This window comes from Empedobacter sp. UBA3239 (assembly GCF_002362875.1).
In the GTDB taxonomy this organism is placed as follows: domain Bacteria; phylum Bacteroidota; class Bacteroidia; order Flavobacteriales; family Weeksellaceae; genus Empedobacter; species Empedobacter falsenii_B.
The window spans coordinates 1-49,447 of sequence record NZ_DEVJ01000051.1 but is presented as its reverse complement, the minus strand read 5'-3'; the positions used below and the strand labels follow the sequence as shown (position 1 = coordinate 49,447).

The following is a 49,447-nucleotide window of genomic DNA, read 5'->3' as shown; positions in this document are numbered from 1 at the left end:
ACTTTAAAGGAGAGTGCCTTTTTTACATAAAACAAAAGTCCATCAAAATTTTGATGGACTTTTTATATAGCTAATGTTTTAACCTAAATTTCTTTTACTGTAATAATGTTTACAGGACAAGCTTTGGCAGCACGTTCGCAATTATCTGCGATAGAATGATCAGGATCTTTCAACGTATGGAAACCTTTTTTATCAATTGCTTTTAATAAAACAGATTTACCATCTTTTTTTGACATTCTGAATCGTTCTGGTGCTAACTCATAACAATAGTTGCATCCGATGCATTTATCGCGTTGTAACGTAATAATGACCATTGAAAACTATTTTTTAATGAGAATAAGCGCCTTCTTCAACACTATTTTGTTGCGTTCCTGGCTCTTCTACTTTTACTAATTTGTATAATTTATCAGAAGGACGAATTCTAAATTCCATCGGAATTGTAATCGAATCACCTTTTTTAGCTGTTTCAGATTTTACATCTTCCACCATCATTTCTGTAACCACCATTTCTTTGGCTCCAGTTGTTGGTCCTGTTACTAAAATCAAATCTCCAACTTTCAAATCATAGGCATCAATTACAAATTGACCAATGCTTGGTTTTGGGAAGAAATGAACTCCTTTTCCGATGTAAACTTTTTTCTGAGTTGCCATAGAACCTGGAACAGCAGACCATTCTCCCAATTTTTGACCTAAATAATATCCAGACCAAAAACCACGATTATAAACAGTTTGCAATAATCCCATCCAGTAATCCACTTTATCTTTTGAATATGTTTTATCCGCAATAGAATCAATCGCTTCTCTATATGCACGAATTACAGTTGCAACATACTCTGGAGCACGTCCTCGACCTTCAATTTTCAATACTTTTACACCTGCATCAACCACTTCGTCCAAAAATTCCATTGTACAAAGGTCTTTTGGTGACATCATGTATTCGTTATCTAATTCGATTTCGAAACCAGATTCTTGGTCGATTACGGTATATTTTTTACGACAGTTTTGTTTACAAGCTCCACGATTTGCAGAAGAATTGTGAGAATGTAAGCTCAAGTAACATTTACCTGAAACAGCCATACACAATGCTCCGTGACCGAAAATTTCGATTTCAACTAAATTTCCACTTGGTCCACGAACATCATCTTTAATAATCTGTTCACAAATCTTTTTCACTTGTTTCAAACTCAATTCACGCGATAATACCATTGTATCAGCAAACATTGCATAGAATTTTACTGTTTCGATATTCGTAACGTTAATTTGTGTCGAAATATGAATCTCAATCCCAATTTGTCTTGCATAGGCAATAACCGATTGATCCATAGCAATAACAGCCGTAATATTAGCTTCTTTTGCTCTGTCCAATAAGTTTTTGATTAAAGATAAATCGTGATCGTATATAATTGTATTTAAAGTAAGGTAAGAACGCACACCTTTTTCCTCACAACGTTTTACGATTTCTGGTAAATCGTCCATTGTAAAGTTTATTGATGCTCTCGCACGCATATTCAACTGCTCAACTCCAAAATATACAGAATCAGCTCCGTTATCTAAAGCCGCTTGTAACGATTCGAAATTCCCAGCAGGAGCCATCAACTCCATTTTTCCATCTTTGGTCATACGAAAATTCTGATTTTAAGGTGCAAAGGTACAACAAAAAATACAAGTGATTAAGTTATTTATAATCAAGTTAAATATTTGGAATGAATAATGTTTATGAATTAAACATTGTTTTTGCATAATATTTTTCATGGATAAGTAAATTCAATTTTATGAAAAAAATTATTTTATCGAGCGTTTTAGGCCTTGATTATTTATTTCGTGTGTCTAGACAAATGTAATGAAGGAAGGAGAAGAGTTGTAAACAAATGCTCCAAAATAAGAGAATGTTCTGCCGGAGCTGCTAAAATGCAATGTATGTTGGTAAAAGAAAAGAATGCAACGGAAGAATGGAAATATTTTTATAATCAGATTGAAGTATTTAAGCATGTCAGGTTATGAGTATCAAAATATTGTTTCACCATCGAAAGTACAGAATCCACCAGCTGACGCTTCTTCCTTAAAATATAATTTATTAAAAGTTGTTAGTAAAAAATTGGCAACAACGAAATAATTTGCATCTATTTCAATGAATTTCGAGTAATTTTGTAAAATGTTAATAGAAAGTCTTCAAAATCCAAGGATTAAAAACTTGCTGAAATTGCAAGAAAAATCGAGAGAACGTAAAAATCAAGGTTTATTTATTGTGGAAGGAACACAAGAAAATGAATTAGCTGTAAAAGGTGGTTACGAAGCGGTTGAAATTTATATTTGCGAAGATATTTATAACAAATCAATAGATTTTGGACAAGCAAAAGTATTTACAATTACCAAACAAGTTTTTGAGAAGCTTGCGTATAGAAAATCAACAGGCGGAATTATTGGTGTCTATAAAACGAAATCTTCGACATTGACAGATTTACAATTGCCAGAAAATACATTGGTTGTTATTTTGGAAGCGGTAGAAAAGCCTGGAAATCTTGGTGCAGTTTTACGAACTGGAGATGGAGCAAACGTAGATGCTGTAATTGTTTGTGATGAAACAGTAGATTTTTTCAATCCAAATGTGATTCGTTCTTCGGTCGGAACATTGTTTACCAATCAAATTGCATCAGCAAGTAAAGAGGCTGTTTTGGATTTCTTAAAATCGAAAAATATTCAAGTGGTTTCAACATTTTTAAGAGAAGAAACAAAGAATTTATACGAGACTGATTTCACAAAATCTTCTGCCATTATTTTAGGAACAGAAGCAACAGGGCTTTCTGATTTTTGGGCTGATAATTCAGATTCGTTGATTAAAATTCCGATGTTAGGGTTTGTAGATTCGTTAAATGTGAGTAACGCAGCAGCGATTTGTGTTTACGAAGCTGTGAGACAAAGACAATAAAATAGATTATAATAAAAACAAAAAGCCACTTCGAAAGAAGTGGCTTTTGTTTTTATTTTTTACCGAATAATTTACTAAAGAAAGAGTTTCCTTTATTATGATTTTCACCATATCCGTACCCATATCCGTACCCATATCCGTACCCTTTTGTAAAGTCAACATCATTGACAACCATTGCCATATTTTTAAGACGCTTATCTTGATATAATTCTTTAGGAATAGCCAACATTCGTTTGTCTAAATAATTAGCACGAACAACGTACATTGTAATATCTGCACTGTCAGAAATTAATAAAGTATCAGTAACTAAACTAACAGGCGCAGTATCTATTAATACATAATCATAGTTTGCTTTTCCATATTTGACAATATCATCAAAACGTCCGTTCATCAATAGCTCTGAAGGATTTGGAGCTACCTGTCCAGAATAAATAACATCAAATTTATAATCAGCAGGATTTTTGATGATGATATCACTAATATTAATATCATTTGAAATCAAATATTCTGTAACACCATATTTGTGTCTGTATTGATCAGTAATTCCTAAATAATCTAAAACTTTTGGACTTCTAATATCTGCTCCAATTAATAAAACAGATTTACCTGACATTGTTAAGATTTGGGCAAGATTTGTAGAAATAAAAGTTTTTCCTTCTCCTTTTATTGTAGATGTTATGTAGATTGATTGTGGCTCAGTAGAATTTCTAAGAAGGAAATTCATATTTGTTCTCAAAATTCTGAATGCTTCTGCGACGCTCGAGCTATCATTAGGTTCTATAATAGAAATTTCACTTTTAGGAACTTGCCCAGCAATTGGAGCTCCTACAGCATCTTCTACATCTTCTTTAATATTTACATTGTTATTTAGTAATTTGTAAATGTAAATAAAAGCAAATGGAACAATTATTCCTAAAATGATAGCACCTAATAAAACAATATTCTTTTTGGGTGAAACAGGAATTTTAGAATCGTAAGCAAAATCAATAACCTTTATATTCTCAGGTGTTGCAGCAGCTTTTATTTCATTTTCTTCTCGTTTTTGTAATAAGAATAAGTATAAAGCTTCAACAATTTGTTGTTGTCTTGAGATATCTCTAAATCCACGTTCTTGACTTGGAACCTTTTGAATACGACTTCTTATTTGATTTTGTTTCGTTTGAATAGAACTTAAAGTTGTTTGCGTATTATTTCTGTATAAACGTAAACTATTTTTTAAGTTTCGTTTAATATCACTAATCTGTTCCTGAAGTTTTACGACATTTGGATGTTCATTAGTCACAGACTTTAACATGTCATCTTTCGTTAAAACTAATTCGTTATAAGAAGCAATCTGTGAAGCAACAGTTTGATCTTGTAAACCAATATTTGTTGGTAAGAGATCTGATTTATTAGAACTTAAAGCGGAGTTCATATAATCGACTAATTGAAGTTGAGTAGAAGATTCTAATAATTTCTTCTCATTATCAGATGCATTTTGTAAGAAAATATTTGCTTCTGAAGTAACATCTGTAATATTGTTGCTTTGTTTATATCTTTCTAAATCTTTATCTACTCCTTGAAGATCTCCAGTAACAATAGCTAACCTAGAATCAATAAATTTAGAAGTTGCTTCTGTCAATTTATTGTTATCGGTAACAAGGTCTAAATTATATTGTTTAATTAGATTATCAATAAACTGTTTCGAAATCTCAGGAACACTACCAACTAAATTGAAGTTAACAATTTTTGAATTTTTATCACTGTTTGGTTCAATTTGAATTTTAGCTTGATAATAATTAACAGTATTATTTAATGAACTTAGTTTAATTAAATATTCAGAATCAATACTTTTTGAAATATTTTTATTTGGACTAATAACAATATCTCCAAAAGGAGATTCAATTTTTTGACCAAAAGAATAAGATTTTGTTTCTTTTGTATTATTGTTAGTTAAGCTAAACTTTGTGGTAGATTCAATTTTAATATTTAGTTCTTCATATAATTCATCATTAAGTTTATCAGCTTCATTAAGAAATAAAATCTTAATAGGAGAATCATTAGCTGTTGTTTCAATTTCAGCAATTCTACCAACACTAAAATAGCGAATATTAAAATTATTTTGTTCAACCACTTTAGAAATTAAACGTCTTGATTTCAGAATTTCGATTTGGTCACCAACTTCTGCATTAGAACTCGTACCAAACATAGTTGCTGCATCTGCCAAACCGGCTAACTCTCCAGCTGCAGATTCTTTTTCATTTAAAAGAATTTTAGCAGAAACTTGATATTGTTTTTGTGTATATTTTAAATAAAATAACGCCCCTATAATGGCTACGATTAATCCCAAAACAAACCATTTCCAATAATATAAATATTGTTCTAAAACTTGTCTAAGATTAATATTCTCTTCTTCTTCTTCAAAAGAAGAGTTATTTGTCGAATTATTAATTTGATTCATCTTACCTTGTTAAAACAGAAATTACAGAAATAATAACACCTGCCATAGAAATCCATAACGAATAGTTAGGTGTAAATTTTGATGCAGAAACTTGTGCAGAGTTTGGCTCTACATAAACCACATCGTTTTGTGCTAAATAATAAACAGGAGAATTGAGAGCAGATTCAGAAGTTAAATCAACATTATAACGTTCTTTCACTCCATTACTTTCTCTAATCACCGTTACGTTTTCTCGTTTCCCTTTAATGGTAAGATCTCCAGCCATACCTAAAGCATCCAAAAGTGTGATTCTTTCTGTCGGAACAATAAAACTTCCTGGACGAGCTACTTCTCCTAATACACTAATTCTGAAGTTTACAAAATTTACATTAACACCTGGATTAACTATATATTTACTTACTTTAGTTTTTATTATTTCAATCGCTTGACTTCTTGTAAGTCCACCAATCTTTATATTTCCAATCATAGGTAAACTAATCTCTCCATTTTCATCTACAGTATAGGTTGGGCTATATGGAGATAATGTATTACTATTAGCGGTTGTTTGAATTGTACTTAATTGATTAAAAGGTGCTGCAGCTGCAACATCAGCAGCAGATATAACAATTGCTAATTGATCTGTTGGTTGTATTTTTGGTATATGTTGTTCAAAATTAGTTGTTAATTCTTCTGGGGTTTGAAAATAAACAATTTCTTTACTTGAGCCACACGACGTAACTACAATTAAAGATAGAAGACATAAAAATTGGAAAATTTTATTTTTCATATATTAAGTTATCAAGTTTTTCAAATTCTGAGTTTTGAGATTTAAATTCGGGTACAATTTCTTTAATTTTTGCTACTAATTGCATCACTTGCTCATGTTTTTCTATGGTTGAAGACATTAAGCATAGTTCTTCAATTAGTTTTTTATTGTCTTGACATTTGTTTGTATTAACTTTTGCTATCATTATTTTTTCATGATGGGTCTTTACTGTATTTTCATCATTAGCCAATAACTCTTCATAGATTTTTTCACCTGGACGCAAACCTACAATTTTTATATCAATTTCTTCAGGATATTTAAAGCCACTTAATCTAATCATCCTTTTAGCAAGATCAATAATTTTCATTGATTCGCCCATGTCGAATACAAAAATCTCACCACCTTTTCCCATAATAGCCGCTTCTAATACTAATTGGCAGGCCTCTGGAATAGTCATGAAAAAACGTGTAATATCGGGATGTGTTACTGTCAAAGGACCTCCGTTTTCTAATTGACGTTTGAATAAAGGTATTACAGAACCATTAGATCCTAAGACATTGCCAAATCGAGTAACAATATAATTTGTTTTAGATTTTTCATTTGTACAATTTACATAAATTTCTGCCACACGTTTGGTTGCTCCCATCACGTTAGTCGGATTAACCGCTTTATCTGTTGAAACCATAACAAATTTTTCGGCACCAAATTCATTCGCTAAATCAGCAATAATTTTTGTTCCATAAATATTTGTATTAATTGCTTCATATGGAAATCTTTCCATTAAAGGAACATGTTTATATGCAGCTGCATGAAAAATAATTTGCGGATGATATTTATCAAAAAGGCTTAACATTCGTTTTCGATCTCTTACACTCGAAACGATATAATCTATTCTATTTTGTTTTTCTTCAGAAATTTCATTTTTTAAAGACTGTTGAACATCATATAGAGCCGATTCTGCCTGATCAATCAAAATTAGTTGAGCAAAATCCATCATAGCAAGTTGCCTTGAAATTTCACTTCCTATAGAACCTGCAGCACCAGTAACAAGTATTACCTTACCTTGTACATTTTCATTAATAATAGGGTTTTTCAACTTAATTGATTCACGACCTAATAAATCTTCAATTTTTAATTGTTTGATTTGAGCAGGCTTGTATGTACCATCAATCCAATTAGAAATAGGTGGAATTATTTTTATGTTTACATTCAAATCTTCTAATGATTTGGATAGATTTAATAATTGATTCGTTTTAATATTTTGAATAGAAATAATAATTTCTGAAATATCATTTCGTTCAATGAATTTATTATCAATATCATTTATAGAATAAATTTTAACACCATCTATAAATGTTCCAATTTTAGAAGGTTTATCATCAATAAAACCTACAACTTTATAATTAAACTGAGTATCATTTTGTAAAATATCTCGAGTAATTAATCCTGAATCTCCAGCTCCGTAAATCAATATTTTTTGTTGAGCTTTATTTTTAGAGAAAAAATAATCATAAATCCATTTGTAATATAATCTGGCAATAACCATTATTACTGTTGAAATAAATAAATGGACAAATATCACAGAATAAGACATTCTGAAAACATATGAAACAGGAGTGTTCTCCGAAAGATTAGATTCAATGAATTGTCTATAGATAAAAGAGATGAAGAAAAGAATCAGAAAAGCCGTAGTATTAGATACAAATACATTTTCAGCATCTTTTAAGCCTGTTTTTCTTACAACACCTTTATATGTCTTAAAATATATAAAACAGAAAAAGTAAACGAATGTTATAAACGGTAATTTATAAACAAGTTTCTCGACACTAAACGTGTTTGAAAAACTATTCAAAATAAAATTACTTATGATATAACTTATAAAAACAATTATTATATCTATCACCAATACTACCCATCTAGGAGTATTAAAGTGTTGGCTAAAAGGGTTCATTATATAGTAATTTAAGTAACGGTAAAGATAAAAAAAATCAGGAATAGATAATCAAAAAAATGAAAAAATCTATCCCTGATTAATATCTTAAATTAAGAGAGAATTATTTTACTCTGAAAACAACTCTTCTTGCTAATTGATGAGAAGAAACTTGAGAGTTTTTGAACTCTTTATCTTCACCTTCACCAATAGTAGTTAATTGAGAAGCATCAGCTCCTTGGTTAACTAAAATTGCTTTAACATTTTCTGCTCTTCTACGAGATAAATCTTTATTGAAAGCATCACCTCCTACTGGATCAGCGTAACCTAAAATCTCAATTTGAGCATTTGGTTTAGCTTTTAAGTACTCAGATACAAATTTGATACCTCCTACAGATTGTTGGTATGGTTTGTCAGAATTGTAATCAAAGTAAACATTGATAATACCTGAATTAATCATTTGCTCTAAGAAATCAGCATCGTTAACGATAGTTGTATTTCCTCCTGCATTTTGTTTGATATATTCTTCAATATTATCTGGGATTCCGTTTCCGTTGTGGTCGATAGTAACACCTTTTGTGTCAACTACTGCACCTGGAGCTGAATCTGGTTCTTGATCTAAGTAATCAGCAACACCATCTCCGTCAGTATCTTTTAACATTTGTTCGATGTTAGCAATACGATCTTCTAAGTCAGAACGAGATGGTTCGTAAACCCAGTCAGCGTGTTTTTCATTTTTACCTAAGTAAAATGTTAAACCTAATGTCGCGTTCCATAAAGAACCATCAAACCCTCTACTTGCAGAAGTATTAGATGACTGTCCGTCCCATGTTGTTTTTTGACGAATAGTTTTTGAATAAGATAAATCTCCTGTTAAAACAAGTCTATTTGTCAATTTAACTTGTGGAGTTAAACCTAATGAAACTAATCCCATTTCGTCGTTATCATCTAATAAGCCAGATGATTCTCCCTTAGTAGCATCATTGTTCATAAAACCATAACCAACACCACCATGAGCTAATAACCCAAACGTGTTTGTCCAAGTTTCAAAATTCATCATTCGTCCTAAGTTAGCAACTCCTGATAAATCAACACGGTAGAAATTTGATCTAAAATGTTTAGAACCTTCTCCTTCCTTCAAACGGTCATAACCACCTGATAATTTAAGACCAAATTTGTTATTAAACATATAACGAATACCAAAGTTTACATTATAAAAACTTGGAGTTTCATTATAGTATCCATTTGTAAATGGAACTGTAGCCTTATTTGCACCAGCTTGTGCTTCAATAGACCACTTGTTGTAATCGTTGTTAATTGTTTCAGTAGTTTCTTGCGCGTGAGCAAAAATTCCTAATCCAATTACACTTAATAGGTATGAAATCTTTTTCATGAGGATATATTTAATTACAAAAATTATATAAATACTTAATAACGAAATGAATAATTTACCGAAAAAAACAATAAGTAATTAAAGTCATATTTTCTGAAATTATTAAACATGTTAAAAAATTAACACAATAACTGTGCCGAAATTAATTTTCATTTTTCTTGTACCATGTTTGAATCATTTAAATTATTTTTGCATAAATATTTCCCAAAACAAACAATGGAACAATCAGCATTTCTTTTTTCGACCAGAGGATCATTAGAATTAGCACAAAAAATTGCCGATCAATATGGTCAAGAACTTGGTAAATCTAAAATTGTAGAATTTAGCGACGGAGAATTTGTACCCGCTTTTGAACAGCCAATTCGCGGAGCTCGCGTTTTCTTAATTGGTTCTACAATGCAACCAACAGACAATTTAATGGAATTACTTTTAATGTGTGATGCAGCAAAACGCGCATCTGCTAAAAGTATTACAGTTGTTATTCCTTATTTTGGTTTTGCTCGTCAAGATCGTAAGGATGCGCCACGTGTGCCAATTGGAGCAAAATTAGTTGCAAAAATGTTAATGACAGCTGGAGCAACTCGTGTAATGACTATGGATTTACACGCTGATCAAATTCAAGGATTTTTTGAAGTTCCTGTTGATCATTTATTTGCTTCAACAATTTTTGTTGAATACATTAAAGGTTTAGGTTTAGATAATATTTGTATCGCTTCTCCAGACATGGGAGGTGCTAAACGTGCAAATACATATGCTAAATACCTTAATGCAGATATCGTAATTTGTCATAAAGAACGTAAAGTTGCTAATCAAGTTGATAGCATGATGTTAATCGGTGAGGTAGAAGGTAAAAATGTTATTTTAGTGGATGACATGATTGATACAGCGGGTACACTTGCTAAAGCGGCTGAATTGATTATGGAAAAAGGAGCAAAATCTGTTCGTGCAATTGCAACGCATGGAGTTTTATCTGGACCAGCTTATGAGCGTCTTGATAACTCTCTATTAACGGAAATTGCTATAACTGATAGTATTCCATTAAAAAATACTTCCGTATCTAAAATAAAAGTATTATCTTGCGCTCCGCTTTTTGCTGATGTTATGCATTTAGTACATAGCAACAAATCTATTAGCCAACGTTTTGTTATCTAATGATTTAACTTAAAATTAAATTATTTTTATTATATACATATTATTATGAAGTCAATTACAATTCAAGGTGTAAAAAGAGAAGACTTAGGTAAAGTGGCTACACGTAACCTACGTAATGCTGAACAAGTACCTTGTGTGGTTTACGGTTCTGGAGAGCCTATCCACTTTTCAGCTGATGAAAAAGCATTCAAATCATTAGTTTACACTCCAGATGCTCATACAGCAACTATTGAGTTAGCTGATGGAGCTAAAATTCAAGCAATTTTACAAGACATCCAATTCCACCCAGTAACGGATAAAATCTTACACGTAGATTTTTACCAATTAAACGAGGACAAACCAGTAACTATGGAAGTACCAGTTCGTTTAGTAGGACGTGCTCGTGGTTTAGTAGCTGGTGGAGTTTTACGTTTCAACATGCGTAAATTAAAAGTTCGTGCTATTCCAGCAAACTTACCAGACGAAATCGAAATCGATATCACTCCAATGAGAATCGGTCACAAAATGTATGTGGAAACATTGAAAAATGATAACTACACATTCGCTCATCCAGATAACGCAGTAGTAGTAGCTATTCGTACTTCTCGTAACGCTGTTAAGGATGCTGATCAAGACGAAGACGAAGATTAAGAAATTTTCTTTTCAGATAACATTAAACCACTCATTTTTGAGTGGTTTTTTTATTTTTAAAAATTTAATAAGATAAATTTGTCCGAATTAAAATTAGTTGTATATTTGTTTCATAATTTATAATGAATAAAAGAAATTAATGTTTTCTAAAGCGTGCGAATATGGAATTAAGGCTTGTGTGTTTATTGCACAAGAATCTGTAGAAGGAAAGAGAGTCAATTTAAAACAAATTGCAAATTCGATTAATTCTCCAGAAGCTTACACAGCCAAAATTCTTCAACAATTAGTTAAAGCAAATGTGATTTCATCTGTTAAAGGAAAAATGGGAGGTTTCCAAATGGATGCAGCGCATTTAGAAGATATCAAATTAGTGAATATCATCAAAGCGATTGATGGAGATGGTCTTTATCACAGTTGCATTTTAGGTTTAGTAGAGTGCGATGCTAACAAACCTTGTGCTTTACATAGCCGTGTTTTTGCAATTCGTAATGATTTGCGAGGAATGCTAGAAAAGACATCGATGTTTAATTTGATTGATGATCTAGAGAAAGGAATTGCTTTTCTTAAGCATTAAAAAAATTTGATTTAAAATAAGATAAAAATATCCGATTATCCGAATTAAAAAATTACAACAATGAACCTATTAATAGAACTTCCTCAAAGAACTGCTTCTCAGATGAGTTATACTGTAACAGTAAATCTAAATGAAGCGTGCGAAAGGCATCATAAAACATTATTTTTTTGTTGGAATATTCGTGCTGGAATAGATAAAGGAGTCGATATTCAACGAATTGTTGATTATGTAAATTGGTATGGGGAAAAAGTATTATTCAAAAAATTTGAGATAGAAGAAAATTACTTGTTTTCGCTTTTAGATGAAGATCATTACTTGGTAAAAAGAGCATTGAAAGAACATAGACGTTTGAGACGCTTGTTTAAAATAGATGCAAAAAATCCGATGAAAAGTTTGATTTATATCGAAGAAGAATTGGATTTGCATATCAGATTTGAGGAGAAACAAATGTTTCCTGAATTTGAGAAAAATGCAACACAAAAAAAGTTAAAAGTAATTAAAGAACAATTTAATTCACTTTTAACTAACACAGATTGGAAAGATCAATTTTGGTTATAGATCTTTATAGCTAAAAATTTTTACTTATAATTTTTTAGATGATTTTTGAAAAGAAAAGCTCGATTTTGCAGGTCGAGCTTTTTGCTTTTTTATGTGTTAAGGAAATTATTTCTTAATCTTCACTTCAAAGATTTTGTCCCAAAGCTTTCCAGTAACTAACATATTTCCGTTGTCTTTGAAAGCGATTCCGTTCAATTCTTGCGCTTGTGGATTTCCTTGTTTTCCTTTCAATTCAGCAAAATTAAACTCAGCTTTTACAGCGCCAGTTTGCGGATCTATTACCACGATATTACTGTTATCTGCGTGTCCAGATTTTAGGTAAACATTTGCATAAATTAAACCATCGTGATACTCAATTTCATTCAAATAACTATATGGTTGTGTGCTATCAAAAGCTTGAACAGTTCTAAGGTAGTTAAATTTCTCATCGAAGAAATGAATACGTTGCGAACCTTCTGTTACAGCTAATTCTTTACCAATTGTAGTAATTCCCCAACCTTCGATAATTTGAGCTGGCATATCAAATTTTTCAACTTGATTAAAGTTTAAATCATATTTATAAATGACACGATCTTGCCATGTTAATTGATAAATAAAACCATTCAGTTCTGTAATTCCTTCTCCAAAAACATCGTCTTTGATTTGATATAATTTTGTAGGTTCAGTTGCACCCAATTTATATTCAATCAAACGTGTATTTCCTCCACGAAGTCCAGTTCCTTCGAAAATATTTCCGTTTTTGAAATAAAAACCTTGCGTAAAATAATCAGGGTTATGTGGATAAGTTCCTACAATTTCATAATTCCATTGCGCAGCCGGCTCCTTTGCATAAACCACAAACGTAAAATCGCGCGAATTTGTTTCTTCTTCTCCTTTGAAGAATTTCAAATTAACCGTATGATTTCCTAATCCAATTGTTTTTCCGTCAATCGTAAAATCAGCAGGAACTTCTTGTCCATCCACCGAAACAACAACTTTCGTAATTCCATCTAAATTAGTTAAAGGAATATCGATTTTGTCGCCAATTTTGTATTTATTTTGTTCAATTTTCGAAACAATTTCAGTGATTGCAGTATTGTTTTTTCCAGTCGAATCTTTACAAGAAAATAACACTGAAGAGAAAACTGTTGCACAAACTGAAGCAGCGATTAAATATTTTTTCATTTGATGTGTTTTATGTTTTACGAATTAGGTTGCTAATTCTACTACAAATATATTTTATTTTGTTCGATTCGGATTATTTTTTACAAAGGCATCCCAACTCGAATATGAATTTGACGTCCCAGTTGTTTTACCCGAATTTAGATAATGACAAACCGCAACGGCAAGACCATCTGTGGCATCCAAACGTTTTGGAATTTCTTTCAATCCAAGTAAATGTTGTAACATGCCCGCAACTTGCTCCTTCGAGGCATTTCCGTTTCCGGTAATCGCCATCTTAATTTTTTTTGGCGCATATTCTACCACAGGCATATCGCGATGCAAACAAGCGGCTATACAAACACCTTGCGCACGTCCAAGTTTTAACATAGACTGAACATTAACGCCAAAAAACTGCGCTTCAATGGCTAATTCATCAGGATGATATTGATCGATAATGGCTAAAGTTTTTTCGAAAATCTTTTTCAATTTCGTTTGCTGATTCGGAAATTTATGCAACAATAATTCGTCTAAAGTAATCAACTTTATTTTGTTGTTTTTGACTTCAATCAAACCAAAACCCATCACCATTGTTCCAGGATCTATCCCTAAAATAATCTTTTCCATCGTTGCGAAGGTATTAAGATATTCTGAAAATTAAGCCGAATTTCGACTCGCATTAATATTTCCGAATAACGAACGCATTACAATTTGCTCATAGACTGATTTGAACTCACTTTCGTGATGAATTTTGTTCAACGCAAATTGTTGAATCGTTAATAATGGTAACACAATTTTTTCGCGCATTTGTACCGAAGATTTGTTCAATGGTTCGTCTTGCATCAATTCTGTGTAACCTGAAATTTCTAAACATAATGCTTTTGATAATTCAAATTCATCATGCAAAATATTCCAAAATTCACCATATTCAGGATCATCTTTCATATAAGAAGTTAATGGAAAATAAGTTTTTTCCATCGACATCATACTATTCTGAATCAACGTTTTGAAGAAGCTCGAATTTTTGAATAAATCTTTTACATCTTCTAAATGACCTTGTTTTTTCAATTCATTTATAGCCGTTCCAACACCAAAATATCCTGGAACATTTTGTTTTAATTGACTCCAAGAACCCACAAATGGAATAGCACGCAAATCATCGAACTCTAATTTTTTATCACCACCTCGTTTACTCGGACGGCTTCCGATATTCGTTTTCCCATAATAGTTAAGCGTACTCATATTTTCTAAATAAGGTAAAAATGAAGGATGCGCTTTCAAATCTTCGTATTTCTGATAACTAATTGTGGCTAATTTATCAATCAATACACGTTCATCAGGTGAAATCTGACTTGTGCTTGTCGAGAAAACATCCGAAATAATTCCAGCCGTGTACAATTGTTCAAAATTATATTTTGCCTGCGGCATTGTTCCATAATTCGACGTAATTGTTTGCCCTTGAATCGTAATTTGAATTTCGTGATTCGCAATTGTTTTCCCTTGAGAAGCATAAAATTCGTGTGTTTTTCCACCGCCACGTGCAGGAGGTCCACCACGACCATCAAAGAAAATAACTTCGATTTGATTTTTATCCGAAACATTCGAAAGGATTTCTTTGGTACGATAAATTTCCCAATTTGCTTTGATGTAACCACCGTCTTTTGTTCCGTCCGAAAAACCTAACATAATCGATTGACGCTGTTTTCTACGTTCTAAATGTTGTGCATAAATTGGTAGATTATACAATTTATTCATCGTATTCTCAGCACCATCTAAACCTCTAATCGTCTCGAAAAGTGGCATAATATCAAACTTAATTTCGTCATCTTTGTAACCACAAAATTTGAATAAAGCGTAAACATTTAAGACATCGAAAATGGTTTCAGAATTTGAAATAATGTATCGGTTAACACCTAATTCGCCATTTCGTTGCTGAATCGTTTTTAATTGATAAACATTTCTGATTGTATCGACGACAATATCATCTTCAAAATCTTCAGGCTTAGCTGTAAAAGAAGGATTTGTTAACAAGTCGATTTGTTCTGCTTCACTTAAATCTTTCAGATTAATTCCAGTATATTTTTTAACAATTTGGTTAATTACTTTTTGATGAACACGCGAATCTTGACGAATATCCAACGAAGCAAAATGTAACCCGAAAATATCAACACGCGTGATAAAATCGTCCAAAATATCCGAGAAAATTCCGTTGTGTTGTTCAATCAAAATTGTACGAATAGTTTGTAAACGCGTCTTGATTTCATCAATTGTAATTGTTCCATTTTCATTGAACATATTTTCGTAAATCAAATTACTCAACGCTTTCAAAGGTTCTGTAACATGCTTGAATGTTAATCTACGTTGAACAATTTTAAGATGATTGTAATAATTTTTTAAGATACTTGTACGCAATAAACTTGCAACTTTCCATGTAATTTCTGCTGTTACAAACGGATTTCCATCGCGATCGCCTCCAGGCCAAAAACCTAATTGAATAACAGGAGATTTTAGAGGTTCACTTTCTGTAAAAAACAATTGGTTGATTTCGTTGTATAATCGTCCAATTGTCTGATAATATACATTTCTCAAATAATAAATAATAGAAACAGCTTCATCGTAAGGAGTTGGTTTTTCTTCGTTGATAAAAGGTGTTTTTCCTAATTGTTGCAACAATAAATCAATTTTACTTACCGAATCTTGTTGAATTGCGTCGCGTAAATCTTGAATAATTTGTTGAACATTTGTCGGATAAAACTGCGTTGGATGTGCTGTAAAGACAACTCTCGTCACAAAATCTTCGATTCTGGTTTTTACTTGCTCCATTTTACCTTGCGCCTGTGCAATATGGTAAATGCTTTCCAAACTTCCTTTTTCATTTTCGGAATGTAATGACGGAAATGCAGCATCTTCGATACTATCAAACAAAACAACTTGTCGCTCGATGTATTGTATCATTCGAAACATCAAATCGATTTGCTCTTGTTCGGTTTTTAAATCAGTGTATTTCTCAAAAAAATTGTTGATGATTTCATTTGGCGATTTTCCTTCCGGTAAACCTTTTTGACTTTCATTATACAAAAACGGAATCAACGATCCGATGTTTTGCATTTTTTCGTAGGGCAGACTCATAAAGAGGCTGTTGTAAATTTGAAACTTATTTTCGACAATTTGGTGGAATTTAAGTTCAGATAAATTCGTACTTCGCATTAATAGGTATTTTTTCTCTTAATAGTAAATTTACTTGTTTCGAGGTAATTATCCTATTTATTTTAAACCAAAAAAAGAGAATCATATTGATTCTCTTTTTTATTATGATCGATTATTTAATTCAATTAATGGTTCTATAAATTCGCGTGTGTTTGCTAGCCTCGGAACTTTATTTTGTCCACCTAACTTACCACGTGAAGCCATCCATTCGATGAATAATTTTTTGCGAGCTTTGTGTACAATTGGGCGATTAAGCGTCATATTATTGTAACGTTTTGCTTCGTAATCCGAATTAACTTCTTGCAAACCTTTATCTAAACATTCAATAAATTGCTCAAAATTTTCAGGTTCTTTATCAAATTCGATTACCCATTCATGCGCGCCTTTTTCTTTCCCTTGCATAAAAATTGGACCAGCACTATATTCAGAAACAATTGAATTTGTTTGATTACAAGCGCGTTTCAAAGCTTCTTCGGCATTTTCTATCATCAATTCTTCGCCAAATGCATTGATATAATGTTTTGTTCGTCCAGAAACAACAATTTTGTGTGGATTTTTAGATGTAAAGCGAACTGTATCACCAATAATATAGCGCCATAAACCTCCATTTGTTGTAATCACTATGGCGTAACTTTTACCAACTTCAACTTCTTCAATTGTTAAAAATCGTTGATTTGATGAACCAAATTCTTCCATTGGAATAAATTCGTAAAAAATTCCGTTGTCTAATAATAACAACAAATCTTTACTATTTAATTGATCCTGAATTCCAAAAAAACCTTCAGACGCATTATATAATTCGAAATAATTTAATTTTTTCTGAGTAATTAAATTATAATTTTCTGCATAAGGTTTGAAGCTAATTCCACCATGAAAAAACACTTCGAGATTTGGCCATAATTCGTCCAAATAATTCTTTCCAGTTTCGGATAATAATTTATTCAACACAACTAACATCCATGAAGGAACGCCAGTTAAAGAACCAACATCTTCATTTTTTGTTGCATTGATAATCGCATTCATCTTCACATTCCAATCAGACATTAAAGAAATCTCACGATTCGGAATATTTTTCATCTCAGCATAAAAAGGTAAATTATCAATCAGAATAGCTGACAAATCACCAAAACGCGTATCATATTTTTGATAAAGTTCACTACTTCCACCAATTCTTAAGTTTTTGTGCATAAAAATATCCGTTTCGGGATAAGCGTTTAAGTACAATGCAAACATTGTTTTTCCTGCTGCGTAGTGACAATCTTCTAAGGATTCATTACTAATCGGAATAAATTTACTTTTGGCATTTGTTGTTCCAGAAGATTTCGCAAACCATTTTATTTTTCCATACCAAGTAACATCTTTCTCTCCTTTTCTTGCTAATTCAATATAAGGTTGAAAATCCTCGTAATGTACCGCAGGGACTTGCTCTTGATATTTATGTGTCGTTTTGATTTCGTCAAAATGAAATTCTTTTCCGTAAATAGTCGATTTGGCTTTTTTGATATTCTCAAATAACACACGTTCTTGCGTACCAACTGGATTTTTGATACTTTCCTCGATGATATTCATTCGGCTACGCATCATAATTTCCATAATCTTATTGACTATTCCCATCCGCTAAAAGTTTTGTAGATTTACACAAAATTAATTAAACTTTTTTAGGAAGATGCAGTTTGAAGGACAAATTCGTAAAATGACAACTGAAAATGGAATGCCAATCAATTATTATTGGAATTTCAAGAATGATTTTATTGTTATGAATCAATTGTTAGGAAAAAAAATCAAGATTAACTTTGATCACTACGAATGTTTAAACTGTCACGAGGACAAAGAGATTTATCAGATGGGATATTGTAAAGATTGTTTTTTTACAATACCAGAAGCTAATCCAAGTATCATCAATCCAGAACTTTCTACGGCACATTTGGGAATTGTGCAACGTGATTTAGAGTTTGAAACGAAATTCGAATTGCAACCGCATATTGTGTATTTGGCAAATTCATCAGGAATAAAAGTTGGTGTAACTCGTTTAACGCAAGTGCCGACACGTTGGATCGATCAAGGAGCTTCAGAAGCTATTATTATTGCGCGAACGGATAATCGTTACGAAGCTGGAATGATAGAGGTTTCGTTGAAAAATGTTATTGCTGATAAAACAAATTGGCAAAGAATGTTGAAAAATGATGTGCCAGAAATTAATTTGTTCGAAAAGTATCACGAAATCAGAAATGAAGTGAATCCAGATTTTCAACAATTTTTGGTTGATGAGCCAGAAGTTTGGAAGTTAGAGTATCCAGTTTTATCTTTTCCAGAAAAAGTAAAATCATTAAACTTGAAAAAAACGCCAGAAATAGAAGGTGTTTTGAAAGGAATAAAAGGTCAATACTTGATTTTTGAAGACAATACCGTTTTCAATGTTCGAGGTCACGAAGGTTTTTATGTGAATTTTGAAGTGTAAAATTCATTTTACAATAAAAGATATTCAAAAGTCGATTCTATAACAGAATCGACTTTTTTGTTTCTATCTATTTGATTTCAATAAAAATACTTGTTTTTCATCTTATTTATTTTTACATTAGTTATAATCAATTAACACAAAAAAATAGGAATTATGAAAGCAAGTGCATTACTTATGGTTGGCGGTATTTTGGCTTTAACAGCATGTAATAAAAAATCAGATTTGCCAGATTATAAGGTGAAAGAAGCCGTTTTAGATGTTTACAAATACAGGGCAGATAAACCAGATTCACTTTTTTCCAAAGTAGAAGTCGTAAATGTGGATGATTTGAATGCGGTGGTTAAACAATATGGACCAGTTGATGTCTACAACTTTGAGAAAATGACGCCTCTTGAAGATGGTGACAAAACAGTTTACGAAGCAGTTTATAAAGTTTCTTTTAAAGGAGCTGAAGGAACAGAAACGTTTAAAGTACGAAAAATTGATAAGTTAGACGGAATTGTTGTTGGCTATGCAAGTGATGTAAAACCTATAGTTGCTCAGTCAGATTCTTTGGCTCTTAAAAAGGATTCGGTGAAATAAATATAAAAAAAATAATAAATACGTAATGATTTATTGAAAAAGTTTGTATATTCGTTATCAATAATGAAACAAAACGGATTAAATACAATCATTTCAATTACGACGACTTCTAGTGTTCACACTTAGAGGAGTCTTGTTATGTATTTAATTCTAAAAAAATAATGCAAAAGCATCTTCTCAAAAGGAAGATGCTTTTTTTATGATCAAAATTTAAATTATGAAAGTTTTAAAATTCGGAGGAACATCAGTCGGATCGGTAGAAGGTATCCGCGCGGTCGTAGAAATTGTTAAACAGGAAAAGCAACAAAATAACTCGATTATTTTGGTTGTGTCTGCTATTTCTGGTTTGACCAATTTATTAACCAAAATGTCTGAAGAAGCTTCATCAGGAAATTTTGATGAAAATGATTTAAAACTTTTTCAAGACAAACATTTCGAAATTGTAAAATCTTTAATCGATGTGCCGAATCAAAATCCGATTTTAACAAAATTAAAATTGTTGATGAATGAGTTGGAAGCATTATTAGAAGGGGTGGAAATTCTGAAAGAATTAAGCCCTCAAACAAAAGATTTGATTTTGAGTTTCGGTGAAAGATGTAGCGCTTTATTAATTGCAAAAGTAATGCAAGAACATGTTGGAGATTCATTGGGGATTAATGCATCAGATTATATTTTGACTGATCATAATTTTGGCCAAGCAAATGTTTTCGAGGAAAAATCATTTCAGAATATTCAACAATTAGCAAAAGATTATTTGGATAAATTATTAGTTGTAACAGGATTTATTGCTGCTAATGAAGAAGGGCGAGTAACAACTTTGGGAAGAGGTGGTTCTGATTACACTGCGGCTTTGATTGGTGCGGCTTTACATGCAGAACAAATTGAAATTTGGACAGATGTAAATGGAATGATGACGGCTGATCCTCGTTTTGTAAACAAAGCTTTTTCGTTAGAGAATTTATCCTATACAGAAGCGATGGAATTGTCGTATTTCGGTGCAAAAGTGATTTATCCACCTACAATGGCTCCGGCTTTTAAACTTCGAATTCCGATTTTAATTAAAAATACATTTCAGCCAGATTTTGAAGGAACAAAAATTCAGTTTGATTCGCAACCAACAGAGTTTCCAATCAAGGGAATTTCGTCGATCAAAGATATTGCATTAGTCAATATAAAAGGAAGTGGTTTGGTTGGTAAATTGGGCTTTAGCGGGAAACTTTTTTCACTTTTAGCGCAACATCATATCAACATTGTGTTGATTACGCAATCTTCGTCAGAGCATAGTATCACGCTTGCGATTCATCATAACGAAGTCGAAAAAGCAAAGCAATTAATTGAAGAAGAGTTTTGTCTAGAAATTGCGGCAAAATGGTTGGAGCCAATTGAAGTTGAAGAAAATCTCGGAATTATTGCAATTGTTGGAGAAAACATGAAGAAAACAGTTGGTGTTTCGGGAAAGCTATTTTATGCGTTAGGACGAAATGGAATCAATGTCAGAGCGATTGCGCAAGGTTCTTCGGAGTATAATATTTCGGTTGTGATTAGCGAAAATGATTTGTCAAAAGCTTTAAATGCGGTGCATGATGCGTTTTTTAATCATTTGAAAAAAACAATTCATGTTTTCAATGTTGGAGTAGGAAATATTGGTTCGACATTTTTAAATCAATTAGAAAAACAGAAAGATTTTTTAGCAAAAAATAATGATATCGAAATAAAATTGGTCGGAATATCAAATTCAAAAAAAATGATGTTTGATGAAAACGGAATCAATTTGTCGAATTGGAAAAATGAATTAGAAAATTCTTCTTCACCAGCTGATTTGAATGAATTTATCCAAAAAATGAAACAGTATAATTTACCAAATTGTGTTTTTGTTGATAATACAGCGAGTTCTGATTTGCCAAATTATTACAAACAAATTTTTGAAAGCAGCATTTCGGTTGTAACATGTAATAAAATTGCGAATTCTTCTTCTTATCAAGAGTATAAAAACTTGAAAGAAACGGCTCGAAAATATGGGATTGATTTTCTTTACGAAACAAATGTTGGAGCAGGTTTACCGATTATTAGTGTGTTGAAAGATCTACGAATGAGTGGAGATCAAATCCTGAAAATTGAAGCGATTTTATCAGGAACAATTTCGTATATCTTTAATCATTTTAAAGGTGAAAATACATTTGCCGAAGTTGTAAAAAAAGCGCAAGAATTAGGTTATACAGAGCCAGATCCTCGAGATGATTTGAGCGGAATAGATTTTATGCGAAAGATGTTGATTCTTGCTCGTGATAATGGTTACGAAGTGGAGGCAGCAGATGTGAAAATTGATTCTATTTTGCCAAAATCCTGTCTAGAAGCTGTAACTGTAGAAGATTTTTATCAAGAATTAGTCAATGAAAATGATTATTTCGAAAAGATAAAACATCAATCAGAAGAGGAGCAAAAAGTGATTCGTTACATCGGGATCTTAGAAGATGGAAAAATATCAATTTCGTTAGAGTTGGTTGACAATCAACATCCGTTTTATGCCTTGTCTGGAAGCGATAACATTATTTCGTTTACAACAGTGAGTTACAAGGAACGTCCTTTGGTTGTGAAAGGCCCTGGTGCTGGCGCGGAAGTTACTGCGGCTGGCGTTTTTGCAGATTTAGTTAACATTAGTTCAATACGATAAAAGATGAATCAAATAATCGAAAATAAATATAAGCTTGATCAAGCGAAGTTTTTAGAAAAAGTACACGTTTTTGCTCCTGCAACAGTTGCGAATATGATTTGTGGATATGATATTCTGGGCTTTGCGGTGGATTATCCAGGTGATGAGGTAATCATGAAAAAGACAGAAAAATTAGGAATCGAAATTCGAACAATTACAGGTGACGAAGGAAAATTACCTTTAGATGCAATGAAAAATACAGTTTCTCATTCGGCATGGAAATTATTTTGTGATTTGGGTTTACAAGATTCTTTTGGATTATCGATAGAATTACACAAAAAAATGCCAATTGGAAGCGGTTTAGGTTCAAGTGCGGCGAGTACGGTTGCTGGACTTTTTGCATTGAATGAATTATTAGGAAAACCACTTTCTAAAAAAGATCTTTTACCTTATTGTATGGAAGGCGAGCGTTTGGCTTGTGGCGCTGCTCATGCGGATAATGTTGCGCCATCGTTGTTTGGTGGAATTACGTTGATTCCTTCTTATGAGCCGATTCTGGTGCGTTCTTTACCTGTTCCTGAAAATTTATATGTCACACTGATTTACTCAAAAGTAGAAGTGCCAACAAAGGATGCGCGCAAATTAATTAAAGATAAAGTGCAATTGAGTAAAGCAATAAAGCAATGGGGAAATATTGCAAGTTTGGTTGCAGCGCTTTATGAGAATGATTACGAAGAGATTGGTCGTTCGATGCAAGATGATATTGTCGAGCCCAATCGTTCTTTATTGATTCCATATTTTAATGAAATGAAAAGTATTTCGCTCGAAAATAATGCATTAACATTCGGGATTTCTGGTTCTGGACCAACAGTTATGGCGTTATCTAAAAGTAAATTGGATGCAGAAAATATTGAACAAAAATTAAATAATTTTTTGACGATAAAAGAAATTGAACATTTATCATTTGTTTCTAAAATCAATCAACAAGGACCTTACATTAAACACTAAAAATGGAATTATATAGTACAAATAATCATAATAATAGAGTCGATTTTAAACAAGCCGTTTTTCAATCTTTGCCAGAAGATAAAGGATTGTATATGCCTTTGTCGTTACAAAAAATAGATGATGAATGGATCAATTCGATTGAAAATTATTCATTTCAAGAGATTGCGAAAAAGGTTACAAATCATTTATTAAAAGATGATTTTTCTGAAGAAACGATTAATAATTTGATTGATGAGGTAATCAATTTTCCTGCGCCTTTGGTGTTTTTAGAAGATGATTTAGCTATTTTGGAATTGTTTCACGGACCTTCTTTTGCGTTCAAGGATTTTGGAGCGAGATTTATGAGTCGCGTGATGGCACATTATTCGAAAAAAGATAATCAATTGTTAGATGTTTTGGTGGCGACTTCTGGTGATACAGGAGGCGCTGTCGCACTCGGTTTTCTGGGAGTAGAAGGAACGCGAGTAACGATTTTGTATCCAAAAGGAAAAGTGTCGCCGATACAAGAATTGCAATTAACAGCGAACGGAAAAAATATTCGTGCAATAGAAATTGACGGAACTTTTGATGATTGTCAAGCCTTGGTAAAGCAAGCTTTTTTAGACAAAGATTTAATGAAAAATCTAAATTTAACCTCAGCAAATTCGATTAATATTGCTCGCTTGATTCCACAATCTTTCTATTATTTTGAGGCTTTTGCTCAAGCAAAAAGAAAAGGTTTTGAGAAAGTATCATTTGTTGTTCCGAGTGGGAATTTTGGGAATATTACGGCTGGTATTTTGGCTTCAAAATTAGGATTGGAAGTGGAACAATTTGTTGCGGCTACAAATGCGAATGATACTATTCCGTCGTTTTTAGAAACTGAAAATTATCAACCAAAACCTTCTGTACAAACGTTATCGAATGCAATGGATGTTGGAAATCCTAGTAATTGGGTTCGCGTGATGGAATTTTTTGAGCAAGATATGGAGCAATTAAAATCAAAAATGGTTTCGAAAGCTTTTTCTGATGTTAAAACTGCAAATGCAATTGTAGAAATTAATCAACAATACAATTATATTGCTTGTCCGCATACGTCGATAGCGTGGTTGGCAGCGAAGGAATATCAAGTGAAAAAACAAGAAGATAAAGAGTTGGTAGTGTTTTTATCGACTGCGCATCCGTGTAAATTTCCTGAAGTTTTTCCGAAAGAAATACAAGATAAAATTGTCTATCCAAAAGAAGTCGAAGAATTGAAATTGAAACAATCGAATAAAGTTGAAATGAACAATAATTTTGATGAGTTAAAAAATTGGTTGTTGAATAATTAATAAATTAAAAAGCAAAGTTTCTAACTAAATAGAAGCTTTGCTTTTTTTGAATAATATATTAATGATGGAAAACTTATCCAATCATTAATGAAAAAAGTGTGTTGTCTGTGTTAAGATATTGATAATCGAAATGATGATTTTCTAATCTAAAAATTAAACCATCTAAATCTTCTTTTTTGTCTAATTCAATGCCAACTACTGCTGGACCTGTTTCTTTGTTGTTTTTTTGCGTGTATTGGAAATAGGTGATGTCATCATTTTCACCCAAAACTTCGTTCACTAATTCTTTCAAAGCGCCGGCACGTTGAGGAAAATTGATAATGAAATAATGTTTCAAACCTTCATATTGCAAACTTCTTTCTTTTATTTCCTCCATTCGCGTAATGTCGTTGTTGCTTCCGCTAAGTACGCAAACCACATTTTTTCCTTTGATTTCTTCCTTGAAAAAATCTAAAGCCGAAACACTCAAAGCGCCTGCTGGTTCTACAACAATTGCATCTTCATTGTACAAACGCAAAATGCTCGAACAAACTTTTCCTTCCGGAACTGCGCAAGTTGTTTCTAAACCTTCTGCACAGATTTTGTATGTTTTTTCACCTGCTTTTTTTACAGCTGCACCGTCCACAAAAGGATCAATCTTCGCTAATGCAACAGATTTTTTTTGTTTGATAGCTTCTGCCATACTTGCTGCTCCACTCGGTTCTATACCAATAATTTTGGTGTTTGGACTAAGTGTTTTCATCACAGAAATAACGCCAGATGCTAAACCTCCACCACCAATTGGCACGAAAATATAATCGATTGGTTGATCGCATTGATTCAAAATTTCTAATGCAACTGTTCCTTGTCCTGCAATTACTTTTTCATCATCAAAAGGATGAATAAATGTAATATTTCCTTCTTGCGATAATTGATGTGCAAAAGCCGATGCATCATCAAATGTATCGCCATGTAAAATAATTTCGATTTGATCTTTACCAAACCATTTTACTTGTTTTATTTTTTGTTGAGGTGTCGTTGTAGGCATCACAATTTTACCTTTGATGTTTAATTGTTGACACGAATACGCCACACCTTGTGCGTGATTTCCTGCACTTGCGCAGATCACACCATTATTTTTTTCTTGTTCTGATAACTGAACGATTTTATTATAAGCACCACGTAATTTGTACGAACGGACGACTTGTAAATCTTCTCGTTTTAGATAGACATTCGCATCAAATTGACGACTTAAATTTTCATTGAAATCGAAAGGAGTGTTTTTGGCAACTCCTTTCAAATTCATTTGTGCTAAGTTTACTTCGTCAAGCGAAACGCCTAAGGTCTCAGTTTTTTCATTTCTAAGTCCATTTGCCATAATTCACTGTTTGTTAGTTCTGTTAACTTTTTTTTGTAATCTTGATGTTTGACTACACCGTTTTTATCGTTTTCATAGCAGTCATTGCTTTACGAAGTTTTTTTCCTACAGTTTCGACAGGATGATTACGTAAAACATCATTTATATGTACCAATGTCGCATTGTCAACAGCATTGTCTTTTCCTTCGTTGTAATTTTTACCGACAACGTCTACGTTTACTTTTGCCATGAAATCTTTTAACAAAGGTTTACAAGCTTGATCGAAAAGATAACAACCGTATTCTGCTGTATCAGAAATCACTCGATTCATTTCGAATAATTTTTTACGCGCAATTGTATTCGCAATCAATGGTGTTTCATGTAAGGATTCGTAATAAGCAGATTCAGGTTTAATACCGGCTTCTACCATTGTTTCGAAAGCTAATTCAACTCCAGCACGAACAAAAGCAACCATTAATGTATAGTTGTCAAAATATTCTTGTTCTGTAATATTTGCATCGCCAGCTGGTGTTTTTTCAAAAGCAGTTTCACCAGTTTCAGCTCTCCATTTTAATAAGTTTTTGTCATCATTTGCCCAATCTTCCATCATTGTTTTACTAAATTCACCCGAAATAATATCGTCTTGATGTTTTTGGAACAATGGACGCATAATTTCTTTTAATTCTTCTGATAATTCAAAAGCTTTTACTTTAGCAGGATTGCTTAATCTATCCATCATACCACTAACTCCACCATGTTTTAAGGCTTCTGTAATTACTTCAACTCCATATTGAACTAATTTTGAAGCGTAACCAGCATCAATTCCGTTTTCAACCATTTTATCGAAAGAAAGAATAGAACCTGTTTGTAAAAGACCACATAAAATGGTTTGTTCTCCCATTAAATCTGATTTTACTTCTGCAACAAATGACGATTTTAAAACGCCTGCTCTGTGACCACCAGTTCCTGCACAATATGCTTTTGCTTGATCAAAACCTTTTCCTTCTGGATCATTTTCTGGGTGAACGGCAATTAATGTTGGAACTCCGAATCCTCTTAAATATTCTGCACGAACTTCCGAACCTGGACATTTTGGAGCAACCATTATCACCGTGATATCTTTACGAATTTGCATACCTTCTTCTACGATATTGAATCCATGAGAATATAAAAGTGTAGCACCTTGTTTAATAAGTGGTTGAACAGTATTGATAACTTGCGTATGTTGTTTATCTGGTGTTAAATTCGCTACTACATCAGCATTTGGGATTAATTCCTCGAAAGTTCCTACTGTAAAATTATGACTTGTTGCATTTTTCCAAGAATCTCTTTGTTGTTCAATCGCTTCTTTGCGTAACGCGTATGAAACATCTAAACCGCTGTCTCGTAGATTTAATCCTTGGTTTAATCCTTGCGCACCACAGCCTACAATCACAATTTTTTTGTCTTTTAATGCGTCTGTACCTTTTGCGAATTCTGAGTTATTTAGAAATTCTGCTTGTCCTAGTTGATATAATTGATCTCTTAATGATAGTGAATTAAAGTAATTAGTCATTTTTGTTTTTTTAATAAAATTATTTGTTGAATTGTTTGTCTTTACATTGTGAAAACTGAGGTTCCTTCGTTTAGGAATTCATTTTCGATTACTTCTTTTGATGGCTCGTCTTTTTCGAATTGTAATAATTTTTCATGGAAACCAGCACTTGCTTTTATAATGGCTATTCTAGCTCCTCGAACAAATTCTATTAAGCCATATTTAGTCAGCTCTTGTGTTAGATTATCAATTTCCTCACGATGACCAGCTGTTTCAAAAACTGTATAATCATTACGGATTACGACTGTGTTTGCACCATATTGACGTAGCAAACGTTCTACATATGCCTTCTCTGCAATAATATTAGTTGGCACTTTGTATAAAGCTTGTTCTTGCCAAATTAATTCATCATTATTATTGAAATAAGCTTTAAGAACATCTATTTGTTTCTCAATTTGCATGCAAAGTTTTCGAACAACTTCTTCAGATTCTTCAATAACAATTGTAAATCGGTGTACATTTTCTATTTCTGATGGAGAAGTACTTAAACTTTCAATATTAATTTTTCGTCGAGTAAAAATTCCTGCAACTCTTCCCAAAATTCCTATGGAATTTTCTGTATATAGCGTAATTGTATATTCTCGTTTTGAGTCCATAATCATTTATTTTAATCTAATTTCAGAAACACTTGTACCTTGTTCTACCATAGGAAATACATTGTTTTCTTTTCCTACCATTACCTCTAAAAGATAAGAACCATCATGTTCTAACATTTCTTTTAATGCATTTTTCAAGTCGTTTCTTACTTCTATTTTTTGACCTTCTATTTGATAAGCTTTTGCAAGCGCAACAAAATCTGGACTTGTAATATCTACGAATGAATAGCGTTTGTCGTTGAATAATTCTTGCCATTGACGAACCATTCCAAGGAAGCTATTGTTTAGGATTAACATCTTTACTTTTGCTCCAAATTGCATAATAGTTCCCATTTCTTGTAAAGTCATTTGGAAACCACCATCACCACAAACCATAACAATATCTTTTTCTGGTGCTCCATACCACGCTCCAATTGCAGCAGGTAAACCAAATCCCATTGTTCCTAATCCTCCTGATGTAACCAAAAGCTTAGAATCTTTGAATTTCGCATAACGACAAGCCGACATTTGATGTTGCCCAACATCTGTAACAATTACGGCTTCTCCGTTTGTTAACTCATTTAATGTGTTGATAACTTCAGCCATAGACATTACATCAGTTGTTGGATAGAATTCTTTATCAATAACTTCTGTACGTTCTTCTTTTTCGAGATCTCTAAATTCTTTTAACCAATCGGTATGTTCATTTTGATTAATCAAATTAGTTAATAACGGAAGTGTTTTCTTGCAATCTCCCCAAACAGGAACAGCAACTTTTACATTTTTACCAATCTCTGCTGGGTCAATATCAAGATGGATCACTTTCGCTTGTTTTGCATATTTGTCTAAGCGTCCAGTTACGCGGTCATCAAACCTCATTCCTATGGCAATTAATACATCGCAATCATTTGTTTTTACATTCGGCGCATAATTTCCATGCATTCCTAATAAACCAACATATTGTGGGTGATCGGTATCCAAAGAACTTAATCCCATTAAAGTTGTAGCCACTGGAATTCCCGATTTTTCTAAGAAATCTTTTAACTCTTGTTCTGCTTTTCCAAGTAGAATTCCTTGACCAATAATTGCAAATGGTTTTTTTGCTTGATTTATAAGTTCTGCAGCAGCCTTTATATATTCAGTTCTTATTTCTGGATCTGGTCTATAACTACGAACATGTGTGCATTTTTCATATTTTTTCTTTTCGATAAGTTGTATTTGAGCATTTTTTGTAATGTCAATCAACACAGGTCCCGGTCTTCCCGAGTGAGCAATATGAAATGCTTTTGCTAATACATGATTTATTTCTTCTGCATCAGTAATTTGATAATTCCATTTCGTGATAGGATTAGTAATATTGATAACGTCAGTTTCTTGAAAAGCATCCGTTCCTAAAAGAGAAGCGAAAACTTGCCCTGTGATACATACAATAGGATTGCTATCAATCATGGCATCTGCAATTCCAGTGACTAAATTCGTTGCGCCTGGACCACTCGTGGCAAAAGCTACACCTACTTTTCCTGAAGTTCTTGCATAACCTTGCGCAGCGTGAATGCCTCCTTGTTCATGACGAACTAAAATGTGTTCTAATTTATCTTTGTAATCATACAAAGCATCATATATAGGCATAATTGCGCCACCAGGATATCCAAAAACTGTTGTAACTCCTTCGGACAATAAAGCGTTAATAATCGCTTGTGAACCTGAAATTTGAGTTGGTTTATTGGTCAGTAAGACATCCTTCTGAAGCGTTTCCGACTTGCTTTGCGTATTTGTATAAGACTCCATTTTTTACTTTTAATGCGGGTTGTTTCCAGTTATTTTTTCGATTTTCTAATGTTTTTTCATCAATCAAAAGGTTTAATTCATTTTTGTTGATGTCAATTTCGATGAGATCATTATTCTCGACTAATGCGATTGGACCTCCTTCAAAAGCTTCTGGTGTTATGTGACCGACGACAAATCCGTGTGTTCCTCCGCTAAAACGTCCGTCTGTAATCAAAGCGACTTTATCTCCTAATCCAGCTCCGATAATTGCCGATGTTGGTTTCAACATTTCTGGCATTCCAGGACCACCTTTCGGACCTTCATTTCGAATGACAATAACGCTTCCAGCTTTGATTTGTAAATCTTCGATTGCTTTTAAAACTTCAACTTCGCTATTAAAAACTTGTGCTTTTCCTTTAAAATAAAAACCTTCTTTTCCAGATATTTTAGATACCGATCCGCCAGGAGCAAGGTTTCCGTAAAGCATTTGTAAGTGTCCAGTTTTTTTTATGGGATTAGATAATGGACGAATAATATTTTGTTTAGAGAAATCTAAATCAGGAACCGACGCTAAATTTTCGGCTAATGTTTTTCCAGTAACCGTTAAACAACTTCCATCGATTAAATCCTCTTGTAACATATACTTTAAAACAGCAGGAACTCCACCAACTTTACTCAAATGTTCCATCAAGTATTTTCCACTAGGTTTTAAGTCTGCTATTACTGGTGTTTTATCGTTAATTGCTTGTATATCGTCTAATGATAATTTGATATTCATAGTCGCTGCAATTGCTAATAAGTGCAAAACAGCATTTGTGCTTCCGCCTAAAACAACAATTGTTTTGATAGCATTTTCTAAAGAATTCTTCGTGATGATATCACTTGGTTTAATATCTTTTTCTAATAAAATTCTTAGATAATGTGCCGCAGTTGTACATTCGTTTTTCTTTTCTTGACTAAGAGCAGGGTAAGACGAAGAATAAGGTAAACTCATTCCCATTGCTTCAATCGCCGCTGCCATTGTGTTTGCTGTATACATTCCGCCACAAGCACCTGGACCAGGACAAGCATTCTGAATGATTCCACAAAAATCTTTGTCATTAAGATTTCCGTTTAATTTTTTTCCTAATGCTTCGAAAGCAGAAACAATGTTTAATTCCTCTTCTTTGTATTGTCCAGGAGCAATTGTTCCACCATAAATCATGATTGAAGGACGGTTTAAACGTCCCATTGCCATAATTGAGCCAGGCATGTTTTTGTCACAACCTGGTATTGTGATTACGCCATCGTAAAAGTGTCCTGCACAAACAGTTTCGATAGAATCTGCGATGATTTCTCTACTTACCAAAGAGTAGCGCATTCCAGAAGTTCCGTTGGTAATTCCATCGCTAATTCCGATAGTATTGAACTTCAATCCGATTAGGTTTTCGGCTTTCATTCCGTCTTGTACCAACTGCGCAAATTGATTCAGATGCATATTGCAAGTATTTCCATCGTACCCCATACTTGCAATTCCGATTAGTGGTTTTTTAAGGTCTTCGTTAGTTAAGCCAATCCCATGTAACATCGCTTGTGACGCGGGTAAAGTGTCATCCTGCGTAACGGTTCGGCTGTGTTTGTTTAGTGCTTCGTTGTTGTTTTTCATCACTGTTTATTTGACATTGTTTGTATTAAAAACATAAAAAAAGCCACCTTAAATTAAGGTGGCTCATAAAAAATCGTTCAAAAAATTCGTCATAAAACCACCTTTCCTAATCGTAAGACCAAGACTAAAATAATAATGATAATAATGACGAAATTGTTTTGCATAATATTGTTTAATTAATTTTTCTCCATAAAAAAAGCCACCTCGTTAAGAAGTGGCTTTAATTGTTATTTTGTACGTACACAACTAATTACCACTCCTTGGAATAAGAATGACTAAAATAATAAAGTTGATAATGTTGTGAACTAATTTCATTTTCTTTTTTTGATAAATCAAAGCTAGGATTAATTTTTTTAACTTAGCTCAACTTTTTTTATAAATTTTCCGAAAAATTTTCATTAATTGAAAATTCGCATTTTAACATTGCTTTTTTTGAAGATTGTTTAAAAATAAGTTTATAAAATTTTATATTTGCAAAACTTTGGAACAGAAAACTATTCACAACGTTTTTAGCTTATACGATTCTTCAGATTTCGTACAGAAGCTTATTGTCAATTTTAAAAATAACCCACAGCATAAAGTCAATATCAAAGGTTTTTTAGGTTCAGGATTGAGCATTTTAACGGGGCATTTATATAATCGTGTTGCACGTCCTACGATCCTAATTTTTGATGATAAAGAAGAAGCGGCTTATGTGTTAAATGATTTGGAAACTTTGTTTGATAAAGAACAAATTCTATTTTTTCCGTCTTCTTATAAGCGTCCTTACGAAATTGAGGAAGTAAATAATGCGAATGTTGTTATTAGAACAGAGGTTTTAAATGTGTTATCGCATTCGAAACGCCCAAAAATTGTGGTGACATATGCGGAAGCCTTGTCTGAAAAAGTAGTGACAAAAAAAGCGCTTTCTACGAATACACTTAAAGTGAAGGTTGGAAATGATTTAGGAATTGATTTCTTAACGGAGGTTTTATCTTCTTATAATTTTCATCGCGTTGATTTTGTTTCCGAGCCGGGAGAATTCTCGATTCGTGGTGGGATTATAGATGTTTTTTCGTTTTCGAATGAGCATCCTTATCGAATTTCGTTGTTTGGTGATGAGGTGGAAACCATCAGAACGTTTGATATCGAGAATCAATTGTCCATTGCAACGACAAAAGAAATTACGATTATTCCAAATCTTGAGAGTAAATCGATTAACGAAAAACGAGAAAGTTTCTTAGAATATATTTCGAAAGATAGTTTAGTTATCGCGAAAAATATTTCTGTTTTAGCGAAACAAATCACCAAGAATTTTGAACAAGCGGAAGTTGCTTTTTCAGAATTGAAAGGAGAAATTAAACAAGCGGAACCGAATCAATTATTTTTAAATGAAAATGCATTTCTTCAACAAATTTCATCTTTTGGAGTTATTGAATGTTCGATGAAATCTTATTTTGAAACAGTTGAAGAAATAGAATCACCATTCAAACCTCAACCAAGTTTTAACAAGCAATTCGAATTACTAATTGATGATTTGAATGAACATAAAGCCGAGGGTTTCAAAAATGCACTGATTTGCTCCAATGAAAATCAAATCAAACGTTTCGAAGAAATCTTTGATGATATTGGAAAAGAAGTTTCTTACATTCCAGTTTTGGGTTCTATTTATCAAGGTTTCATTGACGAAGAAATCAAATTAACATGTTATACGGATCATCAGATTTTTGGTCGATATCATAAATTTAATCTTCGAAATTCATTTTCCAAAAAAGAAGCGATTACGCTAAAGGAAATCAATTCGTTGCAAGTTGGTGATTTTGTGACTCATATCGATTATGGGATCGGAAAATTTGCAGGTTTGGTACGATTGAATAATAATGGTGTAACGCAAGAATCAATCAAATTGATTTATCAAAATAATGATATTCTGTACGTTAACATTCATTCATTGCATAAAATAGCGAAGTTTAGAGGAAAAGATGGCGCTGAGCCAAAAATCTCGAAACTTGGTTCGCCAGCTTGGAAAAATTTAAAGAATAAAACCAAAGCTAAAGTAAAAGAAATTGCTTTCGATTTGATTAAATTATATGCGAAACGCCGTGCCAGAAAAGGTTTTGCGTATTCGCCTGATACGTATTTACAAAATGAGTTGGAAGCATCTTTTATTTATGAAGATACGCCCGATCAGTACAAAGCGACGCAAGATGTAAAAGCGGATATGGAATCTGAACGCCCAATGGATCGTTTGGTTTGTGGTGATGTAGGTTTCGGAAAAACGGAAGTTGCGATTCGTGCTGCGATGAAAGCTGCGGTAGATGGAAAGCAAGTTGCTGTTTTAGTGCCAACAACGATTTTAGCTTTTCAACATTTCAAGACGTTTTCAGAACGTTTGAGAGATTTGCCTGTGAAAGTTGTTTATCTCAATCGATTTGTAACAGGAGCAAAGAAAAAAGCTGTTTTAGATGGTTTAAAATCTGGTCAAGTTGATATTGTGATAGGAACGCATCAATTGGTTAATCCAAAAATTGAATACAAAGATTTAGGATTATTAATTGTGGATGAAGAGCATAAATTTGGTGTTGGTGTAAAAGATAAATTGAAAACACTTCGCGAAAATATTGATACATTAACGTTGACGGCGACGCCAATTCCGCGTACACTTCAATTCTCGTTGATGGCTGCGCGTGATTTATCGGTCATCAAAACTCCTCCACCAAATAGACAACCTGTCGATACGCAATTGGTTGGTTTTAATGAAGAGATTTTCCGTGATGCGATTATGTATGAAATGCAACGTGGTGGACAAGTTTATATCATTCACAATCGTGTGCAATCGTTGAAAGACATTGCTGGAATGGTACAACGATTAGTTCCTGATGCGCGTGTGGCGATTGGTCATGGACAAATGGATGGGAAAGAATTAGAAGCCGTTTTACTCGATTTTATTGATGGTCGATATGATGTTTTTGTGTCAACAACGATTATCGAATCTGGTTTAGATGTTCCGAATGCGAATACAATTTTAATTAATGATGCGCAGAATTTCGGTTTGGCAGATTTGCATCAAATGCGTGGACGTGTTGGTCGTAGTAATCGCAAAGCGTTTTGTTATTTGGTTGCACCACCACTTTCGGTTTTAACGGACGAAGCGCGTAAACGTTTGCAAGCAATTGAGCAGTTTTCTGATTTAGGATCTGGATTCAATATTGCGATGAAAGATTTAGAAATTCGTGGAGCTGGAAATCTTTTAGGTGCTGAACAAACAGGATTTATGATGGATATTGGATTCGAAACGTATCAAAAAATCTTGAATGAAGCGATTGAAGAATTGAAAGAAACGGATTTCAAAGATTTGTTTGAAGATCAAAAATCGGAAGAAGTAAAATCGTATGTATCGGATGTGCAAATTGATTCGGATTTACAAATTATGTTCCCAGACGAATACATTGAAAGTTCGGAAGAGCGTTTATTGCTGTACAAAGAATTAGCTGATGTCGAAACTGAAACAGAATTACAAACGTTTAAAAATAATTTGATTGACCGCTTTGGAAAATTACCAATTGAAGCCGAAAATTTATTGGAATCAATTCAACTGAAATGGATCAGTAAAAAATTAGGTTTCGAACGTTTGGTGATGAAAAATGGTGTTTTATTGGCTTATTTTATTAATAAACCACAAAGCGAATTTTATCAGTCAGATGAATTTAGATTAATTTTAAATTACGTTAAAAATAACCCTAAAAACATCAGTTTTAAGGAAAAATCATCCAAAAAAGGAGAAGAGTACCCAACATTGTTAGTACGATTTGAACATATTAAAACTGTGCATGAATCACTACAAGGTCTACAAAATTTATTAATTCATTAACTTTTTTAAGTTTTAATTAGTAATCTAATAAAATACATAGGGAGAATTGACCAAGTTGTTAGTTCTCCTTTTTTTATTCAATCATCAAACTTCCGATATAGATAAATAATATATAATTTATCACATAGAGAACTATAACTTACTGAAAACTAATTTACATAAATAATATGATATTTTATTATTATTTTTATCGATAAAATATTAGTTGGAAAAATAGTTATGGAAACAGCATCAAGTTATATTCCTATTCTCATTCTTTTTGTGGTTGCTTTTGCGTTTGTAGCGGGTACTATCGTTGCGACACATTTTCTTGGGCCATCGAGAAAGACAGACGAAAAATTAGAGAATTTCGAGTCTGGGATTGAGAAAGTTGGAAATGCAAGACAGCCATTTGCAATTAAGTACTTCTTAGTAGCCATTTTATTCGTGTTATTCGATGTAGAGGTAATCTTTTTTTACCCATATGCAGCGAATTTTAAAGAATTAGGTTGGGAAGGTTTTGCAGCAGTTGTAACATTCGTTGGATTATTCTTTGTGATGTACTTGTATGTACGCAAAAAAGGAGCTCTTAATTGGGAAAAATAGAGCGATTAAAATTCTAAAATAATAGTATAATGATTCATAATAAAAGACCAGTAACACACAATACCAATGTGAAGATTGTAGAGTCTCCAGGAGGTTTTGAAGGTGAAGGTTTTATGGCGATGCAACTATCAAAAGTAGTTGGATTAGCGCGTAAAAACTCTATTTGGCCTTTACCATTTGCGACAAGTTGTTGCGGAATTGAGTTTATGGCGACTATGGGTTCGACATACGATTTGGCACGTTTTGGATCTGAACGTTTGGCTTTTACGCCTCGTCAGTGCGATTTGTTGATGGTAATGGGTACAATTTCTAAAAAAATGGCGCCAGTTCTGAAGCAAGTTTATATCCAAATGGCAGAACCTCGTTGGGTAATTGCTGTTGGAGCTTGTGCGAGCTCGGGAGGAATTTTTGATACATATTCGGTTTTACAAGGAATTGATGAAGTAATTCCAGTCGACGTTTATGTGCCAGGTTGTCCGCCTCGTCCAGAAGCAATTATCGATGGTGTAATGCGTATTCAGGAGTTGGTAGAGAGCGAAAGTGTTCGTCGTAGAAGTAGCGAAGAATATCAACAACTTTTAGCAAGTTATGGAATTAAATAAGTTGAAATAATGGACAATTCATTTATAAAAGACCGTTTGGTTCAGAAGTTTCAAGAAAATATATACGGATACGAAGAGCATTTCGGTGTATTGACTTTATATGCGAACAAAGATTTCAATCTAAAGATTTTACAATATTTATATGATGATGAGCAATTATCTTTCAAATTTTTGAAGGATTTAACAGCGATTCATTATCCTAATAATGTTGGAGAAGAATTGGTTGTAACCTATTTAGTTTATAATCTATACGAGGGAGTTGACGTTCGATTAAAATTTGCTTTACCAATCGAAAAACCTTCGATTTTTACAGCAACTAAATTATTCGAAACAGCTAACTGGTTAGAGCGCGAAGCGTATGATTTCTATGGAGTTGATTTTGTAGGACATCCAAATTTAATTCGTGTCATGAATGTTCCAGAAATGGATTATCATCCATTACGCAAAGAGTTCCCATTAGAGGATCAAACGCGTAAAGACAAAGACGACGATATGTTTGGTCGAGGTGGTGATTTCAATTATGGAGGTTTTAATGTAAAAGCAAATTAACCATGGGAAAAGAGAAAACTAAAAAATTAAAGCATCTTGATCTTCCAGATGGTTCGTTAGAAAAAAGCACAATTACCTTAAACTTAGGACCTACGCATCCTGCAACACATGGGGTATTTCAAAATATTTTAGAGATTGATGGTGAAATCATCAAATCTGCGGTTCCTACAGTTGGGTATATTCATCGTGCTTTTGAGAAAATTGCTGAACGCAAACCTTTGTACCAAATTACACCTTTAACTGACCGATTGAACTATTGTTCGGCGCCGTTAAATAACTTAGGTTGGCACATGACAGTTGAGAAATTCGTTGGAATTGAAGTTCCAAAACGTGTTTCTTATTTGCGTGTTATCATTATGGAATTGGCTCGTATGGCAGATCATATCGTATGTAACTCGATTATGGGTGTTGATACAGGAGCATTTACAGGATTCCTATATATGATGAAATATCGCGAGTTGATTTATGAGATTTACGAAGAAATTTGTGGTTCTCGTTTAACAACAAATATTGGTCGTATTGGTGGTTTCGAACGTGATTTTTCTGAAGTTGCTTGGACAAAAATCCATCGTTTCGTGAGAGAGTTTCCAGATGTCTTAACAGAGTTTGAAAACTTATTTTTACGTAACCGTATTTTTATGGATCGTACACAAGGAGTTGGAGGGATTTCGGCTGAGCGTGCATTAAATTATGGTTTCACAGGACCAAATTTACGTGCAGCTGGTGTAGATTATGATGTTCGTGTAGCGAAACCATATTCTCGTTACGAAGAATTCGAATTCGATATTCCAGTTGGTACAACGGGAGATTGTTATGATAGATTCTTAGTTCGTGGTCAAGAAATGTGGCAAAGTTTAAGCATCATCAAACAAGCAATTGCAAAGATTGATGCATTAGAAGGAGAAGAAGCAACGCAATATCATGCTGATGCTCCAGACTTCTATTTACCACTAAAGAAAGATGTTTACACAAAAATGGAAGCGTTAATCTATCATTTCAAAATTATTATGGGAGAGGTAGATATGCCAAAAGGAGAAATTTATAATTCAATCGAAGCTGCAAATGGTGAGTTGGGTTATTATTTCGTTTCTGATGGTGGTCGTTCGCCATACCGTTTACATTTCCGTAGACCTTGTTTCGTTTATTATCAAGCTTATCCAGAATTGATCGAAGGATCAATGATTTCAGATGCCATTATTACAATGAGTAGTTTGAATTTGATTGCTGGAGAATTAGATGCTTAATAAAAATTATTAAAAATGGCAATTCAATTTTCAGAAGAGACACAACAAAAAGTAGATAAAATCATTGCACGTTATCCAGAGGATAAAAAACAAAGTGCATTGATTCCTTTGCTTCATGTGGCACAAGCTGAGTTTGGTGGTTGGTTAGACACACCTCATTTAGATTATGTTGCAGAAGTATTGAATATTTTACCAGTAGAAGTTTACGAAGTAGCTTCATTTTATTCGATGTTTAACTTAAATCCTGTAGGGAAATTTGTGTTAGAAGTTTGTCAAACAGGACCTTGTATGTTAAGAGGTTCAGATAAAATTATCGAACACATCAAAACAAAATTAAATATCGAAGCTGGAGGAACTTCGGCAGATGGTTTATTTACATTAAAACCAGCCGAATGTTTAGGAGCATGTGGTTACGCGCCAATGTTACAGTTAGGAAAAACGTATCGTGAGAATTTAACGATCGAGAAAGTAGACGAATTAATCGAGGAATTGAAAAAATTAGCATAATGGGACAAAAATTACTGTTAAAAAATATTGATGTTCCAGGTATTCGTCATTACCAAGCTTACCGCGAAAACGGAGGTTATGCAAATGCTGAGAAAGCATTTAAAATGACAACTGATGAAATCTTAGAAGAAGTAAAAACTTCTGGTTTAAGAGGTCGTGGTGGTGCAGGTTTTCCAACTGGAATGAAATGGAGCTTTTTGGCAAAGCCAGAAGGTGTTCCAAGACACTTAGTGGTAAACGCGGACGAATCTGAACCAGGAACGTTCAAAGACCGTTTCTTGATGGAATATATTCCTCATTTATTAATTGAAGGAGTTTTGATTTCATCATTCTGTTTAGGTTCTAATACATCATTTATTTATATCCGTGGAGAATATGCGTGGGTTGCAGAAATTTTAGAAGAAGCAATCGATGAAGCAAAAGCTGCAGGTTGGTTAGGTAAAAACATTCAAGGAACAGGTTTCGATTTAGAAATTTATGTTCAACGTGGTGGTGGAGCTTACATCTGTGGTGAAGAAACGGCATTGTTAGAATCGTTAGAAGGTAAGCGTGGAAATCCACGTCTAAAACCTCCTTTCCCAGCTGTTAAAGGATTGTGGGGAAGACCAACGGTTGTAAACAATGTAGAAACAATTGCAGCGATTGTTCCAATTATTGAAATTGGAGGAGAAGCATATTCTAAAATTGGAGTTGGTCGTTCTACAGGAACTAAATTAATTTCAGCTTGCGGAAATATTAATAAACCAGGTGTTTATGAAATTGATATGACAATCACGGTTGAAGAATTTATCTATTCAGACGAATATTGTGGTGGTATTCCAAACGGAAAACGACTTAAAGCATGTATTCCTGGAGGAAGTTCTGTACCAATTGTTCCAGCAAACTTATTGTTAAAAACAGCTGAAGGTAAACCTCGTTACATGAATTATGAAAGTTTATCAGAAGGAGGATTCCAAACAGGAACCATGATGGGTTCTGGAGGATTTATTGTTTTAGATGAAGATCAAGATGTTGTTTATCACACGTATACATTAGCTCGTTTCTATCGTCACGAATCATGTGGGCAATGTTCACCTTGTCGCGAAGGAACAGGTTGGATGGAAAAAATCTTGAAACGAATCGATGAAGGAAAAGGAAAAATGTCTGATATCGAATTGTTATGGGATGTTCAACGTAAAATCGAAGGAAATACAATTTGTCCATTAGGAGATGCAGCGGCTTGGCCAGTTGCAGCGGCAATTCGTCACTTCCGTGATGAGTTTGAATGGCATATTAATAATCCGGAAGAATGTTTGACGCGTAATTTTGGTTTAGCGCATTACGCTGATCCAATCGAAATTAAAGAAACCGCAAATTAATACGAAGATGGCAGAAGAAACACCATTATTTAAAATTACCATCGATAACGAAACGATTGAAGTACCTGCGGGAACAACGATCCTTCAAGCCGCTCGTATGATTGGTAAAGAAGTAGCACCTCCAGCGATGTGTTACTACGGTAAATTAGAAAACACAGGAGGAAACTGTAGAACATGTTTGGTAGAAGTATCAAAAGGTAGTGAATCAGATCCTCGTCCAATGCCTAAATTGGTTCCGTCTTGTCGTACAACAGTTATGGACGGAATGGTTGTAGGCAATAAAACTTCTGAGCGTACAGTTGAGGCACGTAAAGGGATTGTTGAATTATTATTAATCAATCACCCTTTAGATTGTCCAGTGTGTGATCAGGCAGGAGAATGTAAGTTACAAGATTTAAGTTACGAGCACGGAGCAGAAGCAACGCGTTACGAATTTGATCGTCGTACATTCCCAAAAGAAGATTTAGGTCCAAATATTCAGTTGAACATGAACCGATGCATTTTGTGTTATCGTTGTGTAAAAACTGCAGATCAGATCACAGGTTGTCGTGAGCATGGTGTAATGAATCGTGGAGATCACGCTGAAATTTCAACTCATATCAACAAAAGTTTAGATAACGAATTCATCGGAAATATTATTGATGTTTGTCCAGTTGGTGCATTAACAGATAAAACGTTCCGTTTCAAAAATCGTGTTTGGTTCTTGAAACCAGTTGATGCTCATCGCGATTGTCCGACTTGTTCTGGTAAAGCACAAGTGTGGTTCCGTGGAAATGAAGTTTTCCGTGTAACAGCTCGCAAAGATGAATTTAACGAAGTAAAAGATTGGATTTGTAACACATGTCGTTTTGATAAAAAAGATATCAACGATTGGACGTTAGAAAAACCTTCAGAAATTTCTAAAGATTCTGTTGTTCGTCAAGGTCATTACTTTGAGAACAAAGTGGAGCCAAAAGAAACACTTCCGAAAGTTATCAAACGCGATCCAAAAATTTTATTAGATATTCATTCGGTTTCAGAAGTAAATGAACCAAATCGTGATTTATCTAAAATTGATGGACCAGCAACAAGTAAAGATTTTAAAGATTAATCATTCGAAAATAAAATTAACAAAATGACAGAAGAATTTATTGCTGATGCATTAGAAAAGTTAGCTTTAGTAGGCGTAATGATTGGTTTTGCATTAGTTGTTGCCATGTACTCTACTTGGGCTGAACGAAAAGTTGCAGCATTCTTACAAGATCGTATCGGACCAAACCGTGCAGGTATTTTTGGTTTATTACAACCACTTGCCGATGGTTTAAAATTATTCTCGAAAGAGGAAATTACACCAAAAGATTCGAATAAATTTTTATTCATCTTAGGTCCATCTTTGGCAATGATTGTAGCTTGTATGACAGGTGCAGTTATTCCATGGTCGACAGCTTTCGAGATTGGAGATCGTGTAGTTATTCCTCAAATTGCAGATGTTAACATCGGGTTTTTATACATTTTAGGTGTATTAAGTTTAGGTGTTTATGGAATTATGATTGGTGCTTGGGCATCGAACAACAAATACTCTTTAATGGGAGGTTTGCGTGCAGCTTCGCAGATTATTTCGTACGAATTACCAATGGGAATCGTGTTAATCACCATTTTGATGATGACAGGTTCTTTAAAATTGAGTGATATTGTACATTATCAACAAGAGCATGCGTGGTTTATCTTATTACAACCATTAGGATTTATTATTTTCTTGGTGTGTTCGTTCGCAGAAACTAACCGTACTCCGTTCGACTTACCAGAAGCAGAAAATGAGTTAATTGGAGGTTATCACTCAGAATATTCTTCGATGAAGATGGGATTCTTTTTATTTGCAGAATACATCAATATGTTCATCAGTTCTGTGGTAATTTCTACCATCTATTTTGGTGGATACGATATCCCATTTGTAGACGATGCAACATTATTAAACTCTATCGGAGTAAATGGAACGGCAATTCTTAATTTCCTATCATTATTCGGTAAAGCTTGTTTCTTCATTTTCTTCTATATGTGGGTGCGTTGGACGATTCCTCGTTTCAGATATGACCAATTAATGGATTTAGGTTGGAAAAAATTATTGCCTTTAGCATTAATTAATATGTTAATTACAGGCTTAGTGATTTTATTATTAAACAAGTAGAATCATCAAAATCATTAAAAGTATGAAACCAATTACAAATAGAGTAAAACAAGTAGAACGTAAACCCCTTACTTTTTGGGAAAGTATCTATTTGATTTCTATCGCAAAAGGGTTGATGATTACATTGAAGCACTTCTTTTCGAAGAAAGCAACAATTAGTTATCCAGAAAAACAAAGACCGTTTAGTCCTGTATTTAGAGGATTACACGTTTTGAATAGAGACGAAGAAGATCGCGAAAACTGTACGGCTTGTGGACTTTGTGCTTTGGCTTGTCCAGCAGAAGCGATTACAATGGAAGCGGCAGAAAGACTTCCTGGTGAAGAAAATCTTTATCGCGAAGAAAAATATGCAGCGAAATATGAAATTAACATGTTACGTTGTATTTTCTGTGGATTCTGTGAAGAAGCTTGTCCAAAAGATGCTGTTTATTTATCGCAAACAGTTCCTCCAGCAAGTTTCAAACGTCAAAATTTTATCTATTCGAAAGAAGATTTATTAATCCCGAAAAAAGCTACAAATTAATGGAATTACCTATCATTTTATTCTATGTTTTGTCGAGCTTAACGGTGTTAAGTGCGCTACTAATGGTGTTCAGTAAAAATCCTGTACATTCCATTTTATATTTAATCGTAACATTCTTCTGCATCAGCGGACATTATGTATTGCTAAACGCACAGTTTTTGGCAATTGTAAATGTCATTGTCTATGCCGGAGCAATTATGGTATTGTTCTTATTCGTGGTGATGTTGATGAACTTGAATAGTGAAAAGAAATCATTTGGTCGACCAGCAAAAATATTAGCAGCGAGTTTAACCTCTTTGTTATTTGTTGCCTTGACAATTGGTATTTTCTCACAAAATCAAGCTTCTGCAAACACAGCTGTAGAAATGGGAACAGGTGATTTAGGATTGATTCACAACTTAGGATCATTGTTATATTCAGAATATGTTTTACCATTCGAGTTGAGCAGTATTTTGTTTATTTCTGCAATGATTGGAGCGGTGATGTTATCGAAAAAGGACGAAGAATTATTGGATTAAATATAAAAAGTAAAAGATGTTACCAATCAGTTATTATATTACTTTATCATTAATCCTATTCGGAATAGGAATGGCAGGTGTTATGTTACGTCGTAACGCAATTGTCATTTTTATGTGTATAGAATTGATGTTAAATTCTGTGAATTTGTTGTTAGTAGCGTTCTCAAAAATGCACTATCACGCAAATCCAGCATTAGAAAAAGGAACAGATGCACAACTTTTAGTATTCTTTATTATGGTTGTAGCCGCGGCTGAGGTTGCTGTAGGATTATCAGTAATAATTTTATTGTTCCGCAAAGTATACTCGGTAGATATTAATGTGTTAAATCGTTTAAAAGGTTAAGAATGGAGCAGTATATATGGTTAATTCCTTTGATTCCATTCATAGGATTTTTGATTAACGGTTTAGGACGAAATGTACTTTCAAAAAGCTTAGTTACTTTCATCGGAAGTGGAGCAGTTTTGGCAAGTTTCATTTTATCAATTATGGTTTTTATGTCAGTTCCATCAGGAGCAGATGCACAACCATTAATTTTTAAGGCATTTGATATTATCAATATTCCAACTTTACAAGTTCCGTTTGCATTTCAAATTGATGCATTAACGAGTTTGTTCTTGTTAATTATTACAGGAGTTGGATTTTTAATTCACGTGTACAGCTCGGCTTACATGAGCGAAGACAAAGGATTTGCAAAATTCTTTTCTTACCTAAATTTATTCATCTTCTTTATGTTGATTCTTGTGATGGGAAACAACTTTGTGATGATGTTTATTGGATGGGAAGGAGTAGGATTATGTTCATTCTTATTAATTGGTTTTTGGTTTACAAATCCAGAATATATCATAGCAGCAAAGAAAGCTTTCATCATGAACCGAATCGGAGATGTTGGATTCTTATTGGCGATGTTTTGGATTTTCAAAGAATTTGGAACGTTAGAATATGTAAAAGTATTCAGCCAATTAGCAATTGATCCATCTGCATTTACAGGTTTCGTTTTGACAGGAATTACATTATTGTTATTTTTAGCAGCAACAGGTAAATCGGCTCAGTTACCATTATTTACATGGTTACCAGACGCGATGGCAGGACCAACGCCAGTTTCAGCACTTATTCACGCTGCAACAATGGTAACAGCAGGTATCTTCATGATTACGCGTTGCAACGAACTATTTTCGGCAGCACCAATCACATTACAAATTATTCAATACGTAGGAATTGCAACAGCTTTTGTTACTGCAACTATTGCAATGCGTCAAAACGATATCAAAAAAGTATTGGCTTATTCTACAGTTTCTCAGTTAGGATTAATGTTCGCAGCAATTGGATCTGGAGCGTATATCGCAGCAGTTTTCCACGTAATGACGCATGCATTTTTCAAAGCATTATTATTTTTAGGGGCAGGTTCTGTAATTCACGGAATGCACCACGAGCAAGATATGCGCAAAATGGGAGGTTTGAGCAAATACATGAAAATCACACATATTACTTTCTTGATTGGATGTTTGGCAATCGCTGGTATTCCAGGTTTATCAGGTTTCTTCTCGAAAGACGAAATGTTATTAGGAATGTTTGTTTCTAATCCAGTTGTTTACGGAATCGGGTTTATTGTTTCTGTGATGACAGCATTCTATATGTTCCGTTTATATGCGATGACTTTCTTAGGAGATTTAAGAGATAAAGATGCTCATCCGCACGAAAGTCTAGCAGCAATGACAATTCCATTAATCATCTTAGCAGTTCTTTCTGTTTTTGCTGGTTATGTAGGAATTCCAGCGTTGTTTATGCAAGACGGACATAAACTTCAAACTTTCTTAAGTGGAGTTGTATCAATCGGAGAAGCTCATCACGTTTCTCACGCAACAGAATGGATGATGATGGGAGCTTTATTACTTTGTGTGCTTGGTGCAATTTATTATGCCATCAAGAAATACACAAATCATGTAGATGGTGAAGCAACTGGAATTGCAAAATTCTTTGAAGACAAATGGTACATCGACGAATTATACGACAATTCAATTGTAAAACCATTGTTCGAATTAGGTGATGTCTTGAAAAAATATGTAGAAAAAGCAGGAATTGCAGCTTTTGTTTTAGGAGTTGGAACTGTTTCTGGTCGCGCATCAAAAAATGTACGTCAGCTACAAAACGGAAATGTAGGATTCTATATTATGCTAATGGTTGTAGGAATCGTGGCAGGTATCGCAATCTTTTTTATGGGGTATTTAATTTCAAAATAGGTTAGTAATGCTTTTATCTTTATTTATCATTTTACCATTAATAGTAGGAGTTTTTATGCTATTAATGCAAGGTCAAAAACCACAAAGATGGTTAGGAGCATTCGTTGGTGGAGCATTGTTGGCGTTGTACTTGTTTATCACTTGCAAAGGTGGAAACAACGAGTTAACGTTTCAAACACAATGGTTCAATTTCAACAGCGTTAAAACTTATTTCGCGTTAAATGCTCAAGGTTTGGGAGGATTAATGATTTTATTAACTAACCTTACTTACTTAGCTCTTTTTGTTTATTTATCAACAACAAAACAAAAATATAGCAATACATTCTACGGATTATTGCTAATCACTTTAGCAGGATTAAACGGAGTTTTCTTAGCAGAAGATTTAATTTTATTCTATTTTTTCTGGGAAGTTGTTTTAATTCCAGTTTATTTCTTAATCGGATTATTCGGAATTGGAAAAGACAAAATTCGCGCAAATATGACATTCTTCTTATACACGATTTTAGGATCGATGTTTATGTTAGGAGGAATTATTTACATCGGATTTTTCTTACAACCAGCATCGTTTTTATTAACAGATGTTGTACAAGTTACAGGACCGCATTATTCAACAAACACAGCGTTGGCATTGTTATTCTTAATCGCTTTTGTGATTAAAATTCCAATCTTCCCATTTCACACATGGCAACCAACCATCTATAAAACATCTCCAACTCCATTAACAGTTGTACTTTCAGCTTTGATGGCGAAAATGGGATTATTTGCAGTGGTTACTTGGTATTTGGGGATGTTCCCAACGATTTCAGAATTGTTCAAATACATTACGTACATCGCAATTTTCGGATTAGTTTACGCGTCGTTAATCGCATTGAGTGCAAAAAATGTAAAGAAAATTATTGCATATAGCTCGATTGCTCACTTGGCTTTAATTTTTGTTTCTATATTTTCAGAATTAGCAAATGGTGTAACAGGAGCTTATTTTCAAATGTTTTCACATGGTTTAGTAGTTTTAGGATTATGGTTATGTGTAGATATTATGGAAAGAAAATATGATTTGACAGATATTAAATCGATTGGTGGTTTAGCGAAAGTTGATCCAACATTATCTATCTTATTCATGATATTCGGTTTAGCAAACGTAGCATTACCATTGACAAGTTCATTCATCGGAGAGTTTATGATGCTTTCAGCATTGTTTACACACAATCCAGTTTTATGTGTGGTAGCTTGTTTAGGTGTTATTTTATCTGCCGTTTATACGTTGAGATTATCAAGTGCATTATTGTTTGGAGAAGTAAAAAACATCAAACAAAAAGATGCTCAAAAAGGAGGTTTTGGACCAATTGCAGTTTTATCTGTCATTGCAATCATTGTGATCATCTTAGGAGTTTATCCAACACCAATTTTTAATTTATTAGCACATTAATCATTTTTGAATAAATAGATATGAATACGATTATTTTATCAGCACTTTCAGGTATTATTTTGATGTTTAGTGGATTCTACATCAAAAATAATCGTGCCTTAAATATTCTTTCGGTTGTTCTGTTTTTCGGAATGATTGTAGGAGGAATTTTCGATTTGAAAGGTTGCTCAATGTTTGCAGGAAAATTCGATAATATGATCGGACAATCGCTTTACGGCGTTTCGTTCTTTATCGCATTGGCTGGATTGGCAATTTTTTACTTATTGCTGAACAAAGATTCTTTCGGAAAAGTAGGAAAACATGTGGCTGAATATTATGCCTTGATTTTCTTCTCTTTTACGGGAATCGCAGTTTTAGCACAATTCCACAACTTAGTAATTATGTTCTTAGGGATCGAATTAATGTCAATTCCGATGTACATTCTTGCAGGGGCAAATAAAGAAAGTATAAAAAGTACAGAAGCATCTGTAAAATATTTCTTGATGGGAGCTTTCTCAACAGGAATTTTGATGTTAGGTGTAACATTTTTGTATGGCGCAACAGGAACTTTTATGGTTGATCAATTGGTGAACTATAACAAAGATTTCGAAACAATTTATTACGCAGGATGGTGTCTAATCATCTTTGCATTTTGTTTCAAAGTTTCTGCAGCTCCTTTCCACGCATGGACACCAGACGTTTACGACGGAACACCAACTGTGTTTACATCGTTTATGTCGACAATCATCAAAGGAGGATCGTTTTTAGGATTTATTTTAGTCTTAAAATCATTCCCAACAAATGTAGAATATGCCGAATATTACCGTTTATTATTTGCGTCAATCATCATTTTGACGTTATTTATCGGAAACTTCGGAGCAGTTTCTCAAAAATCTGTCAAACGTTTGATGGCTTATTCATCAATCGCGCAAGCAGGTTTCATGTTATTTGTTTTGTTCAACATCAATTCAGCTTCTAAAGAGGCTTTGATGTTCTATACGATCGCTTATTCGGTTGCGAATTTCATTATTTTTTATACGATTGATCAATTAAAAAATCCAAAATTTGAAAGTTTCATTGGTTTAGGGAAAGCAAATCCAGTTTTAGCAGCAGCGATGACAATTTCTTTGATTTCGTTAGCAGGTATTCCATTAACAGGAGGTTTCTTCGCTAAATTTATGGCATTGAGTATTGGAGGAACAAACGATAAAAACCTATTTTTGATAGTAATTGCATTGGTAATGGCAGTTTTGAGTATGTATTATTACTTCAAAATCATCAATTATATGTATTTCAAAAAAGGGAAAAACAAATTAAAAACACAAGACGGATTAACAAATTTCCTTTTAATCATCGGAATGGTTATCTTAATTGTGATGGGAATTTTTCCAGGAATATTATCTTCGTTTTTGCAAACGCCAATGTGGTAATTGTAGAATGATTATTATATAGTTTTTTATTATTTATTATTTAAAAGCTCGTGTCAAGTACTTGACACGAGCTTTTTTTAGTATATTTAATTAACAAATTATTTCATAAAGGAATATCTTTTTTGAATTTGTCTATTCAATGTTGTAATTAGTTTATGTAATTCATTCATTAAAAGTTCTGTATCCTCATAAAACTCTTTATTTGATATTTTATTAGATTTAGGAAAACTAAATTCGTACACATTATCTTTTTTTTAATCAGTTATTTTAGACCTATTATCATTTATATCTGGTGAAAACCTATGATTAAAAGCATTCCTGATAACTTTATATGATTCATTAGTTTTTGTACAAAAATTTGAAAAATCTTTTCTTAGATTTTTATCTTTAATTTTAGGAATCAATTTATTAATATAGATATCATTTTCCTTTATTTTTAAATCTTCTATTTCGTTAATAAGTTGAGCAATAATATCTCTTACAGAATAATAATAGTAATAGAAAATTTCATTATAATATTCAAAAAGATATTTATCAATGAATAAATTTTCATTTTTTCTACTTCTGTTATAATGAGTGATTAGATATAAATGACTCTGAGATAGTTTATTTAATCTATTAATAAAACAATTATACCACCAATTAATATCTTCTAAATTTTGAGCTTCTTCAAATGTTAGCTTATAGTTGTGCATCGAAATTAAAGTATGTATATACTCAACTTCTATGGTTTCGAATTTTTTTTACTTTTCTGAATATTGCTTTCTTTCGATTTCATCTGGGTAAGTAAATGATTTTGATTCAAGATAAATTTTATTCATTTAAAATATATTATAAACCCGTTGTGCATTTTG

General features: G+C 33.2%; 41 protein-coding genes and 1 pseudogene. 26 read left to right on the top strand and 16 right to left on the bottom strand.

Features of this window, described 5'->3' with window-relative positions:
• Positions 1 to 83 precede the first annotated feature (83 nt).
• On the bottom strand, positions 84 to 314 hold the full coding sequence (locus B4G36_RS07475; protein ID WP_038336269.1) for a ferredoxin: 231 nt from the start codon (positions 312 to 314) through the stop codon (positions 84 to 86).
• 13 nt (positions 315 to 327) lie between these two features.
• The gene (locus B4G36_RS07470) at positions 328 to 1,620 is read right to left on the bottom strand and encodes a peptidase U32 family protein (RefSeq protein WP_221854733.1); all 1,293 of its coding nucleotides are present in this window, start codon (positions 1,618 to 1,620) and stop codon (positions 328 to 330) included.
• 288 nt (positions 1,621 to 1,908) lie between these two features.
• Here B4G36_RS07470 and B4G36_RS14010 point away from each other — a divergent pair.
• Positions 1,909 to 2,113, top strand: a pseudogene (locus B4G36_RS14010) (DUF4377 domain-containing protein).
• Between the two features lie 39 nt (positions 2,114 to 2,152).
• A complete protein-coding gene (locus B4G36_RS07460) occupies positions 2,153 to 2,926 on the top strand; it encodes a TrmH family RNA methyltransferase (RefSeq protein ID WP_291063078.1) in 774 nt (257 codons plus the stop codon).
• A gap of 52 nt (positions 2,927 to 2,978) precedes the next feature.
• Here B4G36_RS07460 and B4G36_RS07455 read toward each other — a convergent pair whose 3' ends face one another.
• The 4 genes from B4G36_RS07455 to B4G36_RS07440 form a co-directional block, all read right to left on the bottom strand.
• The gene (locus tag B4G36_RS07455) at positions 2,979 to 5,366 is read right to left on the bottom strand and encodes a GumC family protein (protein ID WP_291063076.1); all 2,388 of its coding nucleotides are present in this window, start codon (positions 5,364 to 5,366) and stop codon (positions 2,979 to 2,981) included.
• 1 nt (position 5,367) lies between these two features.
• Positions 5,368 to 6,132 (bottom strand): polysaccharide biosynthesis/export family protein, encoded by a 765-nt coding sequence (locus B4G36_RS07450; protein ID WP_280049864.1) that lies wholly within the window; start codon positions 6,130 to 6,132, stop codon positions 5,368 to 5,370.
• Positions 6,122 to 8,062 (bottom strand): polysaccharide biosynthesis protein, encoded by a 1,941-nt coding sequence (locus B4G36_RS07445; protein WP_291063073.1) that lies wholly within the window; start codon positions 8,060 to 8,062, stop codon positions 6,122 to 6,124. The genes B4G36_RS07450 and B4G36_RS07445 overlap by 11 nt, the downstream gene beginning before the upstream one ends.
• A 103-nt stretch (positions 8,063 to 8,165) precedes the next feature.
• Positions 8,166 to 9,434 (bottom strand): OmpA family protein, encoded by a 1,269-nt coding sequence (locus B4G36_RS07440; protein ID WP_291063071.1) that lies wholly within the window; start codon positions 9,432 to 9,434, stop codon positions 8,166 to 8,168.
• Positions 9,435 to 9,650: 216 nt separating this feature from the next.
• Between B4G36_RS07440 and B4G36_RS07435 the strand changes: the two genes are divergently transcribed.
• The 4 genes from B4G36_RS07435 to B4G36_RS07420 all read left to right on the top strand — a co-directional run bounded on the left by B4G36_RS07435 (position 9,651) and on the right by B4G36_RS07420 (position 12,348).
• Positions 9,651 to 10,586, top strand: a complete 936-nt coding sequence (locus tag B4G36_RS07435) for a ribose-phosphate pyrophosphokinase (RefSeq protein ID WP_038336277.1) — start codon at positions 9,651 to 9,653, stop codon at positions 10,584 to 10,586.
• A 45-nt stretch (positions 10,587 to 10,631) separates the two neighbouring features.
• The gene (locus B4G36_RS07430) at positions 10,632 to 11,216 is read left to right on the top strand and encodes a 50S ribosomal protein L25/general stress protein Ctc (protein WP_038336278.1); all 585 of its coding nucleotides are present in this window, start codon (positions 10,632 to 10,634) and stop codon (positions 11,214 to 11,216) included.
• Positions 11,217 to 11,355: 139 nt separating this feature from the next.
• Positions 11,356 to 11,790 (top strand): RrF2 family transcriptional regulator, encoded by a 435-nt coding sequence (locus B4G36_RS07425; protein ID WP_038336279.1) that lies wholly within the window; start codon positions 11,356 to 11,358, stop codon positions 11,788 to 11,790.
• A gap of 60 nt (positions 11,791 to 11,850) precedes the next feature.
• Positions 11,851 to 12,348 carry a hemerythrin domain-containing protein gene (locus tag B4G36_RS07420; RefSeq protein ID WP_291063069.1) on the top strand — a complete coding sequence of 166 codons (498 nt, stop codon included), beginning with the start codon at positions 11,851 to 11,853 and terminating at the stop codon, positions 12,346 to 12,348.
• A gap of 105 nt (positions 12,349 to 12,453) precedes the next feature.
• Here B4G36_RS07420 and B4G36_RS07415 read toward each other — a convergent pair whose 3' ends face one another.
• The 4 genes from B4G36_RS07415 to B4G36_RS07400 form a co-directional block, all read right to left on the bottom strand.
• A complete protein-coding gene (locus B4G36_RS07415; protein WP_291063067.1) occupies positions 12,454 to 13,512 on the bottom strand; it encodes a glutaminyl-peptide cyclotransferase in 1,059 nt (352 codons plus the stop codon).
• Positions 13,513 to 13,566: 54 nt separating this feature from the next.
• A complete protein-coding gene (gene ruvC / locus B4G36_RS07410; protein ID WP_291050598.1) occupies positions 13,567 to 14,115 on the bottom strand; it encodes a crossover junction endodeoxyribonuclease RuvC in 549 nt (182 codons plus the stop codon).
• Positions 14,116 to 14,145: 30 nt separating this feature from the next.
• On the bottom strand, positions 14,146 to 16,695 hold the full coding sequence (locus tag B4G36_RS07405) for a phosphoenolpyruvate carboxylase (protein WP_291063065.1): 2,550 nt from the start codon (positions 16,693 to 16,695) through the stop codon (positions 14,146 to 14,148).
• Positions 16,696 to 16,797: 102 nt separating this feature from the next.
• Entirely contained in the window at positions 16,798 to 18,309 is a 1,512-nt protein-coding gene (locus B4G36_RS07400; protein WP_291063063.1) for a GH3 auxin-responsive promoter family protein, read from the bottom strand.
• Positions 18,310 to 18,361: 52 nt separating this feature from the next.
• Here B4G36_RS07400 and B4G36_RS07395 point away from each other — a divergent pair, with 52 nt between their 5' ends.
• The 5 genes from B4G36_RS07395 to thrC all read left to right on the top strand — a co-directional run bounded on the left by B4G36_RS07395 (position 18,362) and on the right by thrC (position 24,703).
• Positions 18,362 to 19,153: a DUF2797 domain-containing protein gene (locus B4G36_RS07395; protein WP_291063061.1), complete on the top strand. Its 792-nt coding sequence runs from the start codon at positions 18,362 to 18,364 to the stop codon at positions 19,151 to 19,153.
• 153 nt (positions 19,154 to 19,306) lie between these two features.
• A complete protein-coding gene (locus tag B4G36_RS07390; RefSeq protein ID WP_291063059.1) occupies positions 19,307 to 19,735 on the top strand; it encodes a hypothetical protein in 429 nt (142 codons plus the stop codon).
• Between the two features lie 217 nt (positions 19,736 to 19,952).
• Positions 19,953 to 22,406 (top strand): bifunctional aspartate kinase/homoserine dehydrogenase I, encoded by a 2,454-nt coding sequence (gene thrA / locus B4G36_RS07385; protein ID WP_291063058.1) that lies wholly within the window; start codon positions 19,953 to 19,955, stop codon positions 22,404 to 22,406.
• Between the two features lie 3 nt (positions 22,407 to 22,409).
• Entirely contained in the window at positions 22,410 to 23,393 is a 984-nt protein-coding gene (locus B4G36_RS07380; protein ID WP_291063056.1) for a homoserine kinase, read from the top strand.
• Between the two features lie 2 nt (positions 23,394 to 23,395).
• Positions 23,396 to 24,703: a threonine synthase gene (gene thrC, locus B4G36_RS07375; protein WP_291063055.1), complete on the top strand. Its 1,308-nt coding sequence runs from the start codon at positions 23,396 to 23,398 to the stop codon at positions 24,701 to 24,703.
• Positions 24,704 to 24,776: 73 nt separating this feature from the next.
• Here the strand turns inward: thrC and ilvA are convergent, their stop codons facing one another.
• Genes ilvA through ilvD form a run of 5 tightly spaced genes read right to left on the bottom strand, consistent with a single transcriptional unit; the run spans position 24,777 to position 31,620 of the window.
• A complete protein-coding gene (gene ilvA, locus B4G36_RS07370) occupies positions 24,777 to 26,060 on the bottom strand; it encodes a threonine ammonia-lyase IlvA (protein WP_291063053.1) in 1,284 nt (427 codons plus the stop codon).
• A gap of 52 nt (positions 26,061 to 26,112) precedes the next feature.
• Positions 26,113 to 27,594: a ketol-acid reductoisomerase gene (gene ilvC, locus B4G36_RS07365; RefSeq protein WP_291063051.1), complete on the bottom strand. Its 1,482-nt coding sequence runs from the start codon at positions 27,592 to 27,594 to the stop codon at positions 26,113 to 26,115.
• Between the two features lie 41 nt (positions 27,595 to 27,635).
• On the bottom strand, positions 27,636 to 28,229 hold the full coding sequence (gene ilvN / locus B4G36_RS07360; RefSeq protein WP_125348895.1) for an acetolactate synthase small subunit: 594 nt from the start codon (positions 28,227 to 28,229) through the stop codon (positions 27,636 to 27,638).
• Between the two features lie 6 nt (positions 28,230 to 28,235).
• Positions 28,236 to 29,996, bottom strand: a complete 1,761-nt coding sequence (gene ilvB, locus B4G36_RS07355) for a biosynthetic-type acetolactate synthase large subunit (RefSeq protein WP_291063049.1) — start codon at positions 29,994 to 29,996, stop codon at positions 28,236 to 28,238.
• Positions 29,929 to 31,620, bottom strand: coding sequence for a dihydroxy-acid dehydratase (gene ilvD / locus B4G36_RS07350; protein ID WP_291063047.1), 1,692 nt, complete (start codon positions 31,618 to 31,620; stop codon positions 29,929 to 29,931). The genes ilvB and ilvD overlap by 68 nt, the downstream gene beginning before the upstream one ends.
• 481 nt (positions 31,621 to 32,101) lie before the next feature.
• Between ilvD and mfd the strand changes: the two genes are divergently transcribed.
• From mfd to B4G36_RS07275, 15 genes are all read left to right on the top strand, one after another.
• On the top strand, positions 32,102 to 35,470 hold the full coding sequence (mfd, locus tag B4G36_RS07345) for a transcription-repair coupling factor (RefSeq protein ID WP_291063045.1): 3,369 nt from the start codon (positions 32,102 to 32,104) through the stop codon (positions 35,468 to 35,470).
• Between the two features lie 219 nt (positions 35,471 to 35,689).
• The gene (locus B4G36_RS07340; RefSeq protein WP_291050611.1) at positions 35,690 to 36,055 is read left to right on the top strand and encodes an NADH-quinone oxidoreductase subunit A; all 366 of its coding nucleotides are present in this window, start codon (positions 35,690 to 35,692) and stop codon (positions 36,053 to 36,055) included.
• Positions 36,056 to 36,084: 29 nt separating this feature from the next.
• Entirely contained in the window at positions 36,085 to 36,657 is a 573-nt protein-coding gene (locus B4G36_RS07335) for an NADH-quinone oxidoreductase subunit B (protein ID WP_038333376.1), read from the top strand.
• Positions 36,658 to 36,666: 9 nt separating this feature from the next.
• A complete protein-coding gene (locus tag B4G36_RS07330) occupies positions 36,667 to 37,206 on the top strand; it encodes an NADH-quinone oxidoreductase subunit C (protein ID WP_284582850.1) in 540 nt (179 codons plus the stop codon).
• A 2-nt stretch (positions 37,207 to 37,208) separates the two neighbouring features.
• Positions 37,209 to 38,450, top strand: a complete 1,242-nt coding sequence (locus tag B4G36_RS07325; protein ID WP_291063041.1) for an NADH-quinone oxidoreductase subunit D — start codon at positions 37,209 to 37,211, stop codon at positions 38,448 to 38,450.
• Between the two features lie 15 nt (positions 38,451 to 38,465).
• Positions 38,466 to 38,957: a complex I 24 kDa subunit family protein gene (gene nuoE, locus B4G36_RS07320; protein ID WP_038333366.1), complete on the top strand. Its 492-nt coding sequence runs from the start codon at positions 38,466 to 38,468 to the stop codon at positions 38,955 to 38,957.
• A complete protein-coding gene (gene nuoF, locus B4G36_RS07315; RefSeq protein WP_291063039.1) occupies positions 38,957 to 40,315 on the top strand; it encodes an NADH-quinone oxidoreductase subunit NuoF in 1,359 nt (452 codons plus the stop codon). The genes nuoE and nuoF overlap by 1 nt, the downstream gene beginning before the upstream one ends.
• A 7-nt stretch (positions 40,316 to 40,322) precedes the next feature.
• On the top strand, positions 40,323 to 41,405 hold the full coding sequence (locus tag B4G36_RS07310) for a 2Fe-2S iron-sulfur cluster-binding protein (RefSeq protein WP_291063037.1): 1,083 nt from the start codon (positions 40,323 to 40,325) through the stop codon (positions 41,403 to 41,405).
• A gap of 24 nt (positions 41,406 to 41,429) precedes the next feature.
• The gene (gene nuoH, locus B4G36_RS07305) at positions 41,430 to 42,479 is read left to right on the top strand and encodes an NADH-quinone oxidoreductase subunit NuoH (RefSeq protein WP_291063035.1); all 1,050 of its coding nucleotides are present in this window, start codon (positions 41,430 to 41,432) and stop codon (positions 42,477 to 42,479) included.
• A gap of 22 nt (positions 42,480 to 42,501) precedes the next feature.
• A complete protein-coding gene (nuoI, locus tag B4G36_RS07300; RefSeq protein ID WP_038333352.1) occupies positions 42,502 to 43,002 on the top strand; it encodes an NADH-quinone oxidoreductase subunit NuoI in 501 nt (166 codons plus the stop codon).
• A complete protein-coding gene (locus B4G36_RS07295; protein WP_291063033.1) occupies positions 43,002 to 43,520 on the top strand; it encodes an NADH-quinone oxidoreductase subunit J in 519 nt (172 codons plus the stop codon). The genes nuoI and B4G36_RS07295 overlap by 1 nt, the downstream gene beginning before the upstream one ends.
• Before the next feature lie 16 nt (positions 43,521 to 43,536).
• On the top strand, positions 43,537 to 43,863 hold the full coding sequence (gene nuoK / locus B4G36_RS07290; protein ID WP_219034517.1) for an NADH-quinone oxidoreductase subunit NuoK: 327 nt from the start codon (positions 43,537 to 43,539) through the stop codon (positions 43,861 to 43,863).
• A gap of 2 nt (positions 43,864 to 43,865) precedes the next feature.
• The gene (gene nuoL, locus B4G36_RS07285; RefSeq protein WP_291063031.1) at positions 43,866 to 45,758 is read left to right on the top strand and encodes an NADH-quinone oxidoreductase subunit L; all 1,893 of its coding nucleotides are present in this window, start codon (positions 43,866 to 43,868) and stop codon (positions 45,756 to 45,758) included.
• Between the two features lie 7 nt (positions 45,759 to 45,765).
• Positions 45,766 to 47,184 (top strand): complex I subunit 4 family protein, encoded by a 1,419-nt coding sequence (locus B4G36_RS07280; protein WP_038333343.1) that lies wholly within the window; start codon positions 45,766 to 45,768, stop codon positions 47,182 to 47,184.
• A gap of 20 nt (positions 47,185 to 47,204) precedes the next feature.
• Positions 47,205 to 48,593 (top strand): NADH-quinone oxidoreductase subunit N, encoded by a 1,389-nt coding sequence (locus tag B4G36_RS07275; protein WP_291063028.1) that lies wholly within the window; start codon positions 47,205 to 47,207, stop codon positions 48,591 to 48,593.
• 254 nt (positions 48,594 to 48,847) lie between these two features.
• On the opposite strand, the gene B4G36_RS07270 is transcribed toward B4G36_RS07275, so the two are convergent.
• A complete protein-coding gene (locus tag B4G36_RS07270; RefSeq protein WP_291063026.1) occupies positions 48,848 to 49,288 on the bottom strand; it encodes a Cthe_2314 family HEPN domain-containing protein in 441 nt (146 codons plus the stop codon).
• Positions 49,289 to 49,447: the final 159 nt, after the last annotated feature.

Coding starts and splice junctions, on each gene's coding strand:
- B4G36_RS07475 (WP_038336269.1), bottom strand. CDS start 314: ATGGTCATTATTACGTTACAACGCGATAAATGCATCGGATGCAACTAT.
- B4G36_RS07470 (WP_221854733.1), bottom strand. CDS start 1,620: ATGACCAAAGATGGAAAAATGGAGTTGATGGCTCCTGCTGGGAATTTC.
- B4G36_RS07460 (WP_291063078.1), top strand. CDS start 2,153: ATGTTAATAGAAAGTCTTCAAAATCCAAGGATTAAAAACTTGCTGAAA.
- B4G36_RS07455 (WP_291063076.1), bottom strand. CDS start 5,366: ATGAATCAAATTAATAATTCGACAAATAACTCTTCTTTTGAAGAAGAA.
- B4G36_RS07450 (WP_280049864.1), bottom strand. CDS start 6,132: ATGAAAAATAAAATTTTCCAATTTTTATGTCTTCTATCTTTAATTGTA.
- B4G36_RS07445 (WP_291063073.1), bottom strand. CDS start 8,062: ATGAACCCTTTTAGCCAACACTTTAATACTCCTAGATGGGTAGTATTG.
- B4G36_RS07440 (WP_291063071.1), bottom strand. CDS start 9,434: ATGAAAAAGATTTCATACCTATTAAGTGTAATTGGATTAGGAATTTTT.
- B4G36_RS07435 (WP_038336277.1), top strand. CDS start 9,651: ATGGAACAATCAGCATTTCTTTTTTCGACCAGAGGATCATTAGAATTA.
- B4G36_RS07430 (WP_038336278.1), top strand. CDS start 10,632: ATGAAGTCAATTACAATTCAAGGTGTAAAAAGAGAAGACTTAGGTAAA.
- B4G36_RS07425 (WP_038336279.1), top strand. CDS start 11,356: ATGTTTTCTAAAGCGTGCGAATATGGAATTAAGGCTTGTGTGTTTATT.
- B4G36_RS07420 (WP_291063069.1), top strand. CDS start 11,851: ATGAACCTATTAATAGAACTTCCTCAAAGAACTGCTTCTCAGATGAGT.
- B4G36_RS07415 (WP_291063067.1), bottom strand. CDS start 13,512: ATGAAAAAATATTTAATCGCTGCTTCAGTTTGTGCAACAGTTTTCTCT.
- ruvC (WP_291050598.1), bottom strand. CDS start 14,115: ATGGAAAAGATTATTTTAGGGATAGATCCTGGAACAATGGTGATGGGT.
- B4G36_RS07405 (WP_291063065.1), bottom strand. CDS start 16,695: ATGCGAAGTACGAATTTATCTGAACTTAAATTCCACCAAATTGTCGAA.
- B4G36_RS07400 (WP_291063063.1), bottom strand. CDS start 18,309: ATGGGAATAGTCAATAAGATTATGGAAATTATGATGCGTAGCCGAATG.
- B4G36_RS07395 (WP_291063061.1), top strand. CDS start 18,362: ATGCAGTTTGAAGGACAAATTCGTAAAATGACAACTGAAAATGGAATG.
- B4G36_RS07390 (WP_291063059.1), top strand. CDS start 19,307: ATGAAAGCAAGTGCATTACTTATGGTTGGCGGTATTTTGGCTTTAACA.
- thrA (WP_291063058.1), top strand. CDS start 19,953: ATGAAAGTTTTAAAATTCGGAGGAACATCAGTCGGATCGGTAGAAGGT.
- B4G36_RS07380 (WP_291063056.1), top strand. CDS start 22,410: ATGAATCAAATAATCGAAAATAAATATAAGCTTGATCAAGCGAAGTTT.
- thrC (WP_291063055.1), top strand. CDS start 23,396: ATGGAATTATATAGTACAAATAATCATAATAATAGAGTCGATTTTAAA.
- ilvA (WP_291063053.1), bottom strand. CDS start 26,060: ATGGCAAATGGACTTAGAAATGAAAAAACTGAGACCTTAGGCGTTTCG.
- ilvC (WP_291063051.1), bottom strand. CDS start 27,594: ATGACTAATTACTTTAATTCACTATCATTAAGAGATCAATTATATCAA.
- ilvN (WP_125348895.1), bottom strand. CDS start 28,229: ATGGACTCAAAACGAGAATATACAATTACGCTATATACAGAAAATTCC.
- ilvB (WP_291063049.1), bottom strand. CDS start 29,996: ATGGAGTCTTATACAAATACGCAAAGCAAGTCGGAAACGCTTCAGAAG.
- ilvD (WP_291063047.1), bottom strand. CDS start 31,620: ATGAAAAACAACAACGAAGCACTAAACAAACACAGCCGAACCGTTACG.
- B4G36_RS07340 (WP_291050611.1), top strand. CDS start 35,690: ATGGAAACAGCATCAAGTTATATTCCTATTCTCATTCTTTTTGTGGTT.
- B4G36_RS07335 (WP_038333376.1), top strand. CDS start 36,085: ATGATTCATAATAAAAGACCAGTAACACACAATACCAATGTGAAGATT.
- B4G36_RS07330 (WP_284582850.1), top strand. CDS start 36,667: ATGGACAATTCATTTATAAAAGACCGTTTGGTTCAGAAGTTTCAAGAA.
- B4G36_RS07325 (WP_291063041.1), top strand. CDS start 37,209: ATGGGAAAAGAGAAAACTAAAAAATTAAAGCATCTTGATCTTCCAGAT.
- nuoE (WP_038333366.1), top strand. CDS start 38,466: ATGGCAATTCAATTTTCAGAAGAGACACAACAAAAAGTAGATAAAATC.
- nuoF (WP_291063039.1), top strand. CDS start 38,957: ATGGGACAAAAATTACTGTTAAAAAATATTGATGTTCCAGGTATTCGT.
- B4G36_RS07310 (WP_291063037.1), top strand. CDS start 40,323: ATGGCAGAAGAAACACCATTATTTAAAATTACCATCGATAACGAAACG.
- nuoH (WP_291063035.1), top strand. CDS start 41,430: ATGACAGAAGAATTTATTGCTGATGCATTAGAAAAGTTAGCTTTAGTA.
- nuoI (WP_038333352.1), top strand. CDS start 42,502: ATGAAACCAATTACAAATAGAGTAAAACAAGTAGAACGTAAACCCCTT.
- B4G36_RS07295 (WP_291063033.1), top strand. CDS start 43,002: ATGGAATTACCTATCATTTTATTCTATGTTTTGTCGAGCTTAACGGTG.
- nuoK (WP_219034517.1), top strand. CDS start 43,537: ATGTTACCAATCAGTTATTATATTACTTTATCATTAATCCTATTCGGA.
- nuoL (WP_291063031.1), top strand. CDS start 43,866: ATGGAGCAGTATATATGGTTAATTCCTTTGATTCCATTCATAGGATTT.
- B4G36_RS07280 (WP_038333343.1), top strand. CDS start 45,766: ATGCTTTTATCTTTATTTATCATTTTACCATTAATAGTAGGAGTTTTT.
- B4G36_RS07275 (WP_291063028.1), top strand. CDS start 47,205: ATGAATACGATTATTTTATCAGCACTTTCAGGTATTATTTTGATGTTT.
- B4G36_RS07270 (WP_291063026.1), bottom strand. CDS start 49,288: ATGCACAACTATAAGCTAACATTTGAAGAAGCTCAAAATTTAGAAGAT.